This is a genomic window from Homoserinimonas sp. A520, assembly GCF_054489245.1.
The window spans coordinates 783,733-839,434 of the sequence record NZ_JBTMWX010000001.1 but is presented as its reverse complement, the minus strand read 5'-3'; the positions used below and the strand labels follow the sequence as shown (position 1 = coordinate 839,434).

Below are 55,702 nucleotides of genomic sequence, written 5' to 3'. Positions count from 1 at the left end.
ACGAACACGTGGATGATCAGCCAGTACGAGTCGAGGGCGTCGGGCAGCGGCTTCACCGGCACGTAGAAGTTGACGGTGCCGACGCCGAGGGTGATGAGCGCGAATCCGGTGATGTAGACGCCGAGGAACTTCAGTTCCTGCCACCGCTGGATGATGATGAACACCCCGACGACGATGGCGGATGATGTGAGCGAGAACTCGAACATGTTGGCCCACGGGACGAAGCCCTGGGCGACTCCGCGCAGCACTGTGCCGGCGACATGGAGCACCCAGCCGAGCACGACCAGCGCGAACGCGATCCGCTCGAACTTGTAGCGCGGCACCACCGGCTCGGCGTCCGTTGTGACCAGGGTTGCGGCCACTCCCCTGGTGTTGGCCAGCTGCCCGACGGAGGCGGCAACCGCCGGAACACGGGCCGACCGCTTCGCCAGGTCGAGCGCGAACATGACGAAGGCGACCGTGTACACGCCCATCGCCGAGTAGATCGCCACGAGCGAGTAGGTGTCAAGTGTTTCCATCACGGTGAACAGCCTAATTCTTCATTTGTTTGGCATGCCGCGCGGCGAGGTCCGCCACTGCAGCATCGAGAGTCGGGTCGTCTCCACGGGCGAGTCCTGCATACTCCAGGCGGATGCCGCCGTCCTCCTGCTCGATCGCCTTCACCCAGACGCGGCGGCGGGGAACGAATAGCGCGGTGAGCAGCCCGAGAACGACCAGGATCGCAAAGGCCAGCACCCAGCCCTGGGATGGGTCGCGGTGGATGTCGAACGAGGCGAACCGGGGAACACTGGTGCCGTCCACGGAGGTGTCGCTGAGGTCGTCGAAGGTGACGGTGCCGACGCCGCCCGGAAGCTCGACCGCCTCCCCCGGTCGCAACTGGATCGCGGGAACATCCGTTCCGCGGCCGGCGATCGGCGTCATCTCGTCGGTGTTGAGCGCGTACACCGAGCGCGGGATCCCGTCGTCGACGCCGAGGTCGCCGGTGAACACGTTGAAGGTGAGGAGCGGGTCACGCAGGTCGGGGAAGGCGGAGGTGAACGCGCCCGTCTCCAACTCTTCCGCCGTCGGGTAGAAGAAGCCGACCAGTCCGAGCTGTTCCGGTACGGCATCCGGAACCTTGACCACGCCGATCGAGGTCATATTGGCATCCTGGGAGAGGAACGGCACGGTGCCGCTGAATGCGACGTTGCCCTCACCGTCGGTGACCGTGATGTGCGGCGCGTAGCCGTTGCCCAGAAGGTAGGTCTCGTTGCCGAGAATGTGCAGCGGATGGTTGACCTTCACCTGGTCCTGGTAGCTGTCATCCCCCGGGACGTGCACCGTGACATCCGCCGTGAAGTCGGTCGGGAAGCCGTAGGCGTTGAAGTTCTCGCGCTCGTAGTTCACGCTGAAATCGTCGAGCACCATGCGGTAGGGCACGAGGGCGCTCTCGTCGAAGAACCGCCCAGGGTTGAATGACGAGTAGTCGGCGAGCACGTTGACGAACGGCTGCCCCTCGACGACAACCTTCTGGCCGCTGTAGGCGAAGCCTCCGCCGATGGCGACGGATGCGAGCACGCCGATCAGCGCGGTGTGGAACACCAGGTTTCCGGACTCGCGCAGGTAGCCGCGCTCCGCCGACACCGACAGTTGCGGGCCGTCGAACAGGCGCACCCGGTAGCCGCTCTTCCGCAGGAGGGTGCGGGCAGAGTCGATAGCGGATGCCGCATCGGCTTCCGGCGCATCGATCGTTGTGAAGCCGGCCAGGCGGTCCAGCCGCGCTGGGGTTTTCGGCGGCGGGGTACGCAGCGCCTTCAGGTGGTGCATGGTGCGCGGGATGACGCATCCGATCAGGGACAGGAACAGCAGCAGGTAGATGCTCGAGAACCACACCGAGGTGTAGACGTCGAACGCCTGCAGGTTGTCGAGGATGGGAGCCAGGTCGGGGTTGTCCTCGAAGTACTTCACCACGCCGTTCGGGTCGGCGCCGCGCTGGGGAACCAGCGATCCGGGGACGGCCGCGATGGCAAGCAGGAGCAGCAGGAAGAGTGCGGTGCGCATGCTGGTCAGCTGGCGCCAGAAGAATCTCAGGTATCCCAGGAAATCGAGTCTGGGCTGCGTGACCCCGTCGCCCTTCGGGGCGGGTGGCGGGGAGTCGATGTGATCAGATGGCCGGGACAAAACCGTTGATCACCGACCCCAGGCTCGAGATGAAAAGGGTCCACAGCCCGCTCACCATGAGCAGGCCGACGAGGATGAGCAGCGCCCCGCCGACGATGTTGACCACGCGGATGTGTCGCTTCAGCCAGGCTACTGAGCCGGTCACCCAGTTCAAGCCGAGGGCGACCAGCAGGAATGGGATGCCGAGGCCCAGGCAGTAGAGAGCCGCCAGCAGTGCTCCGCGCGCCGGGGAGCCGCCGTTCAGGCTCAGCGCCAGCACTGCAGCCAGGGTTGGCCCGACACACGGTGCCCAGCCGAGCCCGAACACGATGCCGAGGAACGGTGCACCGGCAAGACCGGTGGCAACCTTCCACCGCGGTTTGATGGTCCGCTGCATCCGCCCGAACATGCCGATGAACACCAGCCCCATCACAATGATGATGACGCCGGCGATGCGGGTGATCAGGTCGAGCCACTGCGTGAGCAGTAGCCCGGCTACGCCGAACAGCACCCCGAACGCCACGAAAACGAGGCTGAAGCCGAGCACGAAAAGCGAGACGCCGAGGAGCAGGCGGCGACGATCAGCCTTGTCCCCGTCACCGGCGAACCCGCCCACGTAGCCGAGGTATCCGGGAACCAGCGGCAGGATGCAGGGCGAGGCGAACGAGACCAGCCCGGCGAGCATGGCTATCGGCAGCGCAAGCAGGAGGTTGCCGCCGAAGACAATCTCGCTGAGAGAGCCCACTAGAGGTCCTCAGCGATGAGCTCGCGGATGATCGTGTCCAGGCTCGACGGAGCCATGACCTGCCCGAGGAACCGCGCAGCCACCCGGCCCTCCTTGTCGAGCACCAGCGTGGTCGGCACGGCGCTCGGCGGCGCGTGGCCGGCGAAGGCCAGGCGTGCGGTGCCCTCGTTCGCATCCATGATCGAGGGGTAGCTGATGTCGAACTTGCGCGCGAACGCCAGGGCGCTCTCGGCCTCGTTGACGGTGTTGATTCCGAGGAAGGATGCCCCGTTGCCCTCGTACTTCAGCGACAGGTCTCGCAGGTCGGGCGCTTCAGCCCGGCACGGGGCGCACTCGGCGTACCAGAAGTTCACGACCAGCACTTCACCGGCGTAGTCCTCGTTAGAGACCGTCATCCCGGTGTCCGTCGTGCCCTCGAAGACGACCGGCTCGCCGCGGTCGGCCGGGCCGAACTCGCTGAACGCGCCATCCTCGGACTCGTAGCTGGTGCCCTCGCCCCCGTACTGCTCCGCGAGGGGGTCGTTCGTGCATCCGCTCAGCGTGACAGCCAGAATCAGTGCCAGCGCACCGGCCTTCACAGGGAACCTCATACCGCTCCGAAATCGATGGACTGGGCCAACAACTCTGCCGCCGGATCCTGATAGTTCACTTCGGTGAACCTTGGTCCTTCCTCCGCCGGGTCGCGGAGGGCGAGGGTGGTGATGCTCGACAGCGAGCAGCGGCGCTTGCGGGGGTCGTGGTAGAGCTTGCGACCGGACAGGAACCGCTGCGCCATCACGATCGGCATCTGGTGGCTGACGAGGACGACCTCGCCGTCGTCGACAGACGAGTGGGCATCCTCGATCACTGCGAGCATGCGGTCGGCGACACTGGTGAACGGTTCGCCCCAGCTCGGCTTGAACGGGTTCAGGATCCACGGCCACGACTGCGGCTTGGTCAGCACCTGCGGACCGAATTCGAACTTCTTGCCCTCGAACTTGTTGTTCGGCTCGATCAGGCGCTCGTCGGTGACAATCTCAAGGCTGAAAGCATCCGCCCACGGCTTCGCGGACTCCTGCGCGCGCTGCAGGGGAGACGCATACAACGCAGTGACCGGATGCCCGGCCAACTGGTCGGCGGCGGCGGCCGCCATCCGGTGCCCCAGCTCCGAGAGGTGGTAGCCGGGGATGCGCCCGTAAAGGATGCCGTCGGGGTTGTGAACCTCACCGTGGCGAACGAGGTGGACAAGGGAAGCAGGCACCCCACCAGTCTAGGTAATCCCTGCTGGGCGATTGGCCCGTGCTCAGGTGGCGGGCTCAGGTGGCCGGCCGGGAGGAAGAAGGGAACGGCTCCGCCCATAGAAGCCCGGCCCACCCGAGCCGTTCCCTTCTCCCTCCCTGCCTGCTCGTACGTGAATCGAGGCGGTCTGGGCGTGGAGGGGTGCCCGTTTAGGATGGGGGGCGTGAGCGAACGCACCCTGATCAAGAACCTGGCCGCAGCATCCGACGGCCCCGTGAGCGTGTCCGGTTGGGTTGACACCGTGCGCGACCAGAAGAAGGTGCAGTTCGTCGTGCTGCGCGATGAGTCCGGCGCGGTGCAGTTGGTGCACCCGCGCATCTTCAACGAGGACGGCACCCCGGCACCGGATGCGCTGGCCGACGAGATCTCCGCCCTCTCGCAGGGCAGCTTCCTCACCGCGACCGGCGAACTCAAGCACGATGAGCGGGTCAAGCTCGGCGGCGTCGAGATCAAGCTGGACGACCTCGACGTGGCCTCCCACGCCATCCCGGAGACTCCGATCGCCGACGACTCCGGAGTCGACAAGCGCATGGACTGGCGCTTCCTCGACCTGCGGGTGCCGAAGAACAACCTGCTGTTCCGCATCCAGACCACGCTCGAGCACGCCTGGCGCACGTACTGGGTCGAGAACGACTTCATCGAGATCCACACGCCGAAGCTGATGGCGAGCGCCAGCGAGTCGCGCGCCGAGCTGTTCGAGGTCGAGTACTTCGACACGAAGGCGTACCTGGCGCAGAGCCCGCAGTTCTTCAAGCAGATGGCGCAGCCGGCCGGCTTCGGCAAGGTGTTCGAGATCGGGCCGGCGTTCCGCGCCGACCCGTCGTTCACCAGCCGCCACGCGACCGAGTTCACCAGCGTCGACTCGGAGATCAGCTGGATCGACAGCCACGAAGACGTCATGAAGCTGCACGAGGAGCTCATGGTCGCCGGCTACACCGCGGTCAAGGCGAAGCATGGCGCCGAGATCGAAGCCCTCTTCGGCATCGAGCTGACCGTTCCCACCACGCCGTTCCCGCGCATCCCGCTCGCCGAGGCGAAGCGCATCGTTGCCGAGCGCGGCTACGAGGTTCCCCGCCACGATGACGACATGGACCCGGAGGGCGAGCGCCAGATCGCCGCCTACGTGCAGGAGAAGTTCGGGCACGACTTCGTGTTCCTGACTGACTATGCCTCGAGCATCCGCCCGTTCTATCACATGCGTCATGAGGCGGATGCTGCGCTCACCAACAGCTACGACCTCATCCTGAACGGGGTGGAGATCTCCACCGGGGCGCAGCGCGAGCACCGCATCGATGTGCTGGTCGAGCAGGCCAAGGAGAAGGGCCTCGAGCCGGAGGAACTCGACTTCTATCTCGACTTCTTCCGCTACGGGGTGCCGCCGCACGGTGGATTCGGCATGGGACTGTCGCGCGTGCTGATGCTCATGCTGGGCCTGCCCAACCTGCGCGAGGCCACCTTCCTGTTCCGCGGACCGACCCGCCTGCTGCCCTAATGAATGTCCCTCATTCGGGTGACAAATAGTCGCCTGGTTCGTATATTGAGACCAGTGGCCATGCGGTCGCCGATCAGTGCCGAGGGAAGTGAGCTCCAACATGGCCGGAAAGTTCGAACTGTACACAGACAAAGGCGGCGAATACCGTTTCCGCCTGAAGGCCGGCAACGGTGAGGTGATCGCCCTGTCTTCGGAGGGTTACTCCTCGAAAGCGTCAGCGAAGAATGGCATCGAGTCGATCCGCAAGAATGCCGCGGACGCCTCCCTGGTCGAACTCGACAACTGAGACAGCTTCACCACGCTCCGGCCGGCGCCTTCACCACCGGCACCGGCGTGTAGTGCCAATGCGACCCGTTCGCGTAGTGGCCGCTCGCCCACGGTGATGCCCAGATGGCAGCCTCGGTGACCTCGGGCGGTGCCGATGATGCGAAGGCGGCGACGATGTCGCGATAGCCCGGATGCGTGTTCAGCGCCTCGGCTGCATTCTCCGCTGCCACGACCAGGGTGGGGTAGCTGCCCAGGCCTCCGCCACCTCCTGACCCCCATCCGTTGTTCAGCGGGTTGTTGCGGTTCCACCAGGTGTCGATGTAATTCTCTTGGCGCATCCAGCGGGTGATCACCGTGACGTTGTTGTCGGTGACCGGCCATCCGCCGTTCAGCAGCACCAGCTTCGCCCAGTCGTGGTTGGTTCCGCCGTTGATGAAAGTGGTTCGCCCAGGAGTCACGTGGAAGGCGTCGCGCTTCACCTCCGGGATTGCGACGTGGCTCACGGCGACCAGGGTCTGCACCTCTTTATGGCGCTGCGCATCATCCGCTGCCGACGACAGGTGCGGCGCGGTGGGCACGACGGCGAACACCGCCACCAGGGCGAAGGCGGCAACGGCGGCGCCCCAGGAGAGCGTGCGGAAGGCGCGGTGTGACGTGACACCAGACCACAGTCCGGTGGCGCTTGGCTGGGGCACGCGATGAGTGGGGGCCATGGGAATCACGCCGCAGGAATCCATTCGCACCTGGCGGCACAAGGCCCGAGGGTAGGCCGCGGGACTGGAAGATTGCTGGACAATCTCGGGTGGTACCGTGAGCGGATGACGAACGAAATGACGCGCTCAGCAGTCGACGCGGGCGAGACCCTCATCGGCATTTTGCGAAAGCACATCGACCTCATTGCCAAGGATGCCGATCAGGTTTCCGAGGCGGACGGCCCCGCCCTGGAAGACCTCGACCGCAAACTGTGGGATGCCGTCGCCGCCTACGGGGACGCACTCGACGAGCTGTTTGAGGATGAGGATGACGAGCCGGCAGAAGACCAGAACGAGCTCACCTTCACGGTACGCACGCGCTACGACTACACCGTGCTCGACGAGAAGGCGTTCCTCTCCGGTGGCCGCGGGGTCGGCGCTGCCGTCACCGCGCTGATCGAGCGCGCCGGCGGCAAGCCGTTGACCGCACTCGAGCTGGACACCCTGGAGACCGGCAGCGGTCTGGTCACGGTCCACCTCAACAACGAGCCGCTGGTCGCCGAAGACTTCGCCTCGGCTGAGGAACCGACGGACCTGCTGCTGATCGCCCCGGGCGAGCAGCTCGCGTCCGTTTTCGACGAACCCGTCTACGAGTCGCGCGCCGAAGCGGAGGCCGCAGCCAAGCGACAGGACTGACTACACCTCGAAGTCGACGCAGGCCCGCTGAACGGTTACCGACTTCAGGAAGGCTGAGGCCTCGACGTGGTCAGGATGCGCGATGTAGGCGCGAAGGGCATCCGCGTTCTCGAAGTCCGCGATGACCGCGGCGTCGAAGTTCTGGCCAGGGTTCACCACGTTGCGCACCACGCGGATGCTGATGATCTCGGGGATCCGACCGTCGAGGGACTCCAGGTCGCGGGCGATGCGCTCGACCTGCTCATCCACCTCGGACACGTCTGCTCCGCTGAGCTTCCACGAAACAATGTGCCTGAGCATGGGCTAAGCCTCCATGAGCGCGGCTCGCAGGCGGCCCGGGTCGACCCGCCAGATGTTGTGCACCGCACCGTTCAGCAGCACCACCGGAATCTCCTCCGCGTACTTGTCGTGTAGTTCGGCGTCATCGAGGATCGAAACCTCCGTCACGACAACAGCGGGGGCGGATGCGACGCCCTCCAGCTCGGAGACCACGGCGGCGATCACTTCGCGGGCGTCATCGCAGAGATGGCAGCCCGGCTTGCCGATGAGAGTCAGCGTCGCGGTGGTCACGCCTCCCAGCGTAATCGCCGACACCCAGTAGCATGGCGCGATGCAGTCCAGTAGCGTCCCGGCAGCTGCCAGGCCGATTGTCGCGTTCTTCGATGTCGACAACACGCTGATGCGCGGCGCGAGCATTTACCACGTCGGTCGGGGGGCGTACAGCCGCGGCTACCTGAAGCTGCGGGACATCCTGCGCTTCGCCTGGCAGCAGGCCAGGTTCATCGCGGTCGGCGAGAACCGCAAGCACCTGGAGTTGGTGCGCGAGCGCGCACTCGGGCTCGCCCGCGGGCATTCTGCCGCCGAAGTCAGGGAGCTGGCGGAGTCCATTTTCGACAAGGCCATCGAGAAGCGTCTGTGGCCGGAGACGGTCGGTCTCACGCAGGAGCACCTGAGCAAGGGCCACGAGGTCTGGCTCATCACCGCGACGCCGATCGACATCGCATCCGTCATCGCCGAACGCCTCGGACTGACGGGCGCCATCGGCACCATGCTGGAGACGGTCGACGGATGCTTCACCGGCCGGCTGGTGGGCCAGGTGCTCCACGGAGAGCGAAAGGCGGTCGCGGCCGAGGAGCTGACCTCCCGGCTGGGCGCCGACCTGCGGGACTGCTGGGCGTACTCGGACTCCGAGAACGACATTCCCCTACTCGAGTTGGCCGGCAACCGGGTGGTGGTCAACCCGGACGCCAGCCTCATGCGCCACGCGAAGCTGCGGGGCTGGTCCATCCTGAGACTCAACAAGTCGAGCATCCGTGCCGCCCGCCGACGCGTCATCCGCGACGGAAAGCGCGCGAAGGCTTAGCAAACAAAAAACGCCTGACCCGAAGGCCAGACGCTCATGCTTGCGGCGCTACTTCTTGTTGCGACGCTGGTGGCGGGTCTTGCGAAGCAACTTGCGGTGCTTCTTCTTCGCCATACGCTTGCGGCGCTTCTTGATTACGGAACCCATACGTACCTCATGTCTATTGGCTTCACTGACTTGAACGGATGACCGGGTCCGTTCAGAACCGCGGAGAAATTGCCTCCGCCAAGTGTACTCGATACCGGAGGCACCACTATTCGCGGGGCGATCACTGCGTGGAGTGCGCCCCGGCTGGTCAGCCTACGGCGGAGTCGCCTTCGGCGATGTGGGAGTCGATGGCGGTGGCGACAGCCGACTCCGGGACCCGGAATGAGCGACCGAAGCGGATGGCCGGCAGCTCGCCGGCGTGCACCATGCGGTACACGGTCATCTTCGACACCCGCATCATGTCGGCGACCTCAGCAACCGTGAGGAAACGAACCTCTGAAAGATCGCGTGCCATGTGCTGGTCCTTAGTCTCTGTGGGCCAGCGGTGAGGGCACCGGTGACGCCATGCACCCCGCCTCGGGTGTTACTGGAGTGCTAATTCGTAACTCTAGGGGTAGAAGTGACTGGCTGTCCAGAAGTCAGTCTTTCTTGAGCTTCTTCTTGATCGGCTTGATGACCCGGCGTTCCAGGTCGTGCGACGCATCCTCGATGGCACTGCGAGCCTGGTAGGTCGCATCCGCCACGGCACGTCCGACAGCGGCGCCGGCCTCACCCGAATGCTGCAGGGACTCGGTCGCCCGGCGCAGCGGGGCAGGAAGCTGGGCACCGGCCCACGCCGAGAACACTGCGGACTTCTCGGCGGACGAATCGAAGTCGGCGCTCAGGAAGGGAATGATCCAGTCCTCGATCGCCTCCAGCGGGGAAGCGTCGAGCGTGTAATAGCGGTGCTGCCCTTCGTCGCGCACGCTGACCAGGCCGAAGTCGCGGAGCACCCGCAAGTGCTTCGACACGGTCGGCTGGCTCAGCCCGAGGGTGGTGACCAACTCGCCAACGCTGATTTCCCCCGCATCCGACCCCGGTGCGATGTACCGCTCCAGCAGCGCCTGAAGCAGGTCGCGCCTGGTGGGGTCTGAAACTACGTCAAAGATGTCGGCCATGGCAACAGGCTAATGCGCCCCGCCGAGGAGTACCATGTCAAGCTGCCATAGACATGGCAACACAGCACACACAGAGGACACCGATGCCGACCAAGCCGGTGAGGCAGGCTTCCCCGCGGAGGCGCTTCCGGGACATGGTGGATGATGTCGCGAGCGCGTCGCCTGCGAGATTCGCTATCCTGATCTTCACCTCCCTCATCGTGATCCTGACGCTCGTGCTCTCGCTGCCGATCGCATCCGCGGACCGATCGGCGACGCCTCTCGCGGATGCGCTGTTCACGGCCGTCTCGGCCATTTGCGTCACGGGACTCACGACAGTCGACATGGCGACCCACTGGTCGACCTTCGGCAACGTCGCCATCTTGGTCGGCCTGCAGGTCGGCGGCATCGGCGTGCTGACCCTGGCAAGCATCATGGGCCTCGTCGTCTCGCGCCGGCTGGGCCTGCGCACCCGCCTGATGGCGGCGAGCGACACCAACCCCTCACGCATCCACCACGGGCCGGTCTCCGAGTCGCAGGCCATCCGCCTCGGCGAGATCGGAGGACTGCTCGCCACCGTCGCCATCAGCGCGCTCATCATCGAACTGGTCGTCGCCGCCGTCGTGTTTCCCCGCCTGCTGATCGCCGGATTCGACCTGTGGTCGGCCGCCTGGCAGAGCTTCTACTACGCGGCATCCGCCTTCACCAACACCGGCTTCACCCCGAACCCGGAGGGCATGGCACCGTTCACCACGGACCCGTGGATGCTGACCATTCTCGCCATCGCCGTCTTCCTGGGCAGCGTCGGGTTCCCGGTGATCTTCGCGCTGGCCCGCGGATGGCGCAACCCGCGCCGCCTCTCGGTGCACGTGAAGCTCACGCTCGTCACAACCATCGGCCTCATCGTGCTGGGCGCGCTCGCGATGCTGCTGCTCGAGTGGAACAACCAGGCAACGCTGGGCGGCCAGGATGGCGCCGCCCGGCCGCTTACCGCCACCTTCATGTCAGTGATGACCCGCTCGGGCGGGTTCTCCACCGTCGACGTCTCCCAGTTGAACGGGTCGACCCTGCTTGTCTTCGACATGCTCATGTTCGTCGGAGGAGGGTCGGCATCCACGGCCGGTGGTATCAAGGTGACGACGCTCGCGGTGCTGTTCCTGGCCGCTTTCGCCGAAGCTCGCGGGGACAGTGACATGCAGGCATTTCAACGCCGCCTCCCCCCAGACGTACTCCGGCTGGCCGTCAGCGTGACGCTGTGGGGCGCGACCATCGTCGCGGCCTCATCGATCGCCCTGCTCCAGCTGACCAAGGCGCCCCTCGATTTCGTTCTCTTCGACGTCATCTCCGCGTTCGCCACCTGCGGTCTCAGTACCGGACTGACCGAAAGCCTCCCCGACGCCGGAAAGTACATCCTCTCGGCCACGATGTGGGCCGGGCGCGTTGGTACAGTGACTCTGGCCGCGGCACTGGCGGCTAGCCAGCGCCGGCAGTTGTTCAGACGAGCGGAAGAGAGGCCCATCGTTGGTTGACAGGATTCCCCATGACGCCCCGGTGCTCATCATCGGGCTGGGCCGGTTCGGCGCGGCGACGGCGGGGCAGCTCGACCGCCTCGACCGCGAGGTGCTCGTCGTCGACGAGAGTCCCGCCCTGGTGCAGAAGTGGTCGGAGCGGGTCACGCACGCGGTTCAGGCGGATGCGCGCAGCATCGACGCCCTGCGGCAGATCGGCGCGCAGGACTTCTCCATCGCGGTTGTCGCCGTCGGCTCATCGATCGAGGCCAGCGTGCTCATCACCGCGAACCTGGTCGACCTGAAGGTGCCGCAGATCTGGGCGAAGGCGATCAGCCAGTCGCACGGCAAGATCCTGGCCCGCATCGGTGCCAACCACGTCATCTACCCCGAGGCGGAGGCCGGCACGCGGGTCGCCCACCTGGTATCGGGGCGGATGCTCGACTTCATCGAGTTCGACGACGATTTCGCGATCGTGAAGATGTACCCGCCGAAGCCCATCCACGGGAAGACGCTCACCGAGTCAGCGCTCCGCAAGAAGTACGGGCTGACCGTGGTCGGGGTGAAGTCGCCAGGTAAGGAGTTCACCTACGCCACCCCGGACACCGTCATCTCCAACCACGACCTGATCATCGTGAGCGGGACATCCGCTTCGATCGAGAAGTTCGCTTCCCAGTAGCCCTACTGGCCGGACGCCAGCTCTCGCGAGCGCGCGGCGGCGGCGGCGATCGCGTCACTGAAGACCTGCTTGAGGTGGGACTCCTCCAGCGAGGCGATCGCCCGCTCGGTGGTCCCGCCCGGGCTGGTCACCTGGCGCCTTAGCTCTTCCGGCGCGAGCCCGGACACCCGCAGCAGCTCGACCGCCCCTCGGAACGTCCCGATCACCAGCTTCTCGGCCTCCGCCGCGGTGAACCCCATGTCGATCGCCGTCTTCGTGAACGACTCGATCACGTAGTAGACGTACGCCGGGCCGGTGCCGGAGAGTGCCGTAACGGCGTCGAGCTTGTCCTCCGGAAGCAGGATCACCTCGCCGACCGCGGCAAACACCTGCGACACGAGGTCGACATCGTCGCGAGTGGCGCGGCTTCCTCCAGCGATCGCCGTGACGCCGAGCCCAACACCGGTCGGCGTGTTCGACATGATCCGCACGGCGGCCACCGAGGCCGGCAGCAGTGACTGCATCGTCTCGGTAGTTACACCCGCAGCGACGCTCACCACGATCGCGTCGTGCGCCAGGGCATCCGCCACCTCCTTCAGCACACCGGCGACCAGTGCCGGCTTCACCGCGACCAGCACGATCCTGGCACCGTCCACGGCGGCACGGTTGGCGTTCGGGTCGGTCTCCGAAGCCAGGGAGACGACGCCTCCGGTGCGGAGAAGCGCCGCCTTCGCCTCGGTGCGGTTGGTGACGCGGATGCCGCCGACCACCTCGACGTTGCGCTTCAGCAACCCGTGCACGATGGCCGCACCCATGGAACCTGCGCCGAGAACTGCGATCGCGGGGAGTGTGACAGTCATCCCGTTATCTTAGGTTCCGGTCGCGACCTAGGATTGAAACATGAGCGCTTCCGGCGGAACCAAGGCAATCATCGCGGCGCTGCTCGCGAACTCGGGCATCGCGGTCACGAAGTTCATCGCCGCATTCTTCTCCGGTTCGAGCTCCATGCTCGCCGAGGGTGTTCACTCCGTGGCGGATGCCGGCAACCAGGCCCTGATGCTGCTGGGCGGCAAGATGGCCAAGCGCAAAGCCGACCGGGAGCATCCGTTCGGTTACGGTCGCGAACGTTTCGTCTACGCCTTCGTCGTCTCCATCATCCTGTTCAGCGTCGGCGGCGTCTTCTCCCTCTACGAGGGCTACAACAAGCTGGTTCATCCACACCCGCTGGATGTGCCGTGGCTGCCCATCGTGGTGCTGGTCATCGCGATCATCCTCGAGTCGTTCTCGCTGCGCACGGCCGTCATCGAGTCCAACCACGTGCGTGGCAAGCAGAGCTGGGTGCAGTTCGTGCGCCACGCCAAGCAGCCGGAACTGCCCGTCGTGCTGCTCGAAGACATCGCAGCCCTGCTCGGGCTCCTCTTCGCTCTCTGCGGCGTCGGCCTGACCATCATCACCGGCAATGCGATGTGGGATGCGATCGGCACCCTCTGCATCGGTGTGCTGCTCGTTCTGGTGGCGATCATCCTCGGAATCGAGACGAAGAGCCTCCTGGTCGGCGAGGGCGCCAGCGTCGCTGATTCGGATGCCATCCGCGACGCCATCAACGGACACAAGAAGGTGGAGGCGCTGATCCACATGAAGACGCTCTACCTCGGGCCGGAAGAACTGATGGTCGCCGCCAAGGTCGCGTTCGGCAAGAACGCCCGCATGGCAGATGTCGCAATCAGCATCAACGCCCTGGAGCACAGCATCCGCGAGGCCGTCCCGGCCGCCCGCGTGATCTACATCGAGCCGGATGTCTACGTGCCGCCGAACGAGTTCAACCCGCCGACCGACAAGTTCGTCATCCGCGGCACCGACTGACCGCCCTCGAGCGGTCGTCGCGAGTGGGCATGCTCAGCGCTTCGCCTCGAAGAAGTCGGTGAGCAGTTTCGCGCAGGCCTCGGCCTCGACGCCTGCGAACACCTCAACCCGGTGCGGCAGCCGACGGTCGCGGAGCAGGTCGTAGACGCTGCCGGCCGCCCCTGCCTTCTCATCCCAGGCGCCAAACACGACCACGGGAACGCGCGCTGCCAGGATCGCGCCAGCACACATCGGGCACGGCTCGAGCGTGACCACCAGCGTCGTGTTCTCCAGGCGCCAGTCGCCGGTCACCTCAGCGGCGGCACGGAGTGCGAGGATCTCAGCGTGCGCGGTCGGGTCCTGTCGCAGCTCGCGCTCGTTCCGGCCGACACCGATGGTGTTGCCCTCACTGTCCAGCACGAGGGCGGAGACCGGAACGTCGCCCGACGAGGCGGTGACGGATGCATCCTCAATCGCCTCACGCATCCGCTGTGAGTACAGCGCAGGAATACCAGCCACTCGCACATCCCTCCCTCAGCTAGGTTTAAGCCTATGCGAGTCCACGTTGCCGACCATCCGCTCATCACGCACAAGCTCACAGTGCTCCGGGACAAGCGCACACCGTCGCCGACCTTCCGGGCGCTGACCGAAGAGCTGGTCACCCTGCTGGCGTACGAGGCCACCAGACACGTGCGCACCGAACCAGTCGACATCGTCACCCCGGTCGGACCGACCACCGGTCTCGCCATCAGCCAGCCGCGCCCCCTCGTGGTGCCCATCCTGCGCGCCGGGCTCGGAATGCTGGAGGGAATGGTCAAGCTGGTGCCGACCGCGGAAGTCGGGTTCCTCGGGATGGTGCGCAACGAGACCACCCTGCAACCCGATATCTACGCCGAGCGGCTTCCCGACGACCTGTCCAACCGCCAGTGCTTCGTGCTCGACCCGATGCTCGCCACCGGTGGCTCGCTGAATGCCGCCATCGCCTACCTGTTCGAGCGGGGGGCGCAGGATGTGACGGCCGTCTGCATCCTGGGCGCACCCGAGGGGCTGGAGGCTGTCGAGAAGGCAACCGCTGGTCGCGAGGTCACCATCGTGCTGGGCGCCCTCGACGAGCGGCTCAACGAGCACGGCTACATCGTGCCGGGGCTCGGCGACGCCGGCGACCGCCTCTACGGCACGGTCTGATTTTCGGCCGGCATCCGGGTCGAGTTTGATTTTTTGCGGGTGCATAACCGATACTCGATTCATGACTACATTCGCGCACGCCCCGACCTCGCCTGAGGCTTCGAGGGATGCCGGCATGATGATGCCGCGCAGCAGTGCCGTCATGTGTTGTCGAATGTGTGCCTAACCGGCCCAATCCTTAGCCGAGTCCATCCCTCCGCTGACGCTCTTCATCCGAGTATCACCGGGGCTGAACTCCGGGTTGCCGCTCCTCATACCGAGCGTCGATCCTCACCGCACGTCTGAAGTACCCCGAAGGATCACACCCTCATCATTAGAGGCCCTTCACCCCTCCTAAGGAATTCGACTCATGTCGCTCGCAACCATTGACCTTGTCCGACCGTCCACCTCACACCTCACCGCAGTAGCCCTGCCAGCCGCGCCTGTCGCAGAGCCGACCGCCCCGCGCATCCGTGCCATCCCGACCGGGACCGAGGCGCGCGGCTTCGTGCTCTACGTCGGTGTCGACGAGTTCAAGGCGGCCTCCGCCGGCGTCGACCTCGGCCAGCTGGTCGCCGCTCTCAAGAAACTGACCGCTGAGCTCGTGCCGACCGCCGAGACGCATGCTGCCGTCGCCCTGGCGCCGTTGGGCGCCGGCGGCCGGGACGTCGACGTGGTGCGACTCGCACTGCAGGATCCGTCCGCCCTGGCCAGGCACCGCCAGCAGGAGCCGGAAGCCGTCGAAGAGTACCGCAGCGGTGTCGTCATCGATCTGACCCGCAAGCAGGTCTCGCTCGACGGCCAGCCGGCCGGGCTCACCTACAAGGAGTTCGAGCTGCTGCAGTACCTGGTGTTGCGGGAGGGCCGCACCATTCATCGTGCCGAGCTGATCGCCGACCTGTGGGATGACGACACCGACGATGCGCCGAACGAGCGCACCATCGACGTGCACGTGCGCCGGCTGCGTTCCAAGCTGGGCGGCTATGAGGACATCGTGCGCACGGTTCGTGGTGTCGGCTACCGCTTCGACCGGCACGCGGATGTCTCGGTGCGGCACACGAGCACGCCGTCGCCCGACTTGTTCTAGGAGAGCTTCAGCTGGTCGAGCGTTAAGCGGGTTGAGCCTGTCGAAACCAGGCGAGCTCGTCGAGCCCCCACGTCGCTGGCGGGGTCTCGACAAGCTCGACCAGCCTTGACGGGTTACTGCATGTGCGGGTAGCGGTGGTCGGTCGGAGCGTTGAACGTCTCCTTGATCGACCGCGGGCTGGTCCAGCGCATCATGTTCGCCATCGAGCCTGCCTTGTCGTTCGTTCCGGATGCCCGGCCGCCGCCGAACGGCTGCTGGCCGACAACGGAGCCGGTGGGCCGGTCGTTGATGTAGAAGTTGCCGGCGGTGCCACGCAGACGGCTCGCCATGTGGTGAACCACCTTGCGGTCGCGGGCGAAGATGGCTCCGGTCAGCGCGTACGGCGAGGCCTCGTCCACCATGGTGAGCAACGCATCGAAGTCGGCGTCATCCTCGTACACGTAGACGGCGATGACCGGGCCGAAGTACTCGTTGACGAAGAGTTCGTCCTTCGGGTCGCTGCTCTCGATGATCGTCGGGCGGATGAAATAGCCCTCAGAGTCGTCGTAGGTGCCGCCGGCGAGCACGGTCGCAGTGTCCTTCGCCTTGGCGCGGTCGATCGCGCCGGTAACGCGTGCATACGCGCGGTCGTCGATGACGGCTCCCATGAAGTTCGAGTAATCCAGCACCGAGCCCATGGAGAGAGCGTCGACCTCGGCGATCAGGTCGTCCTTGATGGAGTTCCAGATCGAACGCGGGATGTACGCGCGCGAGGCGGCCGAGCACTTCTGGCCCTGGTACTCGAATGCACCGCGAATGATCGCCGTCTTGAGCGGCTCGGGGTCAGCACTCGGGTGAACGACGATAAAGTCCTTGCCTCCGGTTTCGCCCACCAGGCGCGGGTAGGTCGCGTAATTCGCGATGTTCGCGCCCACCTCAGACCAAAGGCCCTGGAACACGCCGGTGGAGCCGGTGAAGTGGATGCCACCCAGTCCCTTGTCGGCGAGCACGACATCCGACACCGACTTGCCACGGCCGGTGACCATATTGATCACGCCCGGTGGCATGCCGGACTCTTCGAGCAGACGCATCGTGAGGTCTGCCGCGAGCATCTGGGTGGATGACGGCTTCCACACCACCGTGTTGCCCATGATCGCGGGGGCCGTGGGAAGGTTGCCGGCGATGGCGGTGAAGTTGAACGGGGTGATCGCGTAAATGAATCCGTCGAGCGGGCGGTAGTCCATGCGGTTCCACTGGCCGGTCGGGCTGATCGGCTGCTGCGACATGATCTGCTGCGCGTAGTGCACATTGAAGCGCCAGAAGTCGGCCATCTCGGCGATGGCGTCGATCTCGGACTGCTGGATCGTCTTCGACTGGCCGAGCATCGTGGCGGCGTTCATCCGTGCACGCCAGGTGGTGGACAGCTTGTCGGCGGCGCGCAGAATGATGGCGGCCCGCTCGTCGAACGGCATGGCGGCCCACTCGGGGGCGGCCGCCTTGGCTGCCGCGACGGCGTCTTGTGCGTCCTTCTCGGTGGTGCTTCCCATGGTGCCGAGGACGTTCTGGTGGTCGTGCGGCTGCACAACCTTGACGTCTTCGCCACCTCCACGGCGCTTCTCGCCGCCGATGGTCATCAGGAAGTCTTGCTGCTTCGACGTCATCTCCTTGATGGCCGCATCGAGTTCTGCTCGCTCGGCGGAGGCTGGCGCGTGCGAGAAGACCGGCTCGTTGACCGGTGTCGGAACTGTGGTGATGCCATCGAACATGGTTGACCTCTTCTGGTTGACGGATGTCTGCGGTCGGCCCCTGGGGCACACGACGCCCGGTATTCCCACCGGTATACAGACCATTGTAGTCGAAGCTGGGCTTGAAGGAGTCCGCGCCTACCCCCCGGAACGCCTCAGCGGAGCTGCCCGAATGCCTCGGCTTTGAGGATCGGGCCGGACACCAGCATGGTGTCGCCCTCCTGCAGCACAGTGGACAGGTCAGCGTTCTTCCAGGCGCCTTCCTCTCGCTTGTACGCGAGCACGGTGACCCCGTACCGGGATCGGATGTGGCTCTCGCCGAGGGGCACCCCGAGCACGAGGCTGTTCGGGCTCATCTTGAGGATGGCGAAATCCCGGTCGATCTCGATGTAATCCTGGGCCGCCCCGCGCACCAGGTGCGCGACCCGCCGGCCCATGTCCTTCTCCGGGTAGATGACGTGCTTCACGCCCAATTGCTCGAAGATCCGGCCATGCGCATCGCTTACAGCCTTGGCCCAGATGTCGGGGATCTCCATCCGGATCAGGAGGGAGGTGGTGAGAATGCTGGCCTGGATATCCGTGCCGATGGAGACGACTGCCCGATCGAACTCGTGTACGGCGAGCTGTCGCAATGCCTCCTCATTGGTGGAGTCCGATCGCACGACATGGGTCAGCTGGCCGTTGAGCGACTGAACGATCTCCTCGTCGGAGTCGATGCCGAGCACCTCCGTGCCTGCGGCCATCAATTCCAGGGCCAGGGAGGTGCCGAACCGACCCAACCCGATAACGACGACGGAGTCTGCCTCGGCGATGCGTGATCCGCGCTTGGTGGAGAGTGACTTAACCAACGACGGGCCTTTCCTTCGGGTATTCGTAGAGGATCTTGCGTTGACGCAACGCGATGGCGCTGCCAAGGGTGAGCGGGCCGAGACGGCCGAGGAACATGAGGGCGACCAGGATCGCCTGCGCCGCGACCGGGAGGTCGGCGGTGATCCCGGTCGATAGTCCGACCGTTCCGAAGGCGGAAACCACCTCGAAGAGCACATTGTCGAGGTCCAGTCGGGTGATGATCATGATCGCCGCGGTGGCCGTGATCACGGCGGCGACGGCGAGGAGCACGATGGTGATCGCCTGGCGGTGGACCGAACGGGAGAGCCTCTTGCCGAAGATATTGACCGCACCCTCCCCGCGGAGCTCGGTGTACATGATGAAGAACAACGCCAGGAAGGTGGTCAGCTTGATTCCGCCGGCGGTCCCGGCAGGGCCTCCCCCGATGAACATCAGCACATCGCTCCCGAGCCAGGTTGCCGGATGCATCTGGCCCACGTCGACGCTGTTGAATCCGGCCGTCCGGGTCTGCACCGAGTGGAAGAAGCCGGCGAGGATTCGTTCGGCCGGTTGCATCGGCCCGAAGGTGCCCGGGTTCGACCATTCGAGGAGGCAGGTGTAAACGGCACCGCCGACCAGCAGGACGAGGGTGCCCCAGAGCACCAGCTTGGTGTTCATCGACCAATGCAATGGACGGCGGAACTCGCGTCGAAGCTGCATGATCACCGGGAAGCCGATTCCGCCGAGGATGACGGCGGCGGAGATGGGCAGGCAGATCCACGGGTCGGTGGCGAACCCCATGAGGTTGTCGCTGAAGACCGAGAACCCCGCGTTGTTGAACGACGACACCGAGTGGAAGAGTCCGAACCAGGCTGCTTCCCCGATCGGATGTCCGTAGCCGAGCCAGAACCGGATGGTCAGGAACACGAAGACCACCGCCTCGACCATCAGGGTGATGCGCAGGATTCCGAGGATGAGACCGGTGACATCGCTGAGGCCGAGAGTTTTCGCTTCGGTTGCGGCCGTCAGCCGGGACCTCACCGAGAGCTTGCGGGCAATGCTCAGCCCGATGAGGGAGGCGAACAGCATGATGCCCAGGCCACCGACCTGAATCAGCAGCAGGATGACGACGCGGCCGAATGGCGTCCAATATGTGGCGGTGTCCACGACGGTGAGGCCGGTCACGCACACCGAAGAGGTCGCGGTGAACAGTGCCTCCATGAGGGTGGCGCCGCCCGGACCTACCCGGGCCACGGGCAATAACAGGAGTGCGGTGCCGATGGTTATGGCTGTGCCGAAACCGGTGACAACGGCCTGAGCCGGTTGCAGATGTGGACGCTTGGAAACTAGCCGGCCCATCCGCCGTGTGTGAAGCACGGCGCAACGATACTCCTTTTGCCGGCACGCGGATGTTCCATTATCCAGAGTGGTCAGCCGTCGCCCGGGCCCGGTTTCAATCCGTCGACCGGCGCGCCTCATTCGCCTCCCGGAGGACCGCCCACGCGTCCGCCACCGGGCCCAAATGCCCGAGCTTGTCCGGATTGAGTACCGTGCGAATCGCCTGGATCTGCCCGTCGAGCACGTCAAGCGCCCAGATGTTGAGCACCTTGCCGTTGCGGTCGCGGAAGATCGCGCCCGGCTGACCGTTCACCTCGTGTGTCTCTATCTGCCCCCCGATCCGGAAGAACCACGGGAGGTTCGTGCCCAGCACCTTGGCCACCTTCGCGGCGCCGAAGACACCTCTGGCCCACTGCGGGGCCTTTCCGCCACCGTCGCCGACCATCTGGACATCCGCGGCGAGCAGTTCCTGGAGGCCGTCGACGTCGCCATTCCGGAGCGCATCGAAGAATCGGGCGGCCAGCTCATCGCGATCCCGTCGGTCCGCATCGAACCGCGGCCGTCCCGCGTCCATGTGGTCCCGCGCCCGCACTGCGAGCTGCCGGCAGGCAGCCTCGGACCGGCCCACCGCCGACGCGATCTCGGGGAAATCGAATGCGAATACCTCGCGCAGGACGAAGACCGCGCGTTCGAGCGGGCTCAGTCGCTCGAGCAGTAGCAGCGCCGCCATCGACACGGAGTCGGCTAACTCCGCCGACCTCTCCGGGTCCTCGTAGGGGTCGGTGAGCAGCGGTTCAGGGAACCACTCCCCCACGTACTGCTCCCGCCGGAAGCGGGCCGAGCGCAGCACATCGATCGAAATCCGGGTGACCACGGCTGACAGGAATGCCTTGGTCGATGTGGGTGTCGTCGCGGATGAGTCGTAGCGCAGCCAGGTCTCCTGCACGGCGTCCTCGGCCTCGCCCACGCTGCCGAGAATTCGGTACGCGATCGCGAACAGCAGCGGGCGCAGCTCCTCGAACTCATGGACGCGGGTCACGATAGCTCTTCCTTGAACCCTTGACGCCACGACGGATAGCTAAGCGTCCATCCGAGTTCGCGTTTGGCCTTGGCGTTGGAGAACCCCCGGCCTTCGGTCATCATGATCACCGCCACGTCTCCGACCAGCAGTCGCGCCAGCCAGACCGGCACGCGCATCGGCCGCTTCGCGCCGGCTGATTTTGCCAGATAGGGAAGCCACTCCCTGGCGGGTGCAGGTTCGTCGTCGACGATGTTGAAAACGCCGGTAGCGCGTTGTTCCACAGCCAAAACGGTAGCACTGGCCGCGTCATCGAGGTGCACCCAAGAGCTGTACCCGGCGCTCTGACCGATGAGCGGGTACTGCCGTTTGCGCACGAGTTCGACCTGGTCGTCGATGGCACCGGGTCCGTAGAGTGAGCCGTAACGCAGCACGGCGCCACCGGCCCGCAGGACGGCGTCCTCCAGGTACCGGATCGTCGCCATCCCCTTCTCGGCCGCTGTCCCGATATGCAAAGCCAGCGGGTCCTCCTCGGTCTTCACCCAGCCCCCTTCACCGATCCCGTTCCAGCTGGCATAGCTCTGGGCGACGAAAGTGGACGCGCCGGCGGCCGCGGCGGCAGCCAGCAGGTGGTCGGTACCTTCGGTCCTCAGCCGGATTGTCTGCGCGAACCACCGGTCCATGTGCTTGATGTCGGGCTTGCCTGCGTGTACCGGGGCAATTGCGGTCATTTGGTGCACGATCGCATCCGGCTGCGCTTCCGCCACCGCCTCGCCGACTGACAGAGGATCGAGGCCGTCCATGATGACGGCGTCGGCACCCAGCCGCCGAAGGAAGTCCACCTTGCCTGGACTCGTTGTCGTCGCGGTCACCTGGTGACCGCCGGCAATGAGGCGCGGCACCACCCGACTCCCGATCACGCCGGTACCACCCGCCACGAATACTCGCATCACAAAACCCTTCCATCTCCCGATCGCTCTCGACAGCTAAGACGAATCACACCGGCTTTCTGTGACACAGAGACTGCCCGATGTCACAGAACGGATGCCTGCGGAGTCTTTATTAATGAGACTCGAGGGAGGTTGGCATGAGCACAACACTGAACAAGAGCCGACGGGGAGACGGCTCGCTGACGGAGCGGGCATCCGCACGCTTTCGCACAACCATGCTTGCACGCAGGCTCGCCCCGATGGTGTCCGAACTCAGTGGCCGCCGCGTTCCCCTTCACTGGAGCAACCTGTTCGGCGTGGTCGCGTTCGCGTCCGTTGCCGTGTTGTTCGTTTCCGGGCTCATCCTGATGTTCTTCTACACACCGTCGGGCGAGCTCGTCACCTATCGCGGGAGTTACGCGCCGCTGAACGGTATGGAGGTGTCCAGGGCGTTCGAGTCGACCATGAACATCTCGTTCGAGGTTCGTGGCGGCCTGCTACTTCGCCAGCTCCACCATTGGGCGGCGTTGCTGCTGCCTGCGGCGATCATGATGCAACTCGTGGTCACGTTCTTCACCGGCGGCTTCCGCCGGCCCCGCCGAACCAGTTGGGTGCTGCTGTTCCTTCTGCTGATCACTGCCCTGGCCGGTGGATGGAGCGGTTACGCGCTTCCCGATGACATGCTCTCCGGCTCCGGGCTGCGGATTGTTCAGGGGATCACCCAGGGCATCCCGGTCATCGGCACCTGGGCGTCCATGCTCCTGTTCGGCGGTGAGTTTCCCGGGCAGATCATCGAGCGCCTCTACCCGATTCACGTCGTGATCGTTCCAGCCGGCCTCGTGGTGCTCCTGGTCGGCAGGACCTGGACTTCCTACCTGCACAAGCCTGCCCAGTTCGCAGCATCAGGGAGGGCCGAAGACAACGTCGTCGGGATTCCCCTGGTTCCGGATGCGACCACCCGGGCTGCCGGGTTGTTCGCGATGGTCGTCGGCGTTCTCGTCGCGATTGCCGCAACCATGACCATTAGTCCCACCTGGATCTACGGGCCGTCAGACCCCGGCAACGCGACTGCGGGAAGCCAGCCTGATTGGTACACCGGATTCCTGGACGGCGCCCTTCGCCTCGTCCCCCCGCATTGGGAGGTCGAGTGGCTCGGTTACACCTGGACGCTCGCCGTCATCGTGCCGCTCGCCGTCGTCGGCGTGTTCCTCGCCCTCGTGGCGGTCTACCCGTTCCTCGAGGAGCGAGTGACGAAGGACCGGCGGGACCACCACATCCTCGACCGGCCCAGGAACGCCGCCGTCCGCACCTCGATCGGCGTGGCAGGGATGACCTTCTACGGCGTGCTCTGGGGCGCTGCCAGCGCGGACATCCTCGCAACGGCCTTCGGGCTTGGCCTGGAATCGGTTATCACCGGCTTCCAGATCGCCTTGCTCGTCGCCCCGGCGATCGCCTTCGAGGTGACCCACCGAGTGTGCCTGGGCTTGCAGAAGAAGGATGCCGAGCTCGCCAGGCACGGCTTCGCGACCGGACGGATCGTCCGGCTCCCTGGCGGGGAGTATGTCGAAGTGCACGAACCTCTCAACGCGTACGACCGGTGGCGCCTCGTCGCTCACCAACAAGCGAAACCAGCGCTGGTGGCACGCAGAAATGAACCCGCAGAAAAATAACGGAACGATAACTAGCGCCCGTTACCTTTCCGTTATATAGTCGGTGTCAGCGGAAGTTGTTTGCTGTGGCAGCTTTTGCAGAATGTGATTGCAGGACACTCTTGGTGCAAGGGAGAGGGCCCGTCGCTAGCCTCTGCGACGGGCCCTCAATCCGTTAACGCCCTATTCGCCGCGCCGACCTCCTAGAGTTGTCGCGGGAGGTCCGATGAGCGACAAGTCCACGGCAGTCGACGCCTGGGAGGCGCTGTTCCGCGCCCAGGTCACGGTGATGCGCCAGCTCCACGCCGAGTTCCCGGAGAGCCAGTTGACCCTCACCGAGTACGACGTGCTCTTCAACCTGTCGCGGCAACCAGGGCGGCGACTGCGCATCCGCGAATTGAATGACCACATGCTGATCTCCCAGCCGAGCGTCAGCCGGATGGTCGACCGCCTGGCCGGACGCGGCCTGGTCGCGAAGAGCAGTGACCCTGGAGATGCGCGCGGCATCATCGTCGAGTTGACGGATGCCGGTTTCAACCTGTTCCGGCGGGTGGCCGCCAGCCACATGCGCTCCATAACGGCCAGGGTCGGCGGATCACTCGATGCTGAGGAGCTGCAGGAACTCAACCGCCTGTGCACCAAGTTGCGTCTCGGCCCCGCGAGCGAAGCGTCGCCGACCTCCTAAAGCGGACGCCCTCCCACGATCGTGACCGCCTCGGAGGCCACCCGGGTTCCCGCGCGAGCGGCGGCCACGGCGTCGCCGCTGAGCACCCACTCGGCGAGGAAGCCGGCCGAGAACGCATCGCCCGCTCCGGTGGGATCCACCCGGGAGGTGCGCACAGCATCCACCCGCACCTGATCCGTGCCCCGCTCCCCCACGAGGACGCCGCTGTTCCCCATCGTCAACGCCACCAGTGGAAACCGCGCGGTGAGCGCGTCGACAACGGCGTTCGGGTCGATCAGGCCGGTAAGCGCCCGCCCTTCGTCCAGGTTCGGCAGCAGTACGGCGGCCCCGGCGATCAGCTCGAGAAACCGCTCGGCGCCGAAATCGACGAGGCTCCCGGCGGATGCCGGGTCGACGGAGACAATTGCGCCATGTGCTGCCGCTCGGTCGAAGAGGTGCGCAATCGCATCCTGGTTCTGCCCGTGGTAGATGCTGTAGCCGGTGAAGTGCACCAGCGCTGCCGCTTCGAGCAGGGCATCCGTCACCTGGTCGGCACTGAGTTGGTCGTTGGCGCCGCGCTCGGTCAGCATGCTCCGGCTGTCGCCATCGACGATCACGACGATCGTTCCGGTCGGCCGCTCGTCGTCCCCGGCGAGGTGCGGTGTCACGCCGAACCCGTTGAGCACATCGCCGTGCCTGGCCAGATCGGATGCCCCCACTCGGCCCACGAAATCGACACCGGCACCCAGCCGACCGAGCCAGGACGCCACGTTCGCGGCCGAACCGCCGGCGCGGTGCGAGATCGAACTCGGGGTGTCGGTGTCGTCGCGAATGGGACCGCTCGGAACCACCACGATGTCGTCGATGACGTCGCCGAACACGACGATGCGACCGGTCACCTCAACCGGCCAGGGCGGACCACTGGATGGCGATCTCGCCGGCAAGACGCACGTTGTTCCTGGCGAGGTCGAGGTTCACCTCGAGGCTGCGGCCCTGCGACGCGTCGACAATGTAGCTGAGCAGGAAGGGCGTCACCGCCTTGCCGTGCACTCCAGCATCGGCAGCCGCTGCCAGCGCCTCGGTGAGCACCCGGTCGTGCTCCTCCGGGTCCCACTGCTGCTCGCGCGGGATCGGGTTGGCGACGACGATGCCCTGACCGTGACCGAGCTCGTCCTGGCTCTTCATGATGGCGGCGATCTCCGTCGCCGACTGCACCGACCAGTCAAGCTCGTAGGCGGACTCGGTGAGCCAGAAGCTGGGGAACCGGGTGGTGCGGTAACCGACCACGGGCACGCTGAGCGTCTCCAACCGTTCCAGGGTTGCCGAGATGTCAAGCACCGATTTCACGCCGGCGCTGACCACGGTGATCGGTGTGACAGCCAGCGTGGAGAGGTCGGCCGACTCGTCGAAGGTCTCGTTCGCCCCGCGGTGCACGCCGCCCAGCCCTCCGGTGGCGAACACGCGCACCCCGGCGAGCGCAGCGAGGTGCGCGGTTGCGGCGACAGTGGTGGCACCGGATGCCTTCGCTGCAGCCAGGATCGGAATGTCGCGAACACTGGCCTTGGCCATCTCCTCGTCGGCGATACGCCGCACTCCGTCAGCGTCAAGGCCGATGTGCGGAACGCCGTCGAGGATGGCGATCGTCGCCGGGGTGACCCCGGCATCCGTCAGCAGCTGCTCGAATTCCTGCGCGGCCTCGAAGTTGCGGGGCCGCGGCAGGCCGTGGCTGATGATCGTCGACTCGAGTGCGACGACGGGGCGGTTTTCCGAGAGCGCGGCAGCGACAGCGGGCGAGACGGTGAACGGAGTGGACATGCGATTAAATGTACGCGATCACCCGGCGCACCACCCGAGCATTCGACACGTGGGCCAACCTGTGAATTCAACCCCTCCCGGCGCTCTCCCGGCGGACGTACGCTGCCTGCATGTCAGATCCCACGCACTCGACGGACCCGCGCGTCGAAGAACAGGACGGCGCGGTTCGCGACGTCAACGACCCCGAGGTTGAACAGGACACCGTCTCGGGAGGCGCACCGGATGATCCGGGCACCTCCGACGAAGAAGGCTCAGCCGACGAGTCGGGAGACTAAAGCTCAACGCACCCCACCGCTGAAAGGCAACGAACCATGGCTATCGCAAGCGCCCACGAGACGCACCGAACCTACAAGGTCAAGACCGCCCACCAGGCACCGGCCGTACCGAATCCACTGACCGAAACATCACTGACCTGGACGCACGTGCCGCTGGTTCCCCAAGTGGCACTGGTCGGTCATCTCGATGGCATGCCGGTCGCCGTCATCGACCAGATCGGCAGCGCCGGATTCCGCGCCGGCCTGTGCAACGGCAAGAGCGTCGGCGTCTTTCGCACCCTCGAGGAGTGCAAGAAGGCGGTCGCCACCGCTATCCGCAGCGCTACGACAGCTGCGTGAACGGCAGCACGAGTCGCGATAGATGGGCAGCGTCGCGATAGATCTTGTGCATGACCGGACGTCCGACCGGCAGGTGGAAGGCGTCCGGCGGCAGCAGCGAATTGTGTTCGTCCACCAGCGGCTCCGCGTTGGACAGTTCGGCCACCAGCCGGTGACCAGGACGGAAGGTGTTGGCGAACGGATAGAGCCTCAGCACGTATTCCTCAACGGAGCCGGGTTCCACCGGAACGGTGCGGGTGTGCGGGTGGTACGGGTTGCCCTCGGTGGTGCGGTCGTCCAGTTCCCGGTGCGACGCCTTGAGGTAGCCGGTGGTGACCAGTTGACGCTTGCCGGTCGGGGCGGTGTCCCAGAGGCGCAGGATGAAGTTGGTGTCCGGCTGGTCGATCTCGGCGAAGATGTGCGCGGCACCGGTGCCGATCAATTCGGTCGCCTGCTCGAACGGTTCGGTGCTCCAGCTCAGGATCTCCACCTTGTCGGTCACCGTCAACGGTGCCTGGTAGAAGCCGTCCGGGGCCGCATACTCCGCACCCATCAGCTCTGGCTCCCAGGACAGCTTATGGCGCGGCCGCAGGTACAGCGACCGGTACTCGACCGGCTTCGGCGGCCACTGGTCAGCGGTCACGACTTCGCGCGACCCTTCAACGAAGACACTCACGGCCGGCTCGTCCATCACGCCGTTGTTGATGCCCTTGATCCAGTAGTCGTACCAGCGGAACATCTTGTCGTGCTCTTCGATGAACGGTCGAGACTGCATCGGCGGGTACGGGCCGATGTCGAGTTTCTTGGGGCCCTTCAGCGCGTTGAACAATTCGATGGTGCCGTCGAGCGTCCAGCCGCGACCCTGGTCCAGTTGCAGCCAGACCGGGATGTCGATGTTCGGGGCCAGCGTGATCGGGTTGCGCTCCTCGTACCAGTCGCCGTCCAGTTCGTTCATCACGATGTCGAACCAGGGCTCGTGGTTCTTCGGGTAGTTGAGCACGTGGAACAGGTTGGGCCAGGCGGCAACGTCCGGGTCCTTCAGTCGCTCTGCCACGAGCTTCTTGAGTTCTTCGGGCGAGTGAGTCTCGATCATCCGCGACTTGACGCCGTCGGTGAACGCCCAGCCGGAGTCGCCGCCGCGGCCCTCTCGGGCGGCGCGGGGCATGAACCACATCACGCCGCCGTGGTAGGTCGTCTCGTAGAAGTCGTAGTGGCCGCCGCTGACGAAGATCGCCTTCAGGCTGGGCGGGCGCTCGGCAGCGGCGAGCACCTGCATGGAGCCGAAGTAGGAGATGCCGACCATGCCGACATTGCCGTCGCACCACGGCTGGGCGGCGACCCACTCGATGAAGTCGTAGGCGTCTTCGCCGAGCGACACCCCGCCGGCGTTGTAGTTGCCGATGTGCTCACCCTCGGAGTGGCCCGAGCCGCGCAGGTCGCCGATCACATGCACGTAGTCTTCCGCCACGATGCGGGCGATGTCGCCCGCCTCGATGCAGCCGTCCCACATCGGGCTCGGCCGACGCTGCGGCGGGGTGGTGAGGGCGAGCGCCTGCAGCTCCTTGCCGTACGGGCTGAGCGCGACCAGCGCGGGGCGTGGCTTCTCGTCGGTGCCCTGATAGGCATCCGCTGCCAGCATGACGCCGTCCCGCATGGGAACGCGCAGGTCTTTGCGGATGGAGATCTTCTGCCCGCCGGCATCCCAGTTCATGACGTCAGCCATCAGTGCTCCTTCATGTCGTTGTGCGCTGCGAACCGCGTCGAGTAGCCGTGCATGGTGGTGAAGAACGGCGACGGCTCCAGGGTCGGGTCGCCTTCGTAGCCGAGTTCGGCGGCGATGGCCGCGAAGGGTGAATACACCGAGTCCGTCTGCTGCGGGCCCTTCTGCAGGTGACGCTGCGCGGCATCCGCCACCTTCGCCTCGATGTCGAGACTGTGCTGGAGGGCGTGCTGTACCTGGGGCCGGTCGAGCTGAACGCCGTACGCCTCCCCACCGGCGGTGCGGTATGGATGCCCGAGGTACAGCCGCTGCGGACGGACGACGTCGCGCAGGTACTCCAGGCTCGCCCGGTATGCGGTCGGGTCGACGTAGCCAGGGAAACCGTTGGCCGCCCCGTGCACCTGTACGGCGTCACCGACGAACACGTCGTTCTGGCCGTCGATCACGTAGGCCACCGACCCCGGCGTGTGCCCGGGAATCGAGTGCACGGCGACGGTCACGTCACCGCCGAGCGAGATGGTCTCGCCGCCGGTCACCAGCTTGGTCGGCTCCAGTTCACCGGAGATCACCGCGCCGGTGGCCGCGATCTGCTTCGCCTCGCCGTCGGGATCGTTCAGGTACGCGCCGCGTCCCTCCAGGTATTCGTCGACATGGGCACGCCGCGAGCGCAGCATCGGGGCGTCGGCCTCGTGGATCACGATGTGCGCGCGCCGGCCGGTCAGCTCCCAGAGCGCGTGCGCCCCGCCGACGTGGTCGATGTGTCCGTGGGTGAGGAGGATCCAGCGCACGTCTTCGATGCGCCGGCCGATCGCCTCGAGGGCGGATGCCATGCCTTCCGCCGGTGAGGAGGCGATCCCGGTATCGACGATGGCCGGCTCGGGAGCATCGATGAAGAAGCTGTACAGGCCGAATCGGGCCCACGGGGAGACCAGGGGGTGGACGGGGACTACCTGCGTCATGGCGATCAGCGCCGTCCGAGGAAGGCAGCCGTCTCCCGGAAGACTTCATAGAACTCCGGAATCCAGGAGAAGTTCTGCACGAAGCCATGGTTCGCTCCGGCGTACCGGGTGACGGTGGCGTCCACGCCGGCCTCGCGCAGCCGCTGTCCGTAAAGCTCGCCCTCGTCACGCAGGGGGTCGTACTCGGCGATGATGACCAGGGCCGGCGGGAGGCCGGTGAGGTCATCGCGCTTGATGGGCGATACGCGGGGGTCCGCAGCATCCGCCCCGCTCTCGATGTAAAAGTTGTTGAACGGCTTCAGCCCTGCGGTCTCCAGGCCGTAGCCCACCGCGTTCTCCCGAAGCGACGGATAGCGGTCAACGTCGAAGTCCAGGTCAAGGGATGGGTAGAACATCACCTGGTGGGTGATCTGGTCGAACCCGTCGTCGTGCGCCATTGCGGCGACGGATGCCACGAACGTTCCGCCCGAGCTGTCTCCGGCGATCGCCAGTGTCTCCCCGTCCCAGCCCAGCCGTTCCCGGTTGTCGGCAACCCAGCGGACCACGCCGTAGCAGTCGCCCAACCCGGCGGGGAAGGCGGCTTCGGGAGCACGGCGGAAGCCGACGGAGACCACCTTGAGGCCGGTCTCCCTGGCGAGAGCGCGCGCGACGTGGTCGTGCGTGTCCAGGCTGCCGAGGAAGAAGGCACCGCCGTGGAAGTACACCAGCACACCGTGAGATGAGGCCCCGGTGGGTGTGTAGATGCGCACGGGCACGTCACCAGCAGCGGTCTGCGCGGTGAGATCCTCGACGGCGTGCAGGGGAAGGCGCTCATGGAGCGGGGGAACCATTGCCTCCTCGCCGGCCCGCAACACTGCCGGGTCGATGGGACCAGGCAGAGGCGGTGGCAGGGTGGCGACGATTTTCGCGATCTCCGGATGCAACGGCATGGGTCAGCGCTGCGCCTGGCTCTGCGACACCGGCTTCTGACCGGGGAAGACATCGTCGAGCTCGTCTTCGCTCCAGCCCTGGCGCGAGATGCGCTGCAGTTCGTCCGTGATCGGCTTGCGGGTCGCCTGGAAAAGGGCGAGTGCCTCCCCCAGTGAACCCGCCTCTGCGAGTGCTTCTGCGATGCCGGCGGCATCCTCGATCGCCGAGTTCGCGCCCTGCCCCTGGTGGTGCAGCATCGAATGGGCGGCATCACCGATCAGGACGACGGAATCCGAGTGCCAGGTGTCGATCGGGTCGATGTCGTAGACCGCTCTGAAGGTGATCGAGTGCAGGTCGAGGTCGCGGGTGATGGCGACGATCCGCTCGTCGAAGCCCTCAACCGCAGCCAGCAGCTGTTCCTTCGTGACTTCCGGTGCCCACGAGCTGTCGGGGTTCAGGTTGGTGATATCGAAGGAGACCTGACCGCGGTGACGCAGCGGGAGCAGGTAGACCTTGGTGCCGTGGCCGATGTACATGCGGAAGTTGTCGTCGACGACCATGCCGTGCGCATCGTCGATGGAGATGACCGCACGGTAAGCGTGCTCACCGGAGAACACCGGGCCCTTCTGGCTGAACAGCTGTTCCCGCACGAGTGACTTGATGCCGTCGGCTCCGATGACCAGGTCGGCCTCGACCGTCTCGCCGTTCGCGAACGTGAGCACCGAGCGCTGGCCCTGGTCGTCGATGCGGTCGAGCTTGTACCCGAACTTCACCATTCCCTCTGGCAGCACGCCGATCAGGGCGTCGATGAAGTCGCGGCGGTGAATGAGGTGGGTCTTGGTGTGCTGTTCGAACGCCGGCCAGTCCTCCTTCATGATGAAGTCGCCGGTTGCGGTGAGGATCTCGAAGTAGTCGCTCGGTGAGGTGCACTTCGCAATGGCGTCGTGCATCCCCCATTGCTCGAAACGGTGCATGGTGGCCGGCCGCAGGCCGATTCCCGCCCCGACCTCGCCGCTCATCGGTGCCTGCTCGTAGACGGTGACGTCTGCGCCGGCGAGGCTCAGGGCCTTGGCTGCGGCGGCACCGGCGTAGCCTGCGCCGACGATGGCGATTTTCATGTCCGTGATGTCCATGGTGCTTCTCTCTCAGTTCTGGATGGCCAGGAAGGTGGCTGGGTTGTCGACGAAGATCGCCCGGATGGTGGCTTCGTCGAGGCCCGCGGCGCGGAGGTCGGGGATGAGGTCTTCGAAGATGTAGTTGACGGTGTGGCCCCTCACTCCTGGCCAGCCGAGTGGGCTGCAGTTGGCGTCGGCGGATGCGAGCACCTTGCCCAGGTGCCCCTGGCCGATGAAGCGGAGGAAGTGGTCGAGGCGTTCCTGGCGGGGGCGCGCCCAGAACGGCGGATCCGGCAGCTCGGTCTCGTAGCCGAAGGTGTCGAAGCCGATTCGGCCGCCCTGCTCGGCGATCCAGGTGTCGCGGGTCTTGTCGGCGTTGACACCGTCGTCGACGTGCCCGAACAGCACGCGGTCGAGCGGGAGCCCTTCCTCATTGAAGATGGCGATCGCGTTCTCGGCGTCGATCGCGAGGTGGGTCAGCACGGGGACCCCGGTAGCCAGGGAGGCGCGGGCGGCGGCGCGGTAGATTCGCTTGTCGAGGTCGGTCATCCGCCCTCCGCGACTGACGCCGACCTTGATGATGCCGGCACGACCACCGGTATTCCCGATGCCGACGGTGATCTCGTGGATGAACTGGCCGGCAAGGTACTCGACGCTGGCCCGGGCGAAGAAGGGCAGCGCGGTGTCTCCGCCGACGAAGCCGGTGCTGGCCACGATGTGCACGCCCGTCTTCGCCGACAGTGACTGGTAGTAGTTGATGTCGCGCCCGTTGCAGATGCCGGTGGCGTCGACGAAGGTACCGCCGCCGTACTCGTGGAAGGCCCGCAGTTTGGGCACGGACTCCTCGTAGGCCTGCTCCGGCGTTTTCCACCATTTCGTGTCCAGCTCGGAGCCGGGCATGCCGTAGCCGATGTGTTCGTGGATGGCGACGAGGCCGAGTTCCTCGGTCGGGATCGGACCCAGCACGGTGTTGACTCTCGACATTGCTTCTACCTCACCGTCAGAAGTTCGCGCGGGTTGTCCACCAGGATCCGCTGGATTGCCGCCTCGTCGATTCCGTGCGCCCGCAGCGCTGGGACGAAGGTCGAGAGAATGTGGCTGAAGGGCACCTTGTGGCCTGGATGGCCCTTGGCGATGCCGATTGCGTTGCTGGAGAGCAGCATCCGCTCGCCGTGGCCGGCCGCGATCAGTTCGGCCACGAGGGCGGCGCGGTCATCGTCGCTCAGGTGTTCGCCGTCATTGCTGCCGACATTGTCTATGGCGATGAAGGCGCCACGGTCGAGAACGGAGAGGTGGGCAGCGGATGCGATGGCGTCTTGCCGGTCCAGTCCACCGATGGCGACGCGGTCAGCCGGCAGGTTTTCATCGAGTGCGATCTGGAGGTCGTGGATCGCGTCGTTCCCATAGCGGATGGAGAGCGGGACCCCGGTAGCCAGGGCGGCGCGTGCAGCACCGCGGAGGAGGCTTTCGTCCGTGGCGGTGGTGCCCTCGCGAGTGGTCGTGGTCGTGATCAGGCCGGCGGCGCCGCGCTGCTCCACGCGGGGAACCACCATGCCCTCGGTGATCTCCTTGGTGAAGAGTTCTGCGAATTTCTCGGCAGGCCACGGGGTGGGCGGGTTCGTCTGCGGGGTCAGGAAATAGCCACCGAGCGACTCCTCCGGGCCGAGCCCGGTCGAGGCGATGATGTGCACGCCGGTCGACCAGGAGAGCGCCTCGTACAGTTTCAGGTCACGACCGTGGAACATTCCGGTGCTGTCGACGATGGTGCCGCCGCCGTGGGAACGGAAGTCAGTCAGCTTGGCTGCCAGCTGCTCGAAGATCTCGGCACGGTCGATCGTCACGTCGAACGCGTACTGGGCGCCGGGGAAGACCGACAGCAAAGACTCGTGCACGGAGACGACTCCGAGCAGATCAGCGGGCACGGGGCCGAGCACGGTGTTGGCGATGCCGGTCACGGTGACCCTCTCCATTGAGTTCGGATAAGCCCCGCTCGGGGGCGAGGGTAGGTGCAATCTTGGCATTGACTTTACAGACTGTCAAGTGAAAACAAGGGAGCCCGACATGGACGCCGGGCTCCCTCAGCTACCTCTCAGGCGATTGCGCCGTCTGTGACAGCCTCTGCGATCTGCTCGTCGGCAACCGGCTCGTCGGTCCTCTTACCGCTGATGAACACCGTGAGCACCGCCGACAGGGTCGCGGCGATTGCTGCGGTCAAGTACACCGCCTGGAATCCGGAGCCGAGCGCCGACCCCGCCGAACCCTGAATGGCACCTCGCGAGTCGACGAGGGCGGCAGCAGCACCATCAACCGCCGGCTGCGGTGCGCCGTTCGCCAGCATCTCGGTCGAGAACTGGGCAAGCACTCCTTCCCAGCCGGACAGGAATCCGAGAGGGGGCACGTTCGACAATCCCGCGACGGCCTCAGGTGGCAGCCCGGCACCCGAGAGAATTCCGCCGAGCTGGGGCAGGAATACTGCTGCGCCGATGCTGAACGCGATAGCGGATCCGACAGCCGGGCCCAGGGCGAAGCCGAGGTCGCGGAGCAGGTTCGTGGTGGCGGACGCCATACCGACATAACTCGGCTGCACGGTGTTGATAGCGACCGCCGTGATCGAGCCGACCGTCAGTGCGAAGCCGATTCCCAGCAGGAGGAGCGGCAGGATGAATGCCGTCCACGGCGTGCCACCGAACGCTTCGGGAGTGCCGAGCGGTAGACCCGAGATCCAATAGCCACTCACGGCCATCAGGATGAATCCGGCAGTGAGCATCCAGCGCGGGGAGAACCGGTGGATGAGCCAGCCGACGACGGGGATCAGAAGGAAGGCCGGACCCTGGATGAAGACGAAGAGCACGCCCATCTTCCATGTCTCGACGCCGCCCAGGGCACCCACCGCGACACTCGTGGAGAAAGCGATCGCAAGGAAGGCGAACATGCCGGTGACCGCGACGATGCTGGTGATGGCGTACGAGGAGTTCTTGAAGAGGGAGAGGTGTACCAGCGGAACCTCGGCTTTCGCCTCGATCACGACAAAGGCGACGAGCAGGAATCCGCCGAGCACATAACCGATGATCACCTCAGGGGCACCGAAGCCTGCGTCGACGGCGTGCACGGTGGCACACAGCACGGCGATGAGCCCCAGGGCCATGGTGATCTGTCCCGGGAGGTCGAGCCGTCGTCCCTCGGGAGATGCCGAGTCCTTCGCGCGGAGGGCGAACAGGAAGACGACCACGGCAACTCCTGCGGCCACGAAGTATGCGACCCGCCATCCGCTGAAGATGTTCGGTGCGCCTGCCTCAAGTCCGGGGACCGTGAACACCTGCGCGGCAATGCCTGCAAGAACCGGCGAGATGACCGCACCAAGCGAGAGAAAACCTGCCCAGGTCGCGATTGCCCTGGCCCGATCACGCATGTTCGGTGTGATCGCGGCGATCATTGATAGGGAGATCGGGAACAGGATGCCTGCCCCGATGCCTCCGACCGCCTGGCCGAGGATCATAATGCCGGTGGTCGCGGCGGCTCCCGAGATGATGGTGCCGGCAAAGATGAGCGCCGCACCTGCATAGAGGAGTTTCTTTCGACCGAAGAGGTCCCCGAGAACCCCGAAAGTGAGCTCGAAGACGACGATCGCGATGATGAAGACGGATGTGATCCAGGTCAGGCCTGCGCCGGACGCCTGGAATTCGACAGCGAACTGGCCGTTCAGCGCACCAGGAAAGGCGTTGGTGATCTGGGCGAGGGTGACCGCGATGTACGCGGCCGCAAAGGTTGCTTTCGCCGATCCGGCGACAGCGCTCGTGGTACTCATTGCAGAGAACTCCTTTGTTCTGAGGTGCGGGTATTTGGTTCTGGTACGGGCAGGTTCGTGCGCACTGCCACAGACTGGCGACAGGTATCGGATAGCGTGGCATTAGATTTACATGGTGTCAAGTGAACTGTCAATGTGATCACTGACTGCACCGATTGCTAGGCTGCAGGAATGGCGAATCTCCGTGCGGCTCAGAAGGAGCAGACGCGTCAGCGCCTCCTCGATACCGCGCTCGACCTGTTCGAATCACAGGGCTACGCGGCCACCACGATCGACGACATCGCCGCCGCGGCGGGGACCACTCGGGTGACGTTCTACGCGCACTTCCCCTCGCGCCGCGCCATCATGGCTGCCCTGATTGACAGGCTCAACCTCATCCTGGAGCGCCAAGAAACGTCCGAGCACCGGTCGACTGCTATTGCACTGGTAGACGTTGTGCACGCCGGAACCGCTGATGCCATCAGCACCTGGCTTCGGGAACAAGTCGCCCGCTGGCCGGCCATCCGCCCGTACATCTCGTCTGCCGCGGTGGCCGCCGCCGTCGAGCCGGAGATCCAGGAGCTGGTCGATGAGTGGTCAGGTGAGGTCGTGAGCGACATCAAGGATGGCCTCGACCGCGCGGATCGCTTCCCCCCGGAGACGAGGCATTTTCGCGGCGTACTCGCCTTCGAAATGCTCGACCGCGCCAACCAGCACTGGATTCGCCACCAGTGGAGCCTGGAGGATGACCCCGCACTCGATGTCCTCGCCGAGGCGTGGGTGAAGCTGCTTGGCAAGGAGTGAATGCGCCCGATCCGCAAACGTGTAAAAAAACGCGCCGAAACTTTACATGTCGCTTCGACCAGTAAAGATAGTTCTATCTGCCAGCGCTGAAGCACGAAACCCCGGTCAAGCAGCAGCTGACCGGGGTTTTTCGATGGGTGCGCCCGGAGGGATTTGAACCCCCGGCCTATTGATCCGTAGTCAATTGCTCTATCCGCTGAGCTACGGGCGCATGCCGGCTAAAAAGCCAACTCGAAGATCATACCAGCGTTCTCAGTGCTGACTGAACTCGCCAACCGCCATTGAAACGGTTGCCCTGAAGCGTGAAGATCTGCCTAGTCCGAAGCGACAACCTGGATCGTTGCGAGGGTCGAATCAGCGGAGTAGGCGATGCGGCCACCATCCGCGAGCACTCCTCGGAGAGCGTCGATAGTCTCGGCTGTCACAATCTCGCCCGGTGCGAGAACGGGTACGCCGGGAGGGTACGGCGCGATGAGTTCCGCGCACACGCGTCCGACCGCGGCATCCGCCTCCACTGTCTCGTGGGCGGCGAAGAAGGCCGTTCTCGGGTCAAGCGCGGACTCCGCCTCCACCGTCCAGACCGCCGCGGGCACGATGCTGCGCGGCGTGCCCCGGTGTCGCTCGATCGCTGCCACCAGTGCGTCTACCAGGAGCGAGACACTGCGCTCGTCATCCGCCAGCGTGATCATGGGCACGAGCACATCCCGATCAGCCATTTCGAGCGTGATGCCGTCGGCCAGCAGATCCGATTCGACGGCATGCCCGTGTGCCCCCGTGCCGGCCAGCAATACCACCAGCTTGGCCGGGTCGACGGCAAGTGGCCCCTCGGGGTGCCCAGGAGGTCGGTCGACGAGCACCCGGATGCCCTCGACCGCCGAAAGCTTCCTGCGTGCCTCCGCCACCAGTGCCACCAACTCGCCAACAAGTTCGACGCCGTCTCGTTGCAGGAGCGCGCGTGACGCATCCGTGCTCGCGAGGATCGCGCCAGCCGGACTGGTGGTGTGGGATGCCTCGAAGGCCCGCTCCAATCGGTCAGGGTCCAATAGTCCTCCCGACCTGGTCGTCCGCGCGAGGATCAGTGCCCCCTGGCTCCAGGCGGGGAGGGACTTGTGCGCGCTCGTCACGAGGGCATCCGCTCCACAGGCGAGCGCGTGCGCGGGAACCAGCGGCGAGAACCCGAGGTATGCAGCCCAGGCTGCATCAACGATGAGCGGAACCCCGGCGGCGTGGGCAGCATCCGCGTGCCCTCTGAGGTCAGAGAGCGTTCCGATGTACGAGGGGTCGCCGAGGAGTACGCCGCAGGCATCCGGATGCGCGGCCAGCGCTGCTTCCACGGCGCTCACCGGCACCGCGCCCGGCAGGCCGGTGGCCGCATCGAGTTGCGGGCGCACCCACACCGGCCGCAGGCCGGCGAGAATGATGCCGAGAAGGACGGAGCGATGCAACGTCCGCGACACCACGACCGACTGACCCGGCCGACCGAGCGCCAACACCGACGCCTGGTTTGCATGCGTCGAGCCGCCCACGGACATCCGGCACCAGTCCACTCCCCATGCCTCTGCGGCGCGTGCCTCGGCTGCCGCCAGCAGTCCCCCGGTTTGCTTCATGGTGTCGAGGCCTGCGAACAGGGGGACGTCGCCGCGGATCACTTCGCCGACGAGGTGCTCACTGTGCTTGTGCCCGGGGATGCTGAACGGCGTCAGGTCCCCCGCGCTGACGCGTGACGTGAAGCGCAGCCACCCGTCGAGCAGCGGGGCGTCGTCGGCGTAGCCGCGCGGGTCCCGAGCACCGAAATCAGTCATGTGCGTTAGCCAGGAATTGGCCCACGGCGTCTGCCACCGCGACCGGGAAGCGCTGAAGCTGGTCGAGGTCGACCCATTCGTCCACCGCATGCAGCCCTCCGCCCGCCGGCCCGCAGACCACCGTCGGTACCCCCGCTGCCTGCCACAGCGCGGACTCCATCCAGTACGGCGCACCCACCCGGTCGGGGACCGGCGAACCCGCAGCGGGAAGCGCAGCGGCGAGCATCTCCGAGAACTCGGCCGCCGTCCCGGAAGCATCCATCTGCCATGCGTCACGAGCGAGCGTGAGCGAGAGCTCCGAACCGAGTCCGGGAGTCGCCGCAGTGAGGTGGTCGACCAGGGTCCGCACCTCATTCAATGCATCAGCTGACGACTCGCCGGGCAGAGTGCGGCGCTCCACCGCGATGTTCGCGGTCGCGGCGACGCTGAACGGAGCAGTGCCGGCCCGCGCGACGGTCGCCATCATGGACCCATGGGCGAGCAGCGGATGCCGCGGTGCCTTTCGGAGCAAGCTGTCGTTTTCGGCCAAAGCGGTAAGTAGATGACCGAGTGCACGCATCGCGTCGATCCCCTCCTCCGGTTGTGAGGAGTGCGCCGCCTTGCCCTCGAGGCCGACGTCGACCACCGCGTAGCCACGATGTGCCACCGCAAGGTCAAGCCAGGTCGGCTCGGCGATCAAGCAGACATCCATCGACATCCCGCGGGACCGAAGATCCTCGAGCACGGCTTCCGCGCCAACACTCGCGTCCTCTTCGTCTGCGACGAGAGCAACGATGACGGTCCCTGGCGCATCCGTGGCCGCCAGGTGCTCGGCAGCGACCACAAGACCGGCAACGCCACCCTTCATGTCGCTGGAACCGCGACCCAACAACCGGCCGGACTCGATGCGCGCCGCGAATGGGTCCGCCATGCCTTCCACGCCGACCGTGTCGAGGTGCCCATTGAGAACAACCGTGCGGCCCGGGCGGGATCCGGTGCGCACGGCAATGAGACTGACCCGTCGAGGATCGGACGGGGCCTGAATGAGGCGAACCGCATAGCCCGCGGCGTCCAGGCGGTCCGCCAGATAGGAAGCGATCCGTTTCTCGCCGGCTGCCCCGGGTACCAGGCTCGGACTGATGGAGTCGATGCTGACAAGCGTCACGGTGAGGTCGACGACCGCTTTGGCGAGATCTTCTGTTGACACGAGTTGACCATATCAACGCCTCGCCGGCACGAAGTCTCCAGGCGATCGGGCGAAACCCGCAGCTCTCAGCGTCACTTCAGTTTTGCGGAGCATTCTCGACTTCTCAGGGGGTCGTAGAAGGATGTGAGCGACATGGCCGACCTGCTGGCCCCCTTGGCCGGAGCCTTCCAGGGAGAAGGCTGGTGGGGCATCCTGTTGTTCATTCCCTTGCTGCTCGCCGGGCACATATCGGAAGCCACCGTCGCGTACGGGCTGTGGCGTCGTAGCGAGCACCGCCCGCCGGCACCGCGAGTGTGGCACGTCGCCGCCGTCTCCGGAGCGGTGGCGGCGGCATTCCTCATCGCCGCCCTGGTTTGGGTTGGTGCCTACGTCGCCCCGCGGCTGGGCACCGACGTGGCAACCTGGCTGTAAGCGGTCCTGTCGGTCAGGCAGTGGCCGGCTCCGCAGGCACCGACTCCTTCTGGCCGAGGTACTGCGCTGAAATGCGGCGGTATGACCGGGTGAAGAACGCGCCGACCGCTGCAAGTACCATCACCAGGCCTGCGACCAGGAACACCAGCGCAATCCCGCGCGCCTGCCCTTCCCCGAGAAGCCAGCCGAACGCGTCCTGACCCTCCTGGGAGTCCATGTACGGAATGATCAGGAACTGCGCGATCGGCGCGATCAGGAATGCCGTGACGGGCGCGGCGGCCGCCTCGAACGCCTGCGCGAAACCGAACACGCGGCCCTGCGTGCGGAAGGGAACGATCTTCTGGATGACAGTCTGCTCGGCCGCTTCCACCGCCGGGATGAGCGTCATGTAAAGCAGGATGCCTCCTGCGTAGAGCCACCACCAATCGCGGATGGTGAACAGCGCTCCGAGCAGGCCCATCACCATGACGAGCAACAGCATGGTGCGGATCGGGTTGCGCCCCAAGCCGAACTTCGCGACCAACAGCCCACCGATGATGAAGCCACTGGAGGTCACGCCGAGCACGATCCCCCACAGTTCGACCGGGAACAGTTCAAGCCCGTAAGGATCCATCAGAGCGATGTAGACGCCGCCGATCAGGTTGTTGAACGTCGAGAAGATGATCAGGGCGAACAACCCGGTCGCAGCGCGGACCGCGGTGATGCTGCCCCGCAGGTCGATGAAGGTGGTGCGGCCGGCATCCGCCTCCGGCTTGTCTTCGGGGATGCTCAGGAACATCAGGTGCACCAGCGCGGCCGCCGACAGCACGATGGCGATCACGAGGGTCCAGCCCATGCCGAGCAGACCGATCGAGAGGCCGCTGAACACGCTCGTGACCAGGAAGGCGAGGCCCTGCACCGTGCCGACCATCCCGTTCGCATTCGCGTGCCGCTCCACCGGGATCAACAGCGTCACGGTCGTGGAGAGGGCGATGTTCCGCATGTTCTCAACGACCGCGCCGAACAGGATGATTCCCGCGAAGATCCAGTACATCGGAGCCCCCAGGTCGAGGAGAACCGACTCCGGGGAGAGCAGGTACAGAGTGCCCGAGACCCCGAACGCCACCAGGGTCACCGCCCCGGCGAAGAGCATCACGAGGTGTTTGCGGTGCCGGTCGACGATCGTGCCGAATGCCATCGAGAACACCGCGACGAGCAGCATGTAGGCACCACCGATGATGCCGGTGGCGAGCACCGACCTCGTCTCGATGTAGACCCAGAACGTCAGGGCGAACCAGAGGTAACTGGTTGTGACGTTCGCGACGGCCGTGTTGACGAGCACCTGCATGAATGTGCGGATGCCACCGGGCGTAGCTTCCCGCGCAGGCACAGTCGTTGAAGAGTCAGCGTCCTGGCTGGTGGTCATCAGGTCGTCCCAATCGACGGGTGATCAATCGATTATCGCTGCCCACAGGAAATTTGGCGATGGGTGCGAGGAAGAAAAAGCGGTGTTGTCAAAGGTGAGTGCGACAGCCGATTGAGACGATCGCGCCGAGTACGGTGATTATCACCGCAATCGCCATACCCAGCCCGTACTGCTGGTTAGTGAAGGTGATGAAGTACATGTAGCTCACTAGAGTTTCTAAGCGATGGACCGGACCGCCGCCAGTGAGCATGTAGACCAGCTCGAAGTTCTCAAATACGTTAGTGAAGCGCTGTGAAAGGCTTTGCAATCAACTAGGAGCCGACCGCGGGTGTGGGCCTAAAGGCGTTAACAGCGGTAGCTACGACAACCTGCGCATCAGTTCCTGAATCAAGGATCGTATTCCGGGTTGAGTCGGTATCGACCTTGACGGTCGTAACGGCGAGGCGGTCCGAAGCCTCGGTCGTCAGCAAGGCGTCGACCTGAGCCTCGAAGGCCGAACCACTCGACGTGGCGTGAACGTCCTTGGCCACCACGTGGTTGGTGGAAACGTAGTTGTCGCCGCCCGCAATCAACCGAATGATGACGGGCATCGCACCAGCGGGGCGGATGCCCTCGGAGTCGATCACCTCGGAAAAGTGGTTCCCGATGATCGAATTGTTGCTGCCGCTGACGCACAGGAGTCCGTAGAGGTCATCGAGTCCGTTGTCGACTCGCAGGAAGGGCGTCCACGGTTCGAGGTCATGCAAGAAGTGATTCGAAGCCACGAGGTTCTCCGAGCTGTTCGCTGCAAGGACCACCATTCCGGGGTAGAACGAATGCAGGCGGTTGTTCGTGACGCTTGAGCGCGTGACTCCGTTGAGATGCACACTGCTCGCACCGCGGGGGAAGACGTTGTTCGCGGTGATCAGCAGCCCTCCATGGTTCTCGGCGTAGATCGAGTGGCCGTTGAAGCCTGCTCCGATCAGGTTGTCAGTGATCTTCGATGCCTGTCCCCACCCACGAAGCTCGATGCAGCTTCCGCATTCTGCAATGAAGTTGTCGTGAATGGAGAGCGCGTCCGCGTTGTAGATCGTGAGAGCGTGCTCGAGGTAAATGAACCCCATGCCGTTGATGCGGAAGGAGTCATTGGCGTTCGCGACATAGATGCCCGTCTTGCCGTTGACATAAGTGTTCTCTGGAGGTAGCTCCGAATCATCCGGGGCGAAATGCAACCCGTCGATGCAGAAGTTGGAGAACTCGACCGAGCTGATTCGCGGACTCCCGCTTCGCTCGATGTAGAAGGCTGCGCCCGTGGACTGCTCCTCGTCTTCGCCGAGAGGAATGTCCACGAGAATGCGACTGCCTCCGGGCCACAGCTCATGCAAGTCGCGCCACTCTTCTTCGGGAACGTTGAACCGGATGCTCGACGACGTGAAACCGTGCCCTGACCCCTCGATCCTGATGAAGCTGATGTCGATCAGTACCTGCGTGCGAAGGTGATAGTCCCCGGGCGGAACGTAAATCACCGCGCCTGGCTTTCCGCCCCTCTTCTCGTCGGTGGCCACTTGCCGGCTCTTGATGTCAGCGATGATGCTGTTGAACACCTCACCGATGTCCTCGGCCGGATTACCGACGGGCCACTCCGTCACGTCGTAGTAGTTAGCGCTTGACACTGATTCCCTCCTTGGTAACCAGCTCGCTCAGCACCGGCAGGTCAGCGCCGGGCCGGCATACCGTGATGGCGGCAGCACGTGCGGCTGTCCCGCCGATGTCCTCGAGCCGTGTCTGAGAAATCGGATGGCCCTCCCAGCCGTTATCTCCGAAGGCGAGGGCCCAAATCAGCGCTGCCATAAAGGAATCGCCGGCGCCCACGGTGTCTGCGACTACGGTCTTGATTGGCGGGACAGTGAAGCGATTGGGTCCGCTCGCGAGATACGCACCCTTGTCTCCCCGCGTGATTCCGGCCACGCCCACTCCGGCATCAATGAGCAGATCGAGCACGTAGTCGAGAGACTTTTCTGGGAAGAGGAACTCGGCGTCTTCGTCGCTGAGTTTCGTGACGTGGCTGGAGAAGGCAAGCTCCTCGAAGACCTTGTGGGCCTTCTGCGAATCTCGCATGAGACTCGGTCGCACGTTCGGATCGAACGTGATCAGCGCACCCTCGGCACGGCCTCTCAGGAGGATGTCGCGGGTGATCTCCGAACCGGGTTCGAGGAACGCGCCAAGCGAACCGGTGTGAATGACCTTTGGCGCTCCGAGTTCGTCAATGTTGAGGGGGTCCCAGCTCAATGCAAATTCGTAGGTTGCGGATCCGTCACCTGCGAGGGTGGCGACCGCTCTCGATGTCGGCGCATCCGTCAAGGATTCTGCGGTGAGGATCACGCCGGATTCACCCAGGTGCTTTCTGATGAGGTCCCCGTCATCGTCATCACCAATGGCAGTGTGCAAATGAGTGACCAGATTCAGACGAGAGAGTCCGACCGCCACGTTCGCGGGGGACCCTCCCGAATGGCGGCTAACGCGACCGGACTCGACAACTTCGTCAATGAGCGCTTCCCCTATGACGAGCGCATCGGTGGTCATGACGGAACTCGGTTCTCCAGCGCTTCTGACCTGACGGTCGATTCGACCGTCAGCCGGCCATCGACCCAACGGACGGGCTGCGGGTCGGTGATCTCGCCAACCCAACCGCCGTGGCCGTCGTCGTTCCGGAATGCAAGCATCTGCCACTGACCGGCGCGATCCTGAACCAGCCGACCCACGTAGAGTCGCTCGTCCGTGAGACGGTAGGCATCCGCGAGGTGGAACGGCCCTGCCAGAGAGTCCGCAGGAAACGCCCACACGCCGCCGACGGGATCTTCCGCATGGCGGTCGCGTGCCAGCTCGGAGGCGAGACAGGAGAACAGGCCGACCGAGGTGCCGTCGACAATGGCAGTCTGAACAACTTCGATGTGCCCAAACCCAGCGTCCGGAGCAGACAACGGCGGCCGAACAGTCCAGTGCGTCAGGTCCGGTGAGGTTGCGTGCCCGATGACCCCCCGATTATCGGGATGGCCAGTGTTGGCACGGGCAGTGATCAGCATGTGCCAGTCGTCCTGGTCGCGGAATACCCACGGGTCGCGCCAGGCCTGATCTGGCCACTGTCGTGTTTCAGCGGTCTCATACCAACGGGCATCCGGTTCAAGGACCTGCCTGTCAGGTTCTCGGCGCCACGTGAAGAGATCGTCGGAGACGACGGAACTGATCCGCTGGTTGAGTCCACCTTCCGCGCGACTGACAGCCGTGTAAAACATCCGCCACCTGCCGTCGGCATCGCGAACTACTGACCCTGTCCATGTCGCGAGGTCATCGAAGGCGGGTGAGTCATCCGGGATGACCGCGTCGGCGTGTTCAGTCCACGTCGTGAGATCGGTGGAAGTCGCGTGACCGATCGTGGCACGCCAGTGCCTTCGGTCAGGGTCGAGGAGAGCTCGGGACGCTTTCAGGAAGAACAGGTGGAAGCGCTCGCCATCGTCGGCGATCCAGAAGTCCCACACCCAGGACGCGGACAGTCGAAGCATTCTTTGTATCCTTTCAGTTGTCTCGTGGTTTGGAGACTGAGCCTCGGATGATCAGCGGGCAGTCGAGACGAGTAGGCCTGTCGGCGAGGAGCTTGTATTCGGCTTCTCCGCGGAGCAGATGCACGAGAGTTTCGACGGCCCAGGCGCCCATCTCGTAGTGAGGGAGCGCCACCGTGGTGAGGCCGGGGAACAGGTTCGCGGCAATGAGTTCCTGGTTATCGAAGCCCACGATCGAGAGGTCGTGCGGGATGTCCAGGCCCAACTCGGTCGCTGCCCGGTAGGCGCCCATTGCCATCCGGTCGTTGTAACAGAACAGAGCGGTCGGTCGGTCGGGCCTGGCAAGCACTTCTCGAGCAAGCGCGTACCCGGGAAGTGTTTCCGATGGTGCGCTCACGATCAGTGTTTCGTCGATCGGAATGTCGTGTTGCTGCAATACCTGTTTGAACCCGACGAGACGTTCGTGCGTGGCCGGCACATCGTCGTTGTTGTTGAGGAAGCCGATGCGTGTGTGCCCGGCCTCGACGAGATGAGTGACCGCGGCGATCGCACCACCCACCTCATCGGGGACCACCGAAGGAGTGAGACCGGCCCGGTCGGTCGAGTCGATTAGTACGGCAGGCACGCCCTGCAGGTTTGGCGGGAGGGATACCTGGCGGTGATACATCGTCGCGTAGAGAACCGCTTCCACTTGCCGGTCGATCAGCGCCTGCACGTCGTCCTTGTGCGAATTGCCGCTGGACTCGCGCTCAGTGTTGATGATGACCAGGGTCAGGTCGTGTTCGCGCGCTGCATTCTGGGCGCCGAGGATTATCCGGCCCGCGTGGGGAGTGGTTGCGATCTCTTCGCTCAGCAGACCGATGAGCCCCGACCGGTTTGTGCGCAGCCCCTGCGCCATACGGTTCGGGCCGTAACCGAGTGTTTTCGCCGCTTCGCGAACACGTGCTCGTGTCTCTGCGGCGACTCGCATTTGCGGTGTGTCGTTCAGGACATGCGACACCGTGGTGACTGAAACACCAGCAAGTTCGGCCACGTCTCGGATCCCAACGTTTCTCACCGCCACCGTCCTTCTTCCTGTTTGGTTTCTACCATGGAGCGATCGCTCATCCTTTCACTGCACCCAGCGTGAGGCCCGCGACGATGTGACGCTGCAGCGCAAGAGTGAGCAGGATGACCGGAATGGAGTAGATCGCGGCGAGCGCCGTCATCCCTCCCCAGTCCAGGCCGAACTGCGTCTGGAAGTTGGCGATGACGATCGGCGTGGTCTGCGCTCGTACCGACGTGAGCAGCAGGGCGAAGAGGAACTCGTTCCACGATGCCAGGAACGCGAAGATCGCGGTGACGGCCAGGCCGCCCGAAACCACGGGCAGAACAACGCGCCACAGGGCACCGAGCCGTGACGCGCCGTCGACCTTGGCCGCCTCCTCGAGCTCATCGGGCACCGACTCGAAGAAGCTCGCCATGAGCCAGATCGAAAGCGGCAATGAAATCGTGGTGTGCGCGATCGCGAGGCCCAGCGACGTGTCGCTCAACCCGAGCGCCCGCATGGTCTCGATGAGTGGCACACCGACGGCGATAGTCGGCACCATCCGCGTCACGAGCGCAGCCACTACGAAAACACGACCGCTCGGCGTTCGATAGCGCGTGATCGCGTAAGCCGCTGGCACCGCCAGCACGAGCGAGAAGATCGTGCTGAGAACCGCAGTGACGAAACTATTGATGAGGGCCGGCACCACGCCGTCTTTACTCAACGCCGTCACATAGTTCTCGAGCGTCCACTCGGCTGGCAGGACCGCAGGCGGAACCGCGATCGCGTCGAGCGGCGTCTTGAACGACGTGAGCGCGAGGTAGATGAAGGGGAACCCGTAGATCACCAGAACGACGGCAAGGGTGATCCAGAGCAGAACACGAGACGACCGACGATTGGTCTCGATGCCGATCATCGGTCGGCCCCCGGACGCCAGATCGCGAAGATCGCGACAGATGCGACGGCGAGCATGGCGATGAGGTAGATCGTTCCCATCGCGCTCGCTAAGCCGGGATCGCCGTAACGGGTCATAGTGCGGTAGATGAGCAGGCTCAAAGTCGTCGTACTCTCTTGGGGTCCGCCGTTGGTCTGGATGAGGATGATGTCGAACGCCCGGGCGGCATCGATACCGCGCACGATGAGGGCGACGGCGATGACCGGCCTCAGAAGGGGAATGATGATACGGAACAAGAGCGTGGGGAATCGAGCGCCGTCGAGCTTGGCCGCTTCGATGATGTCTCCCGGCACGTTCTGCAGTCCGGCGAACAGCACGAGGGTAATGAATGAGGTAGTCAGCCAGACATCAGGCAGGGCCACGGAGAAGAGAGCGATATTGGGGTCGCTGAGCCAGCCGATCTGGCTTGTGCTCTGCAGGATCCCGACCTGTCGAAACAGCTCGTTGATGATGCCGAAGTTGTCGATGAGCAGAAACCGCCAGAGCAGCCCGGCGACCACCGGCGCGATCATGAGTGGGTACATGAAGATCGTGCGGAACACGGATGAGCGTGAGCCGAGCGAGGCGAAGATGAGTGCGACGCCGAGGCCGATGGTGAACTCAAGGGTCACGACGATGAGCGTGTAGAGCAAGGTCCTGAACGCCGCGCCCTGGAACGCCGTCGAGGTGAACGCATCGACGAAGTTGTCGAATCCGACGAAGTCACGGGGACCTCCCGCGATCGGGGAGATGTCGAAGAAGCCGTTCGACACGAACCGGATGAGGGGCCAAAGTACGAACGCCGCGAGGAAAAGCGCTGCCGGCGCCATGAGGAGAAGGGCGAACCGGCGATCGGTGATACGCACGACTGTGTGGTTCCTTTGTTTTGGGGTGATGGGTGGCCGGCGCGAACGCCGGCCACCCCGAAGTTGCCGGACTTACTTTATGATCGCCTCGATCTGCGCCTTCGCTTCGGCGAGGAGGGCCGCGTTATCCGCGCCCGGCTCCACCGCCTTCTGCAGCATGGGCGTGAGTACCGTGTTGACGATCTCCTGCCACTGCGGCGTCGCGGGGCGCGCCTTGGTTGCGTCAGAGTTGAGCGTCTCGAGGATCGCCGGGTAGTTCTCCTTGCCAGCGACGCCGTCCTGTGACTCGAACGCCGAGATGCGCGCGACCAACCCGAGCGAGGTGTCGATAGACAGGTCGTTGTGCTCGTATGCGAAGGCGATGAAGTCTTTGGCGGCCTCCTGCTTGGTGCCCGCCGTCGGAACGGACAGGTACCAGGCGCCGGGAACACCCGCGATGCCGCCCGGGCCGGCAATCATCGGAGCAGCGCCGATGCTGTCTTTGATGGGAGCGTCATCCGGAGTCTGCGTGTAGGCGTGACCCCAGAACCGCATCATGGCAAGCTGCCCCTGGTAGAACAGGTTCTGCGCACCAGCCCAGTCGAGCTGCGAGGCTCCCGCGGGAGCGTACGGCAGCAGGCTGGTGTAGAAGTCGAGCGCAGCCAGGTGATCGGCGTCATCGATCGTGACCTCGCCTGTGGCCGGATCGAGAACCATCTGGGTCTCGCCTGCCTGGGACACGGTCGCGAGCCACTCGGTCTCAACGGCACCCTTGACGTCGGTACCGTAGAGATCGATCTGACCATCGCCGTCGGTGTCACGAGTGAAGAACTCGGCGATGTCGGCGTACTCTTCCCATGTGGCGGGCGGGGCCAACGGGTAGCCGTACTTCGCCTCGAACTCCGCCTGGTTGGCGGGATCGTTGAACAGGTCGGTGCGGTAGTAGAGAATCTCTGAGTTCGTGAAGATCGGCATTCCCACGTATGTGCCGTCGATCTGCGCTTCGGAGACGAGCCCCGGGAATAGGTCGCTCTTGACCTCGTCGGTAAAGAGGTCGTCGAGCGGCGCGACTCCGTCTGCGAATGCGCTCAGCCAGATGGCGTCGAGGGCCGCGATGTCAAACGAAACGCTGCCGGACCCGAGTTCCGTCTGGATCCGGTCGTACAGACCGTCATAAGGAAGCTCGACGAGCTTGATGGTCGTGCCGGTCTCGTCCTTGTAGAGGTCGGCGATGGGCTGGAGTTCGGCAAGCCCACCGCCTTCCACGAGCACCGTCAGTTCGCTGGCATCGGATCCGCTGGGGCTGCCGCCTACACCACACCCTGAGAGGGCTAGGGCGGTAACGGATAGGGCAGCCGTTCCTAGCAGCGCGGCACGGGCACCGCGCATCTTGCGAAGCTTCATCACTTCGACTCCGTTCTTGGTAGCGGCATCGCTACGCACACTGTGATTGAGACCACTTTATGGTGATCAAACGTTTTGGCAAAACGTCTTGGCACGATTGTGCGCGAAGAAAACTCCTTTGTCCAATGCCAAATTGAGCCAAAATGCTTCTGGCTCCGAGGCGTAGGCCGCGGCCTCGTTGCCAAGTCGGGCCAGACCGACCGCGGCGTTCATGGGCCGCCACCGGATACACGGCCGTGCGCTCGCGCCGGCTGACCACATTCACGAGCGACTCTCCAGCTACGAGCGCAAACGACTGGCGCATCGTCATCGTGCGAGCGGCCAAACGTCGACGCGCCGGGCGGCTTCGCTGCGCCGCTGCTGCGCCGCTCGGTCACGGGGCTCGTGACATTCTCAGCCACGAAGGTTGCGAGCGAGTCGAATCCGATAGGCAGCTGCTGTTTCAGTTCCCCGGGCTAAAGCTACCTGCTCCCTGACCAGGGATTTTTGCGGAGACGAGGGGATTTGAACCCCTGGTTCCCTTACGGGAACTCCACCTTAGCAGGGTGGTGCACTAGGCCGGACTATGCGACGTCTCCAGTAACTCGACAATCATAGCCGCACGATCGCGGTTCTCCGATTCGAACGACTCGCGCCGATCAGTTGGCATTCGAGCAGGTGTGGTCGCCCGCGGACTGACCTTCAATTCCGGTCAACACCTCGGGGGCGGGTGCTGCGGGAGCCGTCTCGGTTGGCGCCTCCGTGGCATCCGTCTCCGGCTCGGGAACCGGCTCCGTGGTGGGCGCCGGAGCGTTCGGATCCTTCACCGCGCCGACACCGACGCTGTCCTCAGCGAGGGTGAACGGCACATCCGCCTGAATCTTCTCGAAGAGCTTGTCAGCGTTCGTCTGGTCGGGAACCACCTTGTTCGCGAAGGAACCAGAGCCGTAGAACGTCGGATACTGCACGAACAGCACACGAGAGAGGTCGAGCCCCTTCAGCACCTGCGCCATCGCGATCATGGTGGTCGGGTTCTTCAGGCTGTTCGACAGGGTCATCGACTGGGTGGCAACGGTCGCAATCCGGTAGAGCGCTGCCGGGTCGCCGAGGGTTCCCTCGTCCTGGATCTTGCGCACCAGCGACGACATGAAGACCTGCTGGTTGCTGATCCGGCCCAAGTCACTCCCATCGCCGACGCCGTGCCGAGTGCGGAGGAACCCGAGAGCCTCCACCCCCTGCAAGGTGTAAGTCCCGGCCTTGGGAAGGTTGATGTTGTCGGCAAGACGGTCAACCACCGGACCGTTGGTGCACACGGTCACCCCGCCGATCGCGTTCGACATCTGCACTACACCGTTGAACGTGATCACTCCGGCGAACGGAATGTCGAGGCCGGTCAGTTCCTCAATGGTGAGAACCGTACACGGAAGACCGCCGTAGCCCATCGAGGAGTTGAGCGGCACACCCGACATTGCCGAATAGTTGCCTTCGCCGTTCGGACGGGGACAGGACGGAATCGGCACGATCAGGTCTCGAGGGAAGCTGACCGCCACGATGTTCTGCTGATCCTGGGACACGTGCAACAGGATGGTCACGTCGTTGCGAACGCCCTCGCGGCCGGGGCAGCGCTCGTATTCACATTCATCGCTGCCGACCAGCAGCACGTTGAAACCGCCCTCGAACGCGCCGAGTTCCGGTGGCGGTCCGGCCTCCTCGCCGACCAGGGCGACTGAGTCGATGTTCGCCTCCAGCTGGGCAGCAGTGACGCCGGCAACGGTGAGCGTGCTGATCAGCAGCACCACGAGAGACGCCCCGAACAGCTTGAGCAGGCCCACCAGAACGGTCTGCCTCCTCAAGCGACCGTGGCGCGCGATCACCGGGGTCGACTCGTCGACGCGACGCGCCCGGCGCTCACTCAAATCAGGCTCCCTCAGGTTGCGGATGCGCGCCCACCACGGCGGGCACCAGCAACTGTGAGGCAAGAACCTGAACGAGTGCTGGGGAGCGGGGGCTCGGCAGCAGCATCCGCACCTCCACCCGGGCGGCCCGGCTAGTTCGCCTTGGAGCAGGTGTGGTCGGCCGCTGATTGGCCCAGCACCCCGGTGATGACGGCGGCATCCTCAGGCACCCCACCACCCTCAACAGGCGGCTCTTCCGGAGTGTCCGGCGTGGTGGGAGCATTCTGGTTGAGCACCGAACCGCGCCCGGTGTTGCCCTCCACCAGGCTGAACGGCTGGTCATTGCGGATCAGGTCGAAAAGTTCGTCCGCCTTCCGCTCGATCGGCGCCACCTTGCCCAGGTAGATTCCGCCAACGCCCGTCGTGCTCGGGTACTGCACGAACTTCACATTCGCCAGGTCCATGTTGGCGAACACGCGAGCCATCGACGCCAGCGTGGTCACGTTCTTCATGCTCGAAGACAACTGCATCGACCGGGTCGCGGTCGTCGCCAGGTTGAACAGCTTGGTCGGGTCCTGCAGCACTCCGTCGGAGGTGAGCTGACGTGCCATGGCCGACATGAACACCTGCTGGGAGCTGATGCGGCCGAGGTCGCTGCCGTCACCGACACCGTGCCGGCTGCGGAGGAACGCGAGGGCGCTGTGGCCCTCGAGCTCCCACTCACCGGCGGCCGGCAGGTTGATGCCGGAGTAGCGGTCGACGACGGGCCCAGTGGTGCACACCGTCACGCCGCCGATTGCCGTCGACATGTTGACGACGCCGTTGAAGGTGATGAGGCCGGCGAACGGGATCTCAAGCTCGGTGAGAGCCTCGACAGTGAGAACGGTGCAGGGCAGCCCGCCATAGAACAGCGTGACGTTGATCGGCTGGCCCGACATGGAGCGGTTGTTACCCTTGCCATCCTCACGCGGGCAGGAGGGAATCGGGACAACCAGGTCGCGGGGGAAGCTCACCGCGACCGCATTCGTCTGGTCAGCCGAGACGTGCACCAGGATGGTGACATCGTTGAGGTTTCCCTCTCTGTCGCGGCAACCGCCCTCCTCCTCGCACCGGTCGCTTCCAACGAGCAAGACGTTGAAACCACCCTCGAACGACCCGATGTCCAGCGGCGCTGCGCCCTCCTCCTGGCCGACGAGGTCGACAGTGTCGATGCTGGACTCGATCTGGGAGACGGCGACGGCGCCCACCGCGACGCCACTGATGAGCAGCACCGAGAGCGCGCCGGCCAGCAGCTTGAAGATCGCACCGATCGGGTTCCGCTTGCGCTGACGACCGTGGCGCGCAATCGGGCGCAACGGCTTGCCCTTGCCTGAACGTTCCTCGCTCATTGGAGCCCCCTCAATGTCGACCTGAAACCATGCACCGCCTCGGGTGAGCGGTCATGCGCGGAGGGCGTGGGATTCGAACCCACGAGACATTTCTGCCCACCAGTTTTCAAGACTGGCTCCATCGGCCGCTCGGACAGCCCTCCAGGGTATGACCCAAGCGCCGATTCTAACGGATGCGCTCCGAAATTATGGTTTCGATACGGTCGCTTCGGAAGCGGGAAGGGCGTCGAGCACGGGCACCAGGCCGTCAGTCCAGACATCCGCTGTCACATCCGTCGACACCGCCTTCAACTCGTCCGGCGCCTGCCCCATCGCAACCGCGCGGCCGTGAGCCCCGGCCCACTCGAACATCTCGATGTCGTTGCGGCCGTCGCCGATGACCAGCACCCGGTCCAGCGGAACGTCGAGCAGGTCGCGAACCCGCTCGAGCGCGGTGCCCTTGTTGACGCCCTCCGGCGCAATGTCGAGCCAGGCCGTCCAGCCGATCGCGTAGCTCACGTGGTGAAGCCCGAGGGAGTCGATGAGTGCAAGGAACTCGGCCGGCTCGTGATCCGGGGAGACCACCACGACACGGGTGACCGGCGTGGCCGCCAGCTCATCGAACTCGACCATCCGTGCGTTGTCGAGGTTCCAGTCCTGCATGCCCTCGGTGTACAGCCGGAAGCCGGTGGCATCCTCGACCAGGAACCGCCCGGTCGGAAGCCCACCCTTGATCCGGTCGAGCACGGGCCCCGGGTCGAAGGTCTCCACCAACTCCCGCCGATAGCCGTGCTCGCCCTGGGGGTCGCGCTTCATGGTGATCGCACCGTTCGCGCAGACCACATACTCGGGGGTGAGCGCCAGCGAAGACAGGATCGGATGCGTCATCTCCCAGGATCGCCCGGTCGCCAGCGTCACGTCATGGCCGGCGTCCACCGCGCGCTGCACCGCCTCCATGACTGGCTCGGTGAGGGTGCCGTCCTCGTGAATGACAGTGCCGTCGATGTCGAGGGCGACGAACCAGCGGTCGCCGGTTTCGACGAGCTCTTGCGACTCGAGGGGCGACACGGGCTCGGTCAACGTGCCACCGGTTCGATGACGGTCAGGCCGCCGAGATAGGGCTGCAATGCCTTCGGTACCCGCACCGAGCCATCCGCCTGCTGGTGCGTTTCGAGGATGGCCACCAGCCAGCGGGTCGTCGCGAGGGTGCCGTTCAGGGTGGCCACCGGCGCCGTCTTGCCGGTCGCGGTGCGTGAGCGGATGTCCAGCCGTCGCGCTTGGTAGGTGGTGCAGTTACTCGTGCTGGTGAGCTCCCGGTAGGTGCCCTGTGTCGGCACCCAGGCCTCGATGTCGAACTTGCGGGCGGCGCTCGAACCCAGGTCGCCGGCTGCGACATCGATGACGCGGTAGCTGAGCTCGCAGGCCCGCAGCATGTCCTCCTGCCAGGCGACCAGCCGGTCGTGCTCGGCTTCAGCGTTCTCGGGAAGCACGTAGCTGAACATCTCCAGCTTGTTGAACTGGTGAACGCGCAGGATCCCCCGGTTGTCCTTGCCCGCAGAGCCGGCCTCGCGGCGGTAGCAGGTCGACCATCCGGCGTAACGCAGCGGTCCGCCCGTCAGGTCCAGGATCTCGTCGGCATGGAACCCGGCGAGCGCGACCTCACTCGTGCCGGTCAAATAGAGGTCGTCGGCCGGCAGGTAGTAGATCTCATCGGCGTGCTCACCGAGAAAACCGGTTCCCCGCATGATTTCCGGGCGCACCAGTGTCGGGGTGATGAGAGGGGTGAACCCCTCGGCGAGCGCCTTGTCGAGCGCCATGTTCATCAGGGCGATCTCGAGCCGGGCGCCGATCCCCTTCAGGAAGTAGAACCGGCTCCCGGACACCTTCACACCGCGGGCAATGTCGATCGCGTCGAGCAGCTCCCCGAGCTCAGCGTGGTCGCGGGGCTCGAAGTCGAACGACGCCTTCTCCCCCACCTCACGCAGGGTGACGAAATTCTCCTCGCCGCCTGAGGGCACGCCGTCGATGATCGGATTCGCGATGTTGCCGACGATCGACGCGAACTCCGCCTCAGCATCCGCTGCCGCCTGGGCCAGCTGTTTCACCTCGCCGGCCAACTGCTGCGCCTGCTCGAGCAGGGCCTTCTTCTCGTCGCCCTGCGCCTGCGCGACCTGCTTGCCGAGCGCCTTCTGGGTTGCACGGAGCGACTCCGACTGGGAGATCGCGGCGCGACGGCGAACGTCAGCCTCGAGGGCAGCATCGACCAGCTCGGGTGCGTCGCCACGGGCGCGCTGGGACGACTTGACGGTTTCGGGGTGCTCGCGGAGCAACTGCGGGTCAATCACCCGCCCAGTCTATTGGCCGGGTCTGAACAGCCACCCTCCGTCGGGGGCCACGATGTCGTACCTTTGGACTTGTGACGCCCCCCAAGAAGCAGGCCGCCGTCGTCTACAACCCGACCAAGGTGGATCTGGCCGCCCTCGAAGCCGTTGTCGCCGCAGCCGAGATCAAGGCTGGGTGGAAGAAGTCCCTCTGGTACGAAACCACCGAGGAAGACCCTGGCGTCGGGCAGGCGAAGACTGCGCTGGATAAGGGTGCGGATGTCGTGATGGCCGCGGGTGGGGACGGCACGGTGCGCGCCGTGGCCGCCGCGCTTCGCGAAACCGGTGTGCCCCTCGGACTGCTGCCATCCGGCACCGGCAACCTGCTGGCCCGCAACCTCGACCTCACCCTGGACGACCTCGAGCACGCCGTCACCACGGCGTTCATGGGGAAAAATCGCTCAATCGACGTCGGCACCGTCGAAGCGGAGTTGCCGGACGGCACCAGGGAGATGAACACCTTCCTGGTGATGGCCGGCGTCGGCCTCGACGCGCAGATGATCGCCAACACCAACGCCGAACTCAAGAAGAAGGTGGGGTGGCTCGCCTACGTCGACGCCATCGCCCGCTCGCTGAGGGGCAACAACCGGGTGCGGATGCGCTTCACCGTCGACGGCTCCCCCATCCGCACGATGTCCGCCCACACGGTATTGGTCGGCAATTGCGGCTCGCTGCCAGGCAACATCCTGCTGCTCCCGGATGCTGCGGTCGACGACGGAGTGTTCGACGTCGTCGCGCTGCGCCCGAAGGGGGTCGTCGGCTGGGTGCAGATCTGGGTGAAGATCGTCTGGGAGAACGGCGTGCTGCGGCGCAGCGCTGTCGGGCGCAAGCTGATGAGCTTCACCAAGGAGGTGCGCACCCTGCGCTACCTCAAGGGGAAGAGCTTCACTGCACGGCTGAGCCGGCCGGAGGAGTACGAGCTCGATGGCGACCCGTTCGGCAAGGCGGTCGCCCTTCGTGCGACGGTCGAGCACCTCGGGCTCGTGGTGAAGGTGCCTGCCGACGAGTAACCGAGTCAGTCGACCGTCGGCTCGCCGGCGATCAGTCCACGCAACCAGTCACGCGCCTCGATGAACGCCGTGTCCTGGTATTGCGTACTCACCTCGACGGGCTGGCCGTCGGCGCGCGGGTACGAACCGAGGAAGATCACGTTGGGGCTGAACCTCTTCAACCCGAGCAGGGCATCCGCCACCCTCTCATCGCGGATGTGACCGTGCAGGTCGATCACGAAGCGGTACCGACCGATCGCGTCGCCAACCGGGCGCGACTCGATCAGGCTCATGTTGACGCCGCGGGTCGCGAACTGCTCGAGCATGTCGAGCAGGCGGCCGGCACGGTCATCCGGAAGCTCCACGATGATGCTGGTCTTGTCGGCGCCGGTCGCCTCCGGGGCTGGCCCGGCCCTGCCCACCAGCAGGAAGCGGGTCGCCGCGTTCGGGTTGTCGCCGATGTTCTCGGCCAGCACGTCCAGCTCGTGGTGGGCGGTGATCCCCGGCGGGGCGACCGCAGCATCCGCCACCTCGGACTCGAACAGGTCCGCGGCGGCAGCGACATTGGATGTCGCCGGTAGGTGACCGTGGCTGGGGATGGTGCGGTCCAGCCAACCGTGGCACTGCGCATAGGCGA

The 55,702-nt window shown here is 65.1% G+C and carries 58 protein-coding genes and 3 tRNA genes (2 of these 61 running past the window's edge); 16 read left to right on the top strand and 45 right to left on the bottom strand.

The window, feature by feature from the left end:
- The 5 genes in view from ccsB to ACX3PH_RS04290 are tightly spaced (at most 13 nt apart) and all read right to left on the bottom strand, a layout consistent with a single transcriptional unit that may run on beyond the window.
- Positions 1-518: the 5' portion of a c-type cytochrome biogenesis protein CcsB gene (ccsB, locus tag ACX3PH_RS04310; protein WP_459089836.1), read on the bottom strand. 427 nt of this gene lie to the left of the window's left edge; the window shows 518 of its 945 coding nt (coding positions 1-518); it begins with the start codon at positions 516-518; its stop codon lies off the left edge, out of view.
- Between the two features lie 13 nt (positions 519-531).
- The gene (gene resB, locus ACX3PH_RS04305) at positions 532-2,160 is read right to left on the bottom strand and encodes a cytochrome c biogenesis protein ResB (RefSeq protein WP_459089723.1); all 1,629 of its coding nucleotides are present in this window, start codon (positions 2,158-2,160) and stop codon (positions 532-534) included.
- Positions 2,144-2,884, bottom strand: a complete 741-nt coding sequence (locus ACX3PH_RS04300) for a cytochrome c biogenesis CcdA family protein (RefSeq protein ID WP_459089721.1) — start codon at positions 2,882-2,884, stop codon at positions 2,144-2,146. Before ACX3PH_RS04300 ends, resB begins: the two co-directional genes overlap by 17 nt.
- Complete coding sequence (locus tag ACX3PH_RS04295) at positions 2,884-3,474, bottom strand: TlpA family protein disulfide reductase (RefSeq protein ID WP_459089719.1); 591 nt, start codon at positions 3,472-3,474, stop codon at positions 2,884-2,886. Before ACX3PH_RS04295 ends, ACX3PH_RS04300 begins: the two co-directional genes overlap by 1 nt.
- Positions 3,471-4,124: a histidine phosphatase family protein gene (locus ACX3PH_RS04290; protein WP_459089717.1), complete on the bottom strand. Its 654-nt coding sequence runs from the start codon at positions 4,122-4,124 to the stop codon at positions 3,471-3,473. The genes ACX3PH_RS04295 and ACX3PH_RS04290 overlap by 4 nt, the downstream gene beginning before the upstream one ends.
- A gap of 201 nt (positions 4,125-4,325) precedes the next feature.
- Here ACX3PH_RS04290 and aspS point away from each other — a divergent pair, with 201 nt between their 5' ends.
- The gene (gene aspS / locus ACX3PH_RS04285) at positions 4,326-5,654 is read left to right on the top strand and encodes an aspartate--tRNA(Asn) ligase (RefSeq protein WP_459089715.1); all 1,329 of its coding nucleotides are present in this window, start codon (positions 4,326-4,328) and stop codon (positions 5,652-5,654) included.
- Between the two features lie 100 nt (positions 5,655-5,754).
- A complete protein-coding gene (locus tag ACX3PH_RS04280) occupies positions 5,755-5,940 on the top strand; it encodes a YegP family protein (RefSeq protein WP_459089713.1) in 186 nt (61 codons plus the stop codon).
- 7 nt (positions 5,941-5,947) lie between these two features.
- On the opposite strand, the gene ACX3PH_RS04275 is transcribed toward ACX3PH_RS04280, so the two are convergent.
- A complete protein-coding gene (locus tag ACX3PH_RS04275) occupies positions 5,948-6,616 on the bottom strand; it encodes a hypothetical protein (protein WP_459089711.1) in 669 nt (222 codons plus the stop codon).
- Between the two features lie 123 nt (positions 6,617-6,739).
- Between ACX3PH_RS04275 and ACX3PH_RS04270 the strand changes: the two genes are divergently transcribed.
- Positions 6,740-7,309, top strand: a complete 570-nt coding sequence (locus tag ACX3PH_RS04270; protein ID WP_459089709.1) for a hypothetical protein — start codon at positions 6,740-6,742, stop codon at positions 7,307-7,309.
- Here ACX3PH_RS04270 and ACX3PH_RS04265 read toward each other — a convergent pair whose 3' ends face one another.
- Both ACX3PH_RS04265 and ACX3PH_RS04260 read right to left on the bottom strand, forming a co-directional pair.
- Complete coding sequence (locus tag ACX3PH_RS04265; protein WP_459089707.1) at positions 7,310-7,609, bottom strand: Dabb family protein; 300 nt, start codon at positions 7,607-7,609, stop codon at positions 7,310-7,312.
- A gap of 3 nt (positions 7,610-7,612) precedes the next feature.
- Entirely contained in the window at positions 7,613-7,879 is a 267-nt protein-coding gene (locus ACX3PH_RS04260) for a glutaredoxin family protein (RefSeq protein ID WP_459089705.1), read from the bottom strand.
- Positions 7,880-7,919: 40 nt separating this feature from the next.
- Between ACX3PH_RS04260 and ACX3PH_RS04255 the strand changes: the two genes are divergently transcribed.
- Positions 7,920-8,672 carry an HAD family hydrolase gene (locus tag ACX3PH_RS04255; protein ID WP_459089703.1) on the top strand — a complete coding sequence of 251 codons (753 nt, stop codon included), beginning with the start codon at positions 7,920-7,922 and terminating at the stop codon, positions 8,670-8,672.
- A gap of 48 nt (positions 8,673-8,720) precedes the next feature.
- Here ACX3PH_RS04255 and ACX3PH_RS04250 read toward each other — a convergent pair whose 3' ends face one another.
- From ACX3PH_RS04250 to ACX3PH_RS04240, 3 genes are all read right to left on the bottom strand, one after another.
- Positions 8,721-8,819: a 30S ribosomal protein bS22 gene (locus tag ACX3PH_RS04250; protein WP_003792170.1), complete on the bottom strand. Its 99-nt coding sequence runs from the start codon at positions 8,817-8,819 to the stop codon at positions 8,721-8,723.
- 148 nt (positions 8,820-8,967) lie between these two features.
- Positions 8,968-9,174 (bottom strand): helix-turn-helix domain-containing protein, encoded by a 207-nt coding sequence (locus ACX3PH_RS04245; protein ID WP_459089699.1) that lies wholly within the window; start codon positions 9,172-9,174, stop codon positions 8,968-8,970.
- A gap of 124 nt (positions 9,175-9,298) precedes the next feature.
- Positions 9,299-9,817: an ArsR/SmtB family transcription factor gene (locus tag ACX3PH_RS04240; RefSeq protein WP_459089697.1), complete on the bottom strand. Its 519-nt coding sequence runs from the start codon at positions 9,815-9,817 to the stop codon at positions 9,299-9,301.
- 83 nt (positions 9,818-9,900) lie between these two features.
- On the opposite strand from ACX3PH_RS04240, the gene ACX3PH_RS04235 reads away from it, so the two are divergent.
- Positions 9,901-11,325, top strand: a complete 1,425-nt coding sequence (locus ACX3PH_RS04235; protein WP_459089695.1) for a TrkH family potassium uptake protein — start codon at positions 9,901-9,903, stop codon at positions 11,323-11,325.
- On the top strand, positions 11,318-11,983 hold the full coding sequence (locus ACX3PH_RS04230; protein WP_459089692.1) for a potassium channel family protein: 666 nt from the start codon (positions 11,318-11,320) through the stop codon (positions 11,981-11,983). Before ACX3PH_RS04235 ends, ACX3PH_RS04230 begins: the two co-directional genes overlap by 8 nt.
- A 2-nt stretch (positions 11,984-11,985) precedes the next feature.
- On the opposite strand, the gene proC is transcribed toward ACX3PH_RS04230, so the two are convergent.
- Positions 11,986-12,822, bottom strand: a complete 837-nt coding sequence (gene proC, locus ACX3PH_RS04225) for a pyrroline-5-carboxylate reductase (protein WP_459089690.1) — start codon at positions 12,820-12,822, stop codon at positions 11,986-11,988.
- A gap of 40 nt (positions 12,823-12,862) precedes the next feature.
- Between proC and ACX3PH_RS04220 the strand changes: the two genes are divergently transcribed.
- Positions 12,863-13,825 carry a cation diffusion facilitator family transporter gene (locus tag ACX3PH_RS04220; protein ID WP_459089688.1) on the top strand — a complete coding sequence of 321 codons (963 nt, stop codon included), beginning with the start codon at positions 12,863-12,865 and terminating at the stop codon, positions 13,823-13,825.
- Between the two features lie 33 nt (positions 13,826-13,858).
- On the opposite strand, the gene ACX3PH_RS04215 is transcribed toward ACX3PH_RS04220, so the two are convergent.
- Positions 13,859-14,290 (bottom strand): nucleoside deaminase, encoded by a 432-nt coding sequence (locus ACX3PH_RS04215; protein ID WP_459089834.1) that lies wholly within the window; start codon positions 14,288-14,290, stop codon positions 13,859-13,861.
- Positions 14,291-14,356: 66 nt separating this feature from the next.
- On the opposite strand from ACX3PH_RS04215, the gene upp reads away from it, so the two are divergent.
- Together upp and ACX3PH_RS04205 are read left to right on the top strand one after the other, a co-directional pair.
- The gene (upp, locus tag ACX3PH_RS04210; protein ID WP_459089686.1) at positions 14,357-14,989 is read left to right on the top strand and encodes a uracil phosphoribosyltransferase; all 633 of its coding nucleotides are present in this window, start codon (positions 14,357-14,359) and stop codon (positions 14,987-14,989) included.
- 349 nt (positions 14,990-15,338) lie between these two features.
- Positions 15,339-16,055 carry a winged helix-turn-helix domain-containing protein gene (locus ACX3PH_RS04205; protein WP_459089684.1) on the top strand — a complete coding sequence of 239 codons (717 nt, stop codon included), beginning with the start codon at positions 15,339-15,341 and terminating at the stop codon, positions 16,053-16,055.
- Between the two features lie 113 nt (positions 16,056-16,168).
- Here the strand turns inward: ACX3PH_RS04205 and pruA are convergent, their stop codons facing one another.
- The 5 genes from pruA to ACX3PH_RS04180 all read right to left on the bottom strand — a co-directional run bounded on the left by pruA (position 16,169) and on the right by ACX3PH_RS04180 (position 21,913).
- Positions 16,169-17,800, bottom strand: a complete 1,632-nt coding sequence (pruA, locus tag ACX3PH_RS04200) for an L-glutamate gamma-semialdehyde dehydrogenase (protein WP_459089682.1) — start codon at positions 17,798-17,800, stop codon at positions 16,169-16,171.
- A gap of 134 nt (positions 17,801-17,934) precedes the next feature.
- Entirely contained in the window at positions 17,935-18,627 is a 693-nt protein-coding gene (locus ACX3PH_RS04195) for a potassium channel family protein (RefSeq protein WP_459089680.1), read from the bottom strand.
- Positions 18,620-19,966: a TrkH family potassium uptake protein gene (locus ACX3PH_RS04190; protein ID WP_459089832.1), complete on the bottom strand. Its 1,347-nt coding sequence runs from the start codon at positions 19,964-19,966 to the stop codon at positions 18,620-18,622. The genes ACX3PH_RS04195 and ACX3PH_RS04190 overlap by 8 nt, the downstream gene beginning before the upstream one ends.
- 94 nt (positions 19,967-20,060) lie before the next feature.
- Positions 20,061-20,984 (bottom strand): RNA polymerase sigma-70 factor, encoded by a 924-nt coding sequence (locus ACX3PH_RS04185; RefSeq protein ID WP_459089678.1) that lies wholly within the window; start codon positions 20,982-20,984, stop codon positions 20,061-20,063.
- Positions 20,981-21,913 (bottom strand): NAD-dependent epimerase/dehydratase family protein, encoded by a 933-nt coding sequence (locus ACX3PH_RS04180; protein ID WP_459089676.1) that lies wholly within the window; start codon positions 21,911-21,913, stop codon positions 20,981-20,983. Before ACX3PH_RS04180 ends, ACX3PH_RS04185 begins: the two co-directional genes overlap by 4 nt.
- Before the next feature lie 137 nt (positions 21,914-22,050).
- Here ACX3PH_RS04180 and qcrB point away from each other — a divergent pair, with 137 nt between their 5' ends.
- Together qcrB and ACX3PH_RS04170 are read left to right on the top strand one after the other, a co-directional pair.
- Positions 22,051-23,562, top strand: a complete 1,512-nt coding sequence (gene qcrB, locus ACX3PH_RS04175) for a cytochrome bc1 complex cytochrome b subunit (RefSeq protein WP_459089674.1) — start codon at positions 22,051-22,053, stop codon at positions 23,560-23,562.
- A gap of 205 nt (positions 23,563-23,767) precedes the next feature.
- Positions 23,768-24,226, top strand: a complete 459-nt coding sequence (locus ACX3PH_RS04170) for a MarR family winged helix-turn-helix transcriptional regulator (RefSeq protein ID WP_459089672.1) — start codon at positions 23,768-23,770, stop codon at positions 24,224-24,226.
- On the opposite strand, the gene ACX3PH_RS04165 is transcribed toward ACX3PH_RS04170, so the two are convergent.
- Both ACX3PH_RS04165 and ACX3PH_RS04160 read right to left on the bottom strand, forming a co-directional pair.
- Positions 24,223-25,104, bottom strand: coding sequence for a carbohydrate kinase family protein (locus ACX3PH_RS04165; RefSeq protein ID WP_459089670.1), 882 nt, complete (start codon positions 25,102-25,104; stop codon positions 24,223-24,225). The two genes, ACX3PH_RS04170 and ACX3PH_RS04165, sit on opposite strands and share 4 nt — an antisense overlap.
- 1 nt (position 25,105) lies before the next feature.
- Positions 25,106-26,020 (bottom strand): pseudouridine-5'-phosphate glycosidase, encoded by a 915-nt coding sequence (locus ACX3PH_RS04160; RefSeq protein WP_459089668.1) that lies wholly within the window; start codon positions 26,018-26,020, stop codon positions 25,106-25,108.
- Between the two features lie 110 nt (positions 26,021-26,130).
- Between ACX3PH_RS04160 and ACX3PH_RS04155 the strand changes: the two genes are divergently transcribed.
- The gene (locus ACX3PH_RS04155) at positions 26,131-26,295 is read left to right on the top strand and encodes a hypothetical protein (protein WP_459089666.1); all 165 of its coding nucleotides are present in this window, start codon (positions 26,131-26,133) and stop codon (positions 26,293-26,295) included.
- 36 nt (positions 26,296-26,331) lie between these two features.
- Positions 26,332-26,634, top strand: a complete 303-nt coding sequence (locus ACX3PH_RS04150; protein WP_459089664.1) for a hypothetical protein — start codon at positions 26,332-26,334, stop codon at positions 26,632-26,634.
- On the opposite strand, the gene ACX3PH_RS04145 is transcribed toward ACX3PH_RS04150, so the two are convergent.
- The 7 genes from ACX3PH_RS04145 to ACX3PH_RS04115 all read right to left on the bottom strand — a co-directional run bounded on the left by ACX3PH_RS04145 (position 26,618) and on the right by ACX3PH_RS04115 (position 35,121).
- Complete coding sequence (locus ACX3PH_RS04145) at positions 26,618-28,336, bottom strand: CocE/NonD family hydrolase (RefSeq protein WP_459089662.1); 1,719 nt, start codon at positions 28,334-28,336, stop codon at positions 26,618-26,620. The genes ACX3PH_RS04150 and ACX3PH_RS04145 overlap by 17 nt on opposite strands.
- Entirely contained in the window at positions 28,336-29,292 is a 957-nt protein-coding gene (locus tag ACX3PH_RS04140) for an MBL fold metallo-hydrolase (RefSeq protein WP_459089660.1), read from the bottom strand. Before ACX3PH_RS04140 ends, ACX3PH_RS04145 begins: the two co-directional genes overlap by 1 nt.
- A 5-nt stretch (positions 29,293-29,297) precedes the next feature.
- Positions 29,298-30,221, bottom strand: a complete 924-nt coding sequence (locus ACX3PH_RS04135) for an alpha/beta hydrolase (protein ID WP_459089658.1) — start codon at positions 30,219-30,221, stop codon at positions 29,298-29,300.
- Between the two features lie 3 nt (positions 30,222-30,224).
- Positions 30,225-31,334: an FAD-dependent oxidoreductase gene (locus ACX3PH_RS04130; RefSeq protein WP_459089656.1), complete on the bottom strand. Its 1,110-nt coding sequence runs from the start codon at positions 31,332-31,334 to the stop codon at positions 30,225-30,227.
- A gap of 12 nt (positions 31,335-31,346) precedes the next feature.
- A complete protein-coding gene (locus ACX3PH_RS04125) occupies positions 31,347-32,300 on the bottom strand; it encodes a phosphotriesterase family protein (protein ID WP_459089654.1) in 954 nt (317 codons plus the stop codon).
- Positions 32,301-32,305: 5 nt separating this feature from the next.
- Entirely contained in the window at positions 32,306-33,286 is a 981-nt protein-coding gene (locus ACX3PH_RS04120) for a phosphotriesterase family protein (RefSeq protein ID WP_459089652.1), read from the bottom strand.
- A gap of 119 nt (positions 33,287-33,405) precedes the next feature.
- The gene (locus ACX3PH_RS04115; RefSeq protein ID WP_459089650.1) at positions 33,406-35,121 is read right to left on the bottom strand and encodes an MFS transporter; all 1,716 of its coding nucleotides are present in this window, start codon (positions 35,119-35,121) and stop codon (positions 33,406-33,408) included.
- A 171-nt stretch (positions 35,122-35,292) separates the two neighbouring features.
- Between ACX3PH_RS04115 and ACX3PH_RS04110 the strand changes: the two genes are divergently transcribed.
- Complete coding sequence (locus tag ACX3PH_RS04110; protein ID WP_459089648.1) at positions 35,293-35,904, top strand: TetR/AcrR family transcriptional regulator; 612 nt, start codon at positions 35,293-35,295, stop codon at positions 35,902-35,904.
- A 138-nt stretch (positions 35,905-36,042) separates the two neighbouring features.
- Here the strand turns inward: ACX3PH_RS04110 and ACX3PH_RS04105 are convergent.
- The 3 genes from ACX3PH_RS04105 to ACX3PH_RS04095 all read right to left on the bottom strand — a co-directional run bounded on the left by ACX3PH_RS04105 (position 36,043) and on the right by ACX3PH_RS04095 (position 38,892).
- Positions 36,043-36,115, bottom strand: a tRNA-Arg gene (locus ACX3PH_RS04105).
- Between the two features lie 103 nt (positions 36,116-36,218).
- Positions 36,219-37,706 carry an aminotransferase class I/II-fold pyridoxal phosphate-dependent enzyme gene (locus tag ACX3PH_RS04100; protein ID WP_459089646.1) on the bottom strand — a complete coding sequence of 496 codons (1,488 nt, stop codon included), beginning with the start codon at positions 37,704-37,706 and terminating at the stop codon, positions 36,219-36,221.
- Positions 37,699-38,892 carry a M20/M25/M40 family metallo-hydrolase gene (locus tag ACX3PH_RS04095; protein ID WP_459089644.1) on the bottom strand — a complete coding sequence of 398 codons (1,194 nt, stop codon included), beginning with the start codon at positions 38,890-38,892 and terminating at the stop codon, positions 37,699-37,701. The genes ACX3PH_RS04100 and ACX3PH_RS04095 overlap by 8 nt, the downstream gene beginning before the upstream one ends.
- A 132-nt stretch (positions 38,893-39,024) precedes the next feature.
- On the opposite strand from ACX3PH_RS04095, the gene ACX3PH_RS04090 reads away from it, so the two are divergent.
- Positions 39,025-39,303 (top strand): hypothetical protein, encoded by a 279-nt coding sequence (locus ACX3PH_RS04090; protein WP_459089643.1) that lies wholly within the window; start codon positions 39,025-39,027, stop codon positions 39,301-39,303.
- A gap of 13 nt (positions 39,304-39,316) precedes the next feature.
- Here the strand turns inward: ACX3PH_RS04090 and ACX3PH_RS04085 are convergent, their stop codons facing one another.
- The 14 genes from ACX3PH_RS04085 to serS form a co-directional block, all read right to left on the bottom strand.
- Positions 39,317-40,708, bottom strand: a complete 1,392-nt coding sequence (locus ACX3PH_RS04085) for an MFS transporter (RefSeq protein ID WP_459089642.1) — start codon at positions 40,706-40,708, stop codon at positions 39,317-39,319.
- Positions 40,709-41,019: 311 nt separating this feature from the next.
- On the bottom strand, positions 41,020-42,360 hold the full coding sequence (locus ACX3PH_RS04080; protein ID WP_459089640.1) for a right-handed parallel beta-helix repeat-containing protein: 1,341 nt from the start codon (positions 42,358-42,360) through the stop codon (positions 41,020-41,022).
- Positions 42,347-43,270 carry a PfkB family carbohydrate kinase gene (locus ACX3PH_RS04075; protein WP_459089638.1) on the bottom strand — a complete coding sequence of 308 codons (924 nt, stop codon included), beginning with the start codon at positions 43,268-43,270 and terminating at the stop codon, positions 42,347-42,349. Before ACX3PH_RS04075 ends, ACX3PH_RS04080 begins: the two co-directional genes overlap by 14 nt.
- On the bottom strand, positions 43,267-44,247 hold the full coding sequence (locus ACX3PH_RS04070) for a glycosyl hydrolase family 32 (protein ID WP_459089636.1): 981 nt from the start codon (positions 44,245-44,247) through the stop codon (positions 43,267-43,269). Before ACX3PH_RS04070 ends, ACX3PH_RS04075 begins: the two co-directional genes overlap by 4 nt.
- Before the next feature lie 13 nt (positions 44,248-44,260).
- Complete coding sequence (locus ACX3PH_RS04065) at positions 44,261-45,307, bottom strand: LacI family DNA-binding transcriptional regulator (protein ID WP_459089634.1); 1,047 nt, start codon at positions 45,305-45,307, stop codon at positions 44,261-44,263.
- 40 nt (positions 45,308-45,347) lie between these two features.
- Complete coding sequence (locus ACX3PH_RS04060) at positions 45,348-46,187, bottom strand: carbohydrate ABC transporter permease (protein ID WP_459089632.1); 840 nt, start codon at positions 46,185-46,187, stop codon at positions 45,348-45,350.
- Positions 46,184-47,071, bottom strand: a complete 888-nt coding sequence (locus ACX3PH_RS04055) for a carbohydrate ABC transporter permease (protein ID WP_459089630.1) — start codon at positions 47,069-47,071, stop codon at positions 46,184-46,186. The genes ACX3PH_RS04060 and ACX3PH_RS04055 overlap by 4 nt, the downstream gene beginning before the upstream one ends.
- 72 nt (positions 47,072-47,143) lie before the next feature.
- Complete coding sequence (locus tag ACX3PH_RS04050; protein WP_459089628.1) at positions 47,144-48,454, bottom strand: ABC transporter substrate-binding protein; 1,311 nt, start codon at positions 48,452-48,454, stop codon at positions 47,144-47,146.
- A 489-nt stretch (positions 48,455-48,943) separates the two neighbouring features.
- Positions 48,944-49,032 (bottom strand) — tRNA-Ser (locus ACX3PH_RS04045).
- 60 nt (positions 49,033-49,092) lie between these two features.
- Positions 49,093-50,349 (bottom strand): LCP family glycopolymer transferase, encoded by a 1,257-nt coding sequence (locus ACX3PH_RS04040; RefSeq protein WP_459089625.1) that lies wholly within the window; start codon positions 50,347-50,349, stop codon positions 49,093-49,095.
- A 131-nt stretch (positions 50,350-50,480) separates the two neighbouring features.
- Complete coding sequence (locus ACX3PH_RS04035; protein WP_459089623.1) at positions 50,481-51,716, bottom strand: LCP family protein; 1,236 nt, start codon at positions 51,714-51,716, stop codon at positions 50,481-50,483.
- Between the two features lie 58 nt (positions 51,717-51,774).
- A tRNA-Ser gene (locus tag ACX3PH_RS04030) sits at positions 51,775-51,859 on the bottom strand.
- Positions 51,860-51,902: 43 nt separating this feature from the next.
- Positions 51,903-52,763, bottom strand: a complete 861-nt coding sequence (locus ACX3PH_RS04025; protein WP_459089621.1) for an HAD hydrolase family protein — start codon at positions 52,761-52,763, stop codon at positions 51,903-51,905.
- Positions 52,764-52,771: 8 nt separating this feature from the next.
- Entirely contained in the window at positions 52,772-54,040 is a 1,269-nt protein-coding gene (gene serS, locus ACX3PH_RS04020; RefSeq protein ID WP_459089619.1) for a serine--tRNA ligase, read from the bottom strand.
- Positions 54,041-54,111: 71 nt separating this feature from the next.
- Between serS and ACX3PH_RS04015 the strand changes: the two genes are divergently transcribed.
- A complete protein-coding gene (locus tag ACX3PH_RS04015) occupies positions 54,112-55,086 on the top strand; it encodes a diacylglycerol/lipid kinase family protein (protein ID WP_459089617.1) in 975 nt (324 codons plus the stop codon).
- Positions 55,087-55,091: 5 nt separating this feature from the next.
- On the opposite strand, the gene pheA is transcribed toward ACX3PH_RS04015, so the two are convergent.
- Positions 55,092-55,702, bottom strand: partial view of a prephenate dehydratase gene (pheA, locus tag ACX3PH_RS04010; RefSeq protein WP_459089615.1) — the 3' portion only. Its footprint extends 340 nt past the window's final position; the window shows 611 of its 951 coding nt (coding positions 341-951); its start codon lies off the right edge, out of view; it ends in the stop codon at positions 55,092-55,094.

Coding starts and splice junctions, on each gene's coding strand:
- ACX3PH_RS04295 (WP_459089719.1), bottom strand. CDS start 3,474: ATGAGGTTCCCTGTGAAGGCCGGTGCGCTGGCACTGATTCTGGCTGTC.
- ACX3PH_RS04280 (WP_459089713.1), top strand. CDS start 5,755: ATGGCCGGAAAGTTCGAACTGTACACAGACAAAGGCGGCGAATACCGT.
- ACX3PH_RS04270 (WP_459089709.1), top strand. CDS start 6,740: ATGACGAACGAAATGACGCGCTCAGCAGTCGACGCGGGCGAGACCCTC.
- ACX3PH_RS04265 (WP_459089707.1), bottom strand. CDS start 7,609: ATGCTCAGGCACATTGTTTCGTGGAAGCTCAGCGGAGCAGACGTGTCC.
- ACX3PH_RS04255 (WP_459089703.1), top strand. CDS start 7,920: ATGCAGTCCAGTAGCGTCCCGGCAGCTGCCAGGCCGATTGTCGCGTTC.
- ACX3PH_RS04250 (WP_003792170.1), bottom strand. CDS start 8,819: ATGGGTTCCGTAATCAAGAAGCGCCGCAAGCGTATGGCGAAGAAGAAG.
- ACX3PH_RS04245 (WP_459089699.1), bottom strand. CDS start 9,174: ATGGCACGCGATCTTTCAGAGGTTCGTTTCCTCACGGTTGCTGAGGTC.
- ACX3PH_RS04240 (WP_459089697.1), bottom strand. CDS start 9,817: ATGGCCGACATCTTTGACGTAGTTTCAGACCCCACCAGGCGCGACCTG.
- ACX3PH_RS04235 (WP_459089695.1), top strand. CDS start 9,901: ATGCCGACCAAGCCGGTGAGGCAGGCTTCCCCGCGGAGGCGCTTCCGG.
- proC (WP_459089690.1), bottom strand. CDS start 12,822: ATGACTGTCACACTCCCCGCGATCGCAGTTCTCGGCGCAGGTTCCATG.
- ACX3PH_RS04220 (WP_459089688.1), top strand. CDS start 12,863: ATGAGCGCTTCCGGCGGAACCAAGGCAATCATCGCGGCGCTGCTCGCG.
- ACX3PH_RS04215 (WP_459089834.1), bottom strand. CDS start 14,290: ATGCGTGAGGCGATTGAGGATGCATCCGTCACCGCCTCGTCGGGCGAC.
- upp (WP_459089686.1), top strand. CDS start 14,357: ATGCGAGTCCACGTTGCCGACCATCCGCTCATCACGCACAAGCTCACA.
- ACX3PH_RS04205 (WP_459089684.1), top strand. CDS start 15,339: ATGTCGCTCGCAACCATTGACCTTGTCCGACCGTCCACCTCACACCTC.
- pruA (WP_459089682.1), bottom strand. CDS start 17,800: ATGTTCGATGGCATCACCACAGTTCCGACACCGGTCAACGAGCCGGTC.
- ACX3PH_RS04190 (WP_459089832.1), bottom strand. CDS start 19,966: ATGGGCCGGCTAGTTTCCAAGCGTCCACATCTGCAACCGGCTCAGGCC.
- ACX3PH_RS04180 (WP_459089676.1), bottom strand. CDS start 21,913: ATGCGAGTATTCGTGGCGGGTGGTACCGGCGTGATCGGGAGTCGGGTG.
- qcrB (WP_459089674.1), top strand. CDS start 22,051: ATGAGCACAACACTGAACAAGAGCCGACGGGGAGACGGCTCGCTGACG.
- ACX3PH_RS04170 (WP_459089672.1), top strand. CDS start 23,768: ATGAGCGACAAGTCCACGGCAGTCGACGCCTGGGAGGCGCTGTTCCGC.
- ACX3PH_RS04160 (WP_459089668.1), bottom strand. CDS start 26,020: ATGTCCACTCCGTTCACCGTCTCGCCCGCTGTCGCTGCCGCGCTCTCG.
- ACX3PH_RS04155 (WP_459089666.1), top strand. CDS start 26,131: ATGTCAGATCCCACGCACTCGACGGACCCGCGCGTCGAAGAACAGGAC.
- ACX3PH_RS04150 (WP_459089664.1), top strand. CDS start 26,332: ATGGCTATCGCAAGCGCCCACGAGACGCACCGAACCTACAAGGTCAAG.
- ACX3PH_RS04145 (WP_459089662.1), bottom strand. CDS start 28,336: ATGGCTGACGTCATGAACTGGGATGCCGGCGGGCAGAAGATCTCCATC.
- ACX3PH_RS04140 (WP_459089660.1), bottom strand. CDS start 29,292: ATGACGCAGGTAGTCCCCGTCCACCCCCTGGTCTCCCCGTGGGCCCGA.
- ACX3PH_RS04135 (WP_459089658.1), bottom strand. CDS start 30,221: ATGCCGTTGCATCCGGAGATCGCGAAAATCGTCGCCACCCTGCCACCG.
- ACX3PH_RS04130 (WP_459089656.1), bottom strand. CDS start 31,334: ATGGACATCACGGACATGAAAATCGCCATCGTCGGCGCAGGCTACGCC.
- ACX3PH_RS04125 (WP_459089654.1), bottom strand. CDS start 32,300: ATGTCGAGAGTCAACACCGTGCTGGGTCCGATCCCGACCGAGGAACTC.
- ACX3PH_RS04120 (WP_459089652.1), bottom strand. CDS start 33,286: ATGGAGAGGGTCACCGTGACCGGCATCGCCAACACCGTGCTCGGCCCC.
- ACX3PH_RS04115 (WP_459089650.1), bottom strand. CDS start 35,121: ATGAGTACCACGAGCGCTGTCGCCGGATCGGCGAAAGCAACCTTTGCG.
- ACX3PH_RS04110 (WP_459089648.1), top strand. CDS start 35,293: ATGGCGAATCTCCGTGCGGCTCAGAAGGAGCAGACGCGTCAGCGCCTC.
- ACX3PH_RS04100 (WP_459089646.1), bottom strand. CDS start 37,706: ATGACTGATTTCGGTGCTCGGGACCCGCGCGGCTACGCCGACGACGCC.
- ACX3PH_RS04090 (WP_459089643.1), top strand. CDS start 39,025: ATGGCCGACCTGCTGGCCCCCTTGGCCGGAGCCTTCCAGGGAGAAGGC.
- ACX3PH_RS04085 (WP_459089642.1), bottom strand. CDS start 40,708: ATGACCACCAGCCAGGACGCTGACTCTTCAACGACTGTGCCTGCGCGG.
- ACX3PH_RS04075 (WP_459089638.1), bottom strand. CDS start 43,270: ATGACCACCGATGCGCTCGTCATAGGGGAAGCGCTCATTGACGAAGTT.
- ACX3PH_RS04070 (WP_459089636.1), bottom strand. CDS start 44,247: ATGCTTCGACTGTCCGCGTCCTGGGTGTGGGACTTCTGGATCGCCGAC.
- ACX3PH_RS04060 (WP_459089632.1), bottom strand. CDS start 46,187: ATGATCGGCATCGAGACCAATCGTCGGTCGTCTCGTGTTCTGCTCTGG.
- ACX3PH_RS04050 (WP_459089628.1), bottom strand. CDS start 48,454: ATGAAGCTTCGCAAGATGCGCGGTGCCCGTGCCGCGCTGCTAGGAACG.
- ACX3PH_RS04035 (WP_459089623.1), bottom strand. CDS start 51,716: ATGAGCGAGGAACGTTCAGGCAAGGGCAAGCCGTTGCGCCCGATTGCG.